Genomic DNA, 57,671 nt, shown 5'->3' on the forward strand with positions numbered 1-57,671 from the left:
CAAAATGCGCGTTCAACGTGGGCAGGTCATTCAGCGTCAGGTCGTCGAGATGAAGCTCGTAAGGAACTCCTCGAGAAGAGTCCTCTTTGCGCCAACAACGCCGGATTCGCTCTGCTGCCTCATTACGCGCAGACGCTTGCCCAGCGTCACCCTGCAGACTCCACTGTTCAAGCGTACCGTTCAGGGTATCTCGCTCTTTGAATAGAAAGTCGATGGCCGCCTCACGCTCACTGACGGAGTCGCTCAGGTTCTCCAGAAGATCAAACACCTCTTGATCGGTTTTAGCGGGAAACAATTCACGCATCCGCGCCACCTGTGCACGATCCACCGGCCCCAGTTCATCACCACCGCTCAACGGATAACCAATCCTCCCGTCAGCCAAGCGTCGTGGCGGGTTGTACCAGGGGCGCCGACCGATTTCGAGCATCGTTTCAGCGAACTCCCAATGACGCGTCAAACGACTGCCGATCTCGGCCGTCAGCTCAGCGGGCCCTCCGGCATGGGTGTAGCCAAATGTCTGGCGTTCCGGGGGTGGTAACGCAGCCAACAGTACAGAGAGGAAAGTCCCCGGGCTGCCCGCAGGTTTGCGGTCACCGTTCGTTTGAGGGATGTAGGCCTGGTAACTCCCACCGACAGGCTCCAGAACACGGATGAGAGGTCCGTCGACGGGGCCGATGCTGTCTATCAGGTGCCCTCTTTCTCGCACCTCAACCCGCAGGTGCTTGGGCCATCCGTCTATGTCCGGCAATATGTGCAGGATCAATTTTGCGCTGTCTTCACTGAACGCAGCAGACAGGTGCACCCCCTCCATCGCGCGGGTTTTGCGTAAATACTCCAGCCACCAACGTATGTCCCGCGTCAGGCTCAAAGGAACGCGCCCCTCCAGCAAGCTCTGGCGCTCACTCGCCGTGACATTGCGCACCAGGTCCTCGGAAATCGCTGCGGTCAAAGACGGGAAGTGGCGTTGCAACACCTGCGCCAAGGGATCAGAAGACACTTCACTCTTATGGCTCAATTCCTTGAAAAAAAACCGCTCCATTTGTGGCCGGTCGAGTGCTACTTTCGCTTCAAGTACGGTGACCTGATCGGCGCGGCCAACACCTGCATGTCCGACCAGCCCATCGGCCTTATCGGGGCCGACCTCACCGAGCAGCTGATCGAAAAAGTCCCGCCCCACTTCAACGCCTGCCTTAACCCGCTGATGAACATTGAACCGTTCGATGGTCTCAACCAGCATCACCGGTGGGCGCTCGTTGCGTACATGCATCCGACGCAGGATGTCCGGTGTCACGCCGCTGATTTGTTGAATCTGCTCGATGGCATCCGGCGACAGCGCACGCGTCAAAGGTCCCAGGCGATAAAACGGTTTCTGCCCATCCCAGGTCAGTGGGGTTTCCCATTCATGGCGCCAGGCGCCGGCGCCGTTGTGGATCAGCACAGGCGCGTATGCATCGTTCAAGGAAGGGTGTTGAATACGCCAAGGTCCAAGCGGCACGGCCTGGTCGACCTTGAAATACGCACCTTCAACATACAGGTAGCAACCCTCCCCCAGACGGTACAGCCCAAGGGCATCGGCCTGTGGCGCAATAAGTGACGCATCGACGGTACAGGCGTACTGCTCGATCTCTCGCCGATAAGGATAGAACGAGCCATCGAGCGCACGATTGCGCAGCATGGCCTGGGCGACCTGATAACGGAATTCGGTGATTGCCTGCTGTGCATCCCCCCCAAGTTTGAGCTGATCAGCCTCAGGTAGCTGAATCAGGATCGCGTCATAGAAGCTGTCAGCGCCGGAGAACCCCGCGCCGGTTCGAGACTCACCAGAGCAATACGGCGCAAATCGCCCCTGGCCTTGATCAATGACGATAACCGTCCGGTTCTCACCTCGAGAAATGTAGGGTACCGCCTGTGCTGCAGGACTGACGACCAATGCCTGGCCGGTGATGTCACGCAATACGCCGTAGGCAAACGTTGCTGCCCAATTCTGGGTTTGCCGGTTAAACCGGCGTGGGTGAAAGATCCCGTCGACGATAGCTTCCCGACGTGCCACTTGGCGGGCGACACGCAGCGCCTGGTAAAGCGCCTCGGGCTGCAATTGTGATTGCAGCAGTTGCGTCTGCTGATGCTCCGATAAGGGATGTTCGCGCAGCACCTCCAACAGCCGCGCCGGGCTCAGCTCAGGGTGCAGAGTCTGCAACTGGGTAATCACGGCTGGCACGGGATAATCGCGGCCTACACTGTCCGGCAACAATCTGCGCACTGATGCACTGGCCCCGCCTGCGATGGAACGGCTGGCATCGGAAAACCGAGTGAGTACGTCAAACAGGTCGACTTTCAAAACCCTGGCCTGAATTGCCAATAGCTGACGAAGCATCTGCTCCCCGCCCGAAAAAATCGCCGGTAACAACGCCGCAATGGCCTGTGGCAAATGGGCGGTGAAACGCCGTGGTGTGGCATAAGCAAATTGATGGTTTTCCAGTGCAGTCACCGTGACCCGTTCCGTCGTTGGGCGAGTCGCATCCTTGCTGTAGCGCCGCACTTCCAGGCCTTGATGGTTTTCAATGCTCAACGAGGTACTCACCGGCCAGCCTTCCAGTTGGGTGAGCAACGGCGCAATGACTTCAACGGCACCCACCGGCGCTGGACGGCCGGGATCGGCACCTTCTGCAACCCAGTCGATCAGCTTGTCGGCCCTGAACCGGTGCGCCGCCTCGACCAGTGAGGCCGATGGCTGAGCGCCCTCCCAGACCTGATCCAAGGTGTGCCGTGATGTGGCACTTGAGTCGAGTACCGCCTCCAAATCCCGGGCCGGAACATCCTGGACACCGAGCATTCTTTCGAGAGCCTGAGGGTTTGTCAGGCGTTGATGGTCAGGGCCGACACTGCGCGATTGGGACAGTTGCTGATACAAGCGCTGATGGCGACGCTGCACGCCGATGGCCAGTCGGGTCTGCAAGCGACCGCTGACGAGCAAGTCGACCAGGTCAGCAAAACCCTGAAGTAATTCGCCAGGCTCACCTTTAATCGCCTGGGAACCGCCTTCAATCAACGCTTGTTCGAGTGCAGCGAACATCGCGAAGGCGCGAACCCGCCCCAACCCTTTGAGCGCACCTGGCACCGGGATCAGCAGCACATTGAGGATTTCACTGAACACAGCCTGGAACAGCTCGATCAGGGTCGACATGAAGCCTGGTGTTTCATTCGCCAGTTCCTGCAAGTTGGCTCGACAGCGCGCGATATAGAAATCGTTCAAGCTGACGACAGGCACCTTTTGCACCGAGTTGCGCACGTAGCCGATCGCTCGCGGGCGGTCAGTCGTAGGAATTGACTGTGCCAACGAATGGATCAGTTTGGCGAACCCTTCCAGATCATGAGGTGGCGGTGTTTTTTTGGCGATTTGCTTCAGTCGTGCGCAGTCACGCAGCAACATGATCTGATACAGCCAATCGACCTTGCCTCGGGAATAGAAAGCGTGGAACGCGACATGAAATTCCTCGCAAGCCTCACGATGGCTGGCATTGTGGCGCAGAGAGCCGCCGGGACGGTTCGGGAAAAAGCTGAAGGCACCTTTGCAACCGCTGACCGAAAAAACAATGTGGGGAATACTCAGGCTATCACCCGGTGGCGGGGCTACGTATTGCCCAACCAGGCCCATGGTTTGAGGTATCCAACTGATGTTGTCTAAGCCATGGGGAACGAACAGCAGCATTTCCTCCACACGTTCCCACTGAGCCTCCCCCGCCAGCGCACGCTTCACGTACTGGTATTTGTCCCTGTCGATTCGGCTGTCCGTTGTATTTTTCAAAGCCTCTATCAGGGCAAATTCAAATTCGGCACTCGCCAGCCTCATCACCTCGGCCCCCAGCGAAGCGCCGGCCTGAAGCGCCTGATCGAGTCGTTCTTTGAGCTGCCCACCGATATCGAGCCGACGCACCAACGCGATGAAATCGCCGGCCGTGGCGTTGATCTCCTTATCGAGGTAACTGGCATCGGCCAAACCAGTACGACCGGGGTAGCTCCAGCCGGTCAAGCCGTCGTAGTTCAGGCAGGCAGCATCCCACAGGGTGACGCTGGCGACCTTCACCACCCTTTCGCTCTCATCTTCATGAGCGGCGCGCCGGACGCGACTGGACGATTGGAGGTAACGGGTATGAATCTGTGCAACGGTGGGGTCGACATCCTGGCCTGTCAGCGTTTTCAACTCGGCGCGCAATGAAGCCAACGCCTGTTGCTCAAACGCTTTGGTCAGTTGGCTGATGCCCTGCTCCAGGGATTTTTGAGCATCGATCCAGGCCTTTTGCGCACGCACGTACTCGCGTTTTTCTTCATCGTTGAGCGTGCCGAGAAAACCGCCGAACTTAGTTCGCAGGAAATCCAAAGCCTGTAAGGCTGACCATTCCGGGCTCGCCATCAACGGCCCTTGTTGCTGAGCCGTGAATTCGATCAACGGGCCCTGCGAGGCGGTATTGGTATTCGGCTCGACCATTTCATATGCTCCTGAAAAGGTCAGCCTATCCCGTCATCACACGCTTTTTCGGTAGCTATGTAGAGCCGTGGTTTTTCTCGAAAACCTCCATGCCCATTGCCGCAATCTGACCTTCGATCAGCGCTTCGAAGGGCTTGAGCAAGGGTTCAAATGAGACAGGCGCCTCCAGCACTTGCAACGCCTGCACAATCGCCTCCACCGTTGACAACGCACCTGGGCCCGGCGCTTTGCGCAATCGGTAGCGGGAGACGGCGCCCATGGCCAGGGTCACGCGGGGCAACGCCGCCAGCAGCGGATTAAGGTGCAGCATCTTGCGCGCCTTACGCCAGGTGCCATCGGGAACCACCAGCAACAAAGGCTCGTCGGACGGTACATAAGCCTGCAACGGTTGTGCGTCATCGGCAGGAAACAACAGCCGCGCCTGATAACCAGGCGGGCTCAATAATGCCTGCAAATCCTCAAACACTTCACCCACCACCAACTGCGCATTGTTCAACCCCAACGCCGCCAACCGCGCGGTGTTGAGCGCATGGTTAACCTCGCTCGGATGCTGCAACAGCAACACGCGGGTACGGCTGTCGAGGCTGGGAATCAACGGGCACAGGCAGTGAGTGGCAGGCCTGAGACAGCGGGAACATTGGGGTCTGGACATGGTTTTTCAGGCCTGGTTGAGCTGGGCTTTGAGCAAGTCTCGAAAGGTTTGGATCAGCGGCTCACGGCTGCGGCCCCGGCGCATAATCATTGAGAACGGCGCCTGGTAGCCGAAGGTCGCCGGCAGCAGCACGCGCAAGTCGCCCTTGTCGGCCCAAGCCTGGGCGTAGTGCTCGGGCAGGTAGCCGATGTAGGCGCCGGACAGCACCAGGATCAACTGCGCCTCCATACTCTCCACAGTGGCGGCGCTGTGCTTGAAGCCATGGCGCGCCAGTTCGGCCTGGCTCCAGTAACCACGACCGACCATGCGCTGCTGGGTGATCACTTGTTCGGGGATGCGTCGTTCGTTGAATAAAGGATGCCGGGTGCTGCAATACAGCCAGTGCTGTTCGCGGTACAGCGGCATATAGATCAGCCCGCTCATACGGTTGGAAAAGGCACCGATGGCCAGGTCGAGGCGGTTGTCCTGCACGCCGAGTTGGAGCTCGTAAGGGCTCATCACCGACAAGTGTAAATGCACCGCCGGGTGCTCCAGGCTGTAGGCGCCGATCACTTCAGCGAACGGCAAAGCCTTGTCGCTGACGGTGGAGTCGAGCACGCCGAGCTTGAGAGTGCCGCGCAATTCGCCCTTGAGCGCCGCAGCGTATTGCTCGAAGCCTTCCAGTTCGCCCAGCAGGCGCAGGGTTTCCTGATGGAACAGCTCGCCTTTGCTGGTCAAGCTGAAACCGCCCCGCCCGCGATGGCACAGCACCAACCCCAACGCAGACTCCAGCTGGCTCATGTAAGTGCTGATAGCCGACGTCGACAAATTGAGTTCGTGCTGCGCATTGGCGAACCCCTGATGCCGCACGACGCTGACGAAAATGCGCAGGAGTTTCAGGTCGGGCAAGGCGTTGGCCATGGTCGGCTCCGGGTGTGGATGATGGCAGTCTACCTCCAAGCATTAGTTTAGAAAAATCTGAACTAAGTATTTGCCCCTGCCGATTCTTCCCGCCCCGGGCTTTTCGCAGAATCGGCCTCTAATAAACAAAACAACGATGAGGCACTCCCGTGGACAAGATTTTTCACCAGCCACTGGGCGGCAACGAAATGCCGCGCTTCGCCGGCATCGCCACCATGATGCGACTTCCCCACCTGCAAACGGCCAAAGGCCTGGACGCCGCCTTTGTCGGCGTGCCCCTGGACATCGGCACCTCGCTGCGAGCGGGCACCCGCTTCGGGCCACGTGAAATTCGCGCCGAATCGGTGATGATCCGCCCGTACAACATGGCCACCGGCGCCGCACCGTTCGACTCGCTGTCGGTTGCCGACATTGGCGACGTGGCGATCAACACCTTCAACCTGCTCGACGCCGTGCGCATCATTGAAGAAGCCTACGATGAGATCCTCGAGCACAACGTGATCCCGATGACCCTGGGCGGTGACCACACCATCACCCTGCCGATCCTGCGGGCGATCCACAAGAAACATGGCAAGGTCGGGCTAGTGCACATCGATGCCCACGCCGACGTCAACGACCATATGTTCGGCGAGAAAATCGCCCACGGCACCACCTTCCGCCGTGCCGTGGAAGAAGGCCTGCTCGATTGCGACCGCGTGGTGCAGATCGGCCTGCGCGCCCAGGGCTACACCGCCGAAGACTTCAACTGGAGCCGCAAGCAGGGCTTCCGTGTGGTCCAGGCCGAAGAATGCTGGCACCACTCCCTCGCGCCGTTGATGGCTGAAGTGCGCGAGAAAGTCGGTGGCGGGCCGGTGTACCTGAGCTTTGATATCGACGGCATCGACCCGGCCTGGGCACCCGGTACCGGCACCCCGGAAATCGGCGGGCTGACCACCATCCAGGCGATCGAGATCATCCGTGGCTGCCAAGGCCTCGACCTGATTGGTTGCGATCTGGTAGAAGTCTCGCCGCCGTACGACACCACCGGCAACACCTCGCTGCTCGGCGCCAACTTGCTGTACGAGATGCTCTGTGTACTGCCCGGCGTGGCGCACCGCTGATGAGCGCGCAAGACGTGCTGAAAGCTTCGGCCGACCTGGTGTCGGCCTTCGCCCGCAATGACCGCGAGGCCTACTTCGACGCGTTCACCGCCGATGCGAGTTTCGTGTTTTACACCCTCCCCCAGCCGCTGCTCAGTCGCGATGCCTACCAGGCATTGTGGGACAGCTGGCGTCGGGACGATGGGTTTGAGGTGCTGTCGTGCGCCTCAAGCAATGCCTTTGTCAGCCTGCAAGGCGATGTGGCGATTTTTATGCATGACGTGGCCACCGAGCTGCGCATGAACGGGGAGCAATTTTTTAGCCAGGAGCGCGAGACCATTGTCTTCAAACGGCAAGGGGCTGGCACACAACAAAAACAAGGCCTGTGGCTGGCCTGTCACGAACATTTGTCCGCAATGCCGGAAGGGCTGCCGCCCCCTTAGCCAATGTGATCGGAGCTGATCATGAATAATAAAAACAACGAAAACAGTATTCGCAAAATAGAAACCAACGGGGTCGAACAGATCCCGGACCACGAACGTACCGCCGGCCCCAAGGATCTGTTTCGACTGATCTTCGGCGGCGCCAATACCTTTGCCACCGCCGTGCTGGGTTCATTCCCGGTGCTGTTCGGTTTGTCGTTCCAGGCCGGTGTCTGGGCGATCGTGCTGGGGGTGCTGGTAGGCGCGCTGATCCTGGCGCCCATGGGCCTGTTCGGGCCGATCAATGGCACCAACAACGCCGTGTCTTCTGGTGCGCACTTCGGCGTGCACGGGCGGATTGTCGGCTCGTTTCTGTCGCTGCTGACGGCGATTGCCTTCTTCTCACTGTCGGTGTGGAGTTCAGGTGATGCACTGGTAGGCGGTGCGAAACGCCTGATCGGCCTGCCGGAAACCGACCTGACCCTGGGCTTGGCCTACGGCGTGTTCGCCATTCTGGTGCTGACCGTGTGCATCTACGGCTTTCGCTTCATGCTGTGGGTCAACCGTATTGCGGTATGGGCGGCGAGCCTGCTGTTCCTGCTGGGGATCTTCGCGTTCGCACCGACCTTCGACAGCCATTTCGCCGGCACCGTCGCCATGGGCCAGACCGGCTTCTGGGCCGCGTTTATCGGCGCTGCACTGGTGGCCATGAGCAACCCGATTTCCTTCGGCGCATTCCTCGGTGACTGGTCGCGCTACATCCCACGTGAAACACCGAAGGGCCGGATCATGCTGGCGGTGGTCGCGGCACAAATCGCCACGTTGATCCCGTTCCTGTTCGGCTTGGCCACCGCGACCATCGTAGCGATCAAGGCTCCGGACTACATTGCGGCCAACAACTACGTCGGCGGCCTGCTGGCAGTGGCGCCGAGCTGGTTCTTCCTGCCGGTGTGCCTGATCGCGGTGATCGGCGGCATGTCCACCGGCACCACCTCGCTGTATGGCACCGGGCTGGACATGTCCAGCGTGTTCCCGCGCCTGCTGTCGCGGGTCAAGGCCACGCTGCTGATCGGGGTGATGTCGATTGCCTTCATCTTCATCGGACGTTTCGCCGCGAACCTGGTGCAGAGCGTGTCGACCTTCGCCGTGCTGATCATCACCTGCACCACGCCGTGGATGGTGATGATGATCATCGGCCTGATCGTACGCCGAGGCTTCTACTGCCCGGATGACTTACAGGTGTTCACCCGCGGTGAAACCGGCGGCCGCTACTGGTTCACCCATGGCTGGAACTGGCGCGGGCTGGGGGCCTGGATCCCAAGCGCACTGGTGGGGCTGTGCTTCGTCAACCTGCCGGGGCAGTTTGTCGGGCCACTGGGCAACCTGGCCGATGGCATCGATATCAGCCTGCCGGTGACGCTGGGGCTGGCATCGGTGGTGTACCTGACCTTGCTTCGCCTGTTCCCTGAGCCGGCCGCCGTTTACGGACCGACGGACCCACGCAGCAAGAGCATGGATTCGCTCGCTAAACCGGCATTGCAACAAGCCGCCTGATCGCCCATAAAAAAGATAATCGGAGAACTGCCGTCATGGCTTTGGATTTATTCGTCGTACTCATCTACGCCGCCGGCATGCTCGTGCTCGGCTATTACGGCATGCGTCGCGCCAAGACCCACGAAGACTATCTGGTCGCCGGTCGCAACCTGGGCCCGTCGCTGTACATGGGCACCATGGCCGCCACGGTATTGGGCGGTGCGTCCACCGTCGGCACCGTGCGCCTGGGTTATGTGCACGGTATCTCCGGCTTCTGGCTGTGCGCCGCGCTGGGCATGGGGATCATTGCGCTGAACCTGTTCCTGGCCAAGCCGCTGCTGAAGCTGAAAATCTTCACCGTGACCCAGGTCCTGGAAAAACGCTACAACCCCATGGCCCGCCAGGCGAGTGCGGTGATCATGCTGGCCTACGCACTGATGATCGGCGTGACCTCGATCCTGGCAATCGGCACCGTGCTGCAAGTGCTGTTCGGCCTGCCGTTCTGGATTTCAGTACTGCTGGGTGGTGGTGTGGTGGTGGTGTATTCGACCATCGGCGGCATGTGGTCGCTCACCCTCACCGATATCGTGCAGTTCGTGATCAAGACCGTCGGCCTGATGTTTATCCTGCTGCCGATCTGCCTGTACCGCGTCGGCGGCTGGGATGAACTGGTGGCCAAGCTGCCGGCGTCGAGCTTCAGCTTCACCGCGATCGGCTGGGACACGATCATCACCTACTTCATGATCTACTTCTTCGGCATCCTGATCGGCCAGGACATCTGGCAACGCGTGTTCACCGCCCGTGACGAAAAGGTCGCCAAGTACGCAGGCACTTTCGCCGGCTTCTACTGCATTCTCTACGGCCTGGCTTGCGCGTTAATCGGCATGGCGGCTCATGTGCTGATTCCAAATCTGGACAACGTTAACAACGCGTTTGCCGCCATCGTCAAAATGTCACTGCCGGACGGGATTCGTGGTTTGGTGATTGCCGCTGCACTGGCTGCGATGATGTCCACCGCCAGCGCCGGTTTGCTGGCTGCGTCCACCGTGTTGACCGAGGACCTGTTGCCGCGTTTGCGCGGGGGTAAACAGTCGAGCCTGAACATCAACCGCCTGTTCACGATGTTGACCGGTATCGCTGTGCTGGGTATCGCGCTGGTGGTGAACGATGTGATCAGCGCCCTGACCCTGGCCTACAACCTGTTGGTGGGCGGCATGCTGATCCCACTGATTGGTGCGATTTTCTGGAAGCGGGCGACAACCTCAGGTGCGATCACCTCCATGACGCTGGGCTTTGTGACGGCGCTGATCTTCATGTTCAAGGATGGCTTGGATGCGAACACGCCGATCTACTACAGCCTGGCGATCGCGTTAGTCAGTTTTGTTGTGGTGAGCTTGTTGTCACGCCGTCCAGAAACGGCTGCCGCTCAGGCGATCTGAGAGAAACAATAAGATTTAGAACGTTTTCTTCAGCGGGTGCGACGTCGGATGTCGCACCCGTTTTTTTGCCTGCACTAAAAGAACTGTGGGAGCGGGCTTGCTCGCGAAGGCGGTGTGTCAGTCAACCTTTCATCGACTGATACACCGCCTTCGCGAACAAGCCCGCTCCCACATTAATTCAGCTGCGATCTATTCATCGCGCGCTTTATCTGCGACGTGGCCGACGCTGCTCGTCATCCGTGCGAATCGGCACAGGTTGCAGCGGAGGCTCGATCAAGCCCAGCGCAACGCCGAGGTCATGGAGCCAGTTTTGAATTTTCTCTTTCATGGTTGCCCCCTTTGAGGGTAGTGCTGGTCGGCGGTAGCAGTGCTGTCTACGGAATGTCGCCGCTTCCTACTGATAGTAGCCCTAAGTCCTACGTAATGCTTGAACGAAACCACAACGAACTATTACTGAATTGATCAGAATCCTGACGGATCGTTCAAGCAATCGCGCGCGTATCTTGCACAAACTCAGCCTTGCCCTCTTGCTGCAGGTCGATCCATGCATTGAGGTTAGCGCCGAGCATACCCTTTCGCCACATCAGCCAGGTGGTGGCGGTGGCAAAAGGCCCGGTCAGGGGATGAACGGACACGCTGTCCTTACCTGGAAGACTTTCGAGCATGGATTCGGACATCAATGCCACGCCGGAACCCGCAATCACGCACGCAAGCATGCCTTGGTAGGACTCGATCTCGATTGCACGCCCCATGGCCACGCGATCGTGGGAGAACCAGGTCTCCAGGCGCGCACGGTAGGCGCAACTGCGGCGAAAGGTGAACACCGAACGCCCGGCGACATCCTGAGGCCCTCGCACCGGAGGGTGATCGGCCTCGCAAATCAACACCAGGCGCTCTTCGCACATCGGAACGCCGTCCAGGGAAGCGATAGTGATGGGGCCGTCCACAAATGCAGCGTCCAGGCGACCAGTGATCAAACCTTCGAGCAATTCACCGCTGGGCGCCGATTGCACCTGAAGGTTCACCATTGGAAAAGCTTTGTGATAGCGCGCCAACAGCTTCGGCAAATGAACCGCAGCCGTGCTGTACATGCTGCCCAGCACAAAATCGCCGGCCGGTTGCCCGCCTTGCACCGCGCCGTGGGCTTCGTCATGCAGCGCAAGCAGACGGGTGCTGTAGTCCAACAACACTTTGCCTGCAGGAGAAAGCTGCAAACGCTGTCGCTCTCGGACGAATAGTTCTACGCCAAGCTGCTCTTCCATCTGCTTGAGCCGGGTCGACAGGTTCGACGGTACGCGGTGCAAGCGCTCGGCGGCACGCGTGATGGAGCCCTCTTCCGCCACGGCCTGGAAAATCCGCAATTGACTGAACTCCATACCTTTCTCCAAAACTGAACAAGTTGCTCACTATTATTCATTTTTACAGAAAGTCAATCCGCTTTAGCCTGCTGGTATTCGCTTCCTTGCAGGAAACCAGAGCATGTCTCCCCTGATTCGCTTATTCGCCAGCTTTATCGCCTTGATGATGGCCATGGGCATTGGCCGCTTCGCCCTCACCCCGCAAATGCCCCACTTACTCAGTGAGGGGCAGATCGACCTGACCGGCGCCGGCCTGATCGCTGCGGCCAATTATCTGGGCTACTTCGTTGGCGCGGTGGATTCGATCTTCGCCCGCAGTCATCACCATGTGCGCGGACGGCTCTACGGGGGCCTGTGGTTGTGTGTGCTGTTGACCCTGGCGTCATACTGGGCCCATGGTTTCTGGCCGCATGTGCTGTTGCGCTTTGGTACCGGCGTTGCCAGTGCGTGGGCATTGGTGATGATCACCAGTTTGAGCCAGCCGCTGGCGATTGCCGCCGGACGCCCACGCCTGGGAGCCTTGGTGTTTGCCGGGCCTGGATTGGGGATTGTGCTGACAGGGCTGCTGGCCTTGGGCTCCAACTTGCTGGGGCAAGATTCAGCCACGTTGTGGTTGGTGTATGGCGTAGTAGCCTTGGTGATGTTGCTGGCGATCCTGCCGTTCTTACCTCAGCCGACCGTCACCATTACGCCAACGGCCGATACGGGCCGCAATGAAAGCATCACGCACTTGGGCTGGATCTACTTTTTGTATGGCCTGGGCTACATCATTCCCGCGACCTTTCTCTCGCAGATGGCCAGCGCACAATTCAAGGGTGCCTGGCAAGCCGACCTGTTCTGGCCGTGCTTTGGCCTGGCCGCAGCGATTGGCGTGGTGGTCGCAAGCCTGCGCCGCAAAGATCCGCACACCACTCGCCGCTGGCTGATGACCACCTTGTGGCTGCAAGCGGCCGGGGTGTTCGCTTGTCTGTTGGGCAATGGCTGGGGCCTGGCATTGGGCGTGTTGCTGTGCGGTGCGCCGTTCCTGGCGTGCATGCAGTTGGTGATGGCTCGCCTGCGTGATGTGGCGCCCCACGGCTACCAGCGCGGCACCGGGATGTTGACCGCCTGCTTCGCCATCGGCCAATTGTGCGGTCCGTTGCTGGCATCGACGAGCAGCCACTTGAGCGGCGGCCTGCAACCGGCGTTAGTGGTCGCTGGTTGTGGCCTGTTGTTGGCGGGCGCGGTGTTGGTCAGCCGACAACCAACGGCGCAGGTACGCGAACCTGTTCTCGCCGAGCGAGCACCAGGAAAAACAGCCCTCCCAGGAAGCAGCCGGTAAACCAGGCAAAGTTGGCCATGCCCTGCAATGTGGGGGTGAAGGTGATCGCGACGCCCACCAGCGTCGCGGGCACCAGCGCCTTGACCGCCGTCCAGTTCACGCCGCCGTCGAAGTAATAACGCCCGTTCGGGCTGTCATCGAACAGCGCGTCGACATCGATTTTCTGCTTTTTGATCAGGTAGAAGTCCACCAACAGAATCCCAAACAGCGGCCCGATAAAAGCCGCGAGAATGTCCAAGGTGTAGTGGATCATCAGCGGGTTATTGAACAGGTTCCACGGGGTGATAAAGATCGACGCCACCGCTGCGATCATCCCACCAGCACGCCAACTGATCTTGCTCGGCGCAACGTTGGCGAAGTCAAACGCGGGTGAGACGAAGTTGGCGACAATGTTGATGCCGATGGTCGCGGTGACAAATGCAAAAGCCCCCAGCAGCACGGCCATGCTGTTGTCGATACGCGAGACGGTGGCGATCGGGTCATGAAGCATCTCACCAAACACCGGCAAGGTGCCTGAGACGATCACCACGGTAACCAAAGAGAACGCCAGAAAATTTACCGGCAACCCCCAAAAGTTGCCACGTCGTACGTCCTGCATGCTGCGGCAATAGCGACTGAAGTCGCCGAAGTTCAGCGTAGGCCCGGAGAAGTAAGACACCACCAGCGCCGTCGCCACAATGACCTGGCCGAAGGCCTGCCAGCCCGACAGGGATTTTTCCGCGAGGGTGAAGTTGATATTCGCCCAGCCAGCCTTCCACACGATCCAGCCTGCCAGGGCAAACATCACGGCGTAAACCACAGGACCTGCCCAATCAATAAAGCGGCGGATGGATTCCATGCCAGCCCAGAACACCGCTGCCTGCAACACCCATAAGCTGAGGAACCCCATCCAGCCCAGGTAGGACAGCCCCGCGAAATGCGGCTCTGCATAGACCGCCATCTGTGGGAAGAAGCGCAGCACTACGATGATCAAGGCACTCGACGCCAGGTACGTCTGAATCCCGTACCAGGCCACCGCGATCAGGCCGCGAATCACTGCCGGAATATTCGCCCCAAAGACGCCAAAGGCCAGCCGACAAATCACCGGATACGGCACCGCCGCTTGTTGGCTCGGTTTGGCGACCAGGTTGGCAATCAACTGCACGATGCAAATGCCCGCGAGCAAGGCGATCAATACCTGCCAACTCGCCAGCCCGAGGGCGAACAGGCTGGCGGCGAATACATAGCCGCCGACGCTGTGCACGTCGCTCATCCAGAAGGCGAAGATGTTGTACCAGTTCCACTTTTGCGGCAGCGGGCCCAGGTCCTGGTTGTACAGGCGCGGGCTGTAGCCTTTGGGCAATTGTTCGGTCATCGCTTGGCTCCTCGAAATACCGGCCTGCGCTACCGTAACGGGGTGCATACGGTAGGCGGCATGGTTTGTATACGAGGCATTCAGCAGAATACGTGCCAATGGCACACAATCCCCATGAAACGGTATTCCAAAGGAGATCATGACGATTTAGAAGCGGGGACTACGCTCAGCAACGGTGCACATAAATCCTGTACACAATCACTGGCGCACTCGATGTGCACACAAGTAGCCGACGGTGCAGCAAACAGCAGTCAGGAACGTGCCCCAGGCCATATCCATAATCGCCAGCCCTGCAGACCAGCCTTGCAGCGTGGCCCAATTGCTCAGGTCGTAAGTACCGTAGGCCACCAAGCCGAGCAAGGCGCCAAGGCGCGCTGCACGCTGCCAACTGCCACTGGGCAGGACCACGAACACCACACAACCGACGACATACAGGAGATAAAACAGCACGGCAGGCAACAGGCGAGGCTGATCAAGCATCAGCGAGCCCAGCAGAGATTTATAGGTCGGGCCCATAAGGACGCCGAGCCAAAGGCCGTCGAGCACCAAGAAGGCAAGCAAGGTGCCGAGGTAGGCGAACAGTATTTTCTTAGTCATTCACGCCACCTCTGCAGGAGCACATTTGCTCCTACAGAAGAGCAAATCGCACTCAGCTTAGTTCAATGCGATCCGCATGAATCACAATCTGACCCTGCTTGTAGAGCGCACCAATGGCCTTCTTGAAGTTGCCTTTGCTGACGCCGAACAAGTTGCTGATCACCGCCGGGTCGCTTTTATCGCTGACCGGCAAGCTGCCGTTGTTTTCGCGCAACTTGGCGAGAATCTTCGAGTTGAGGCTGGAGGCCGCTTCCTGACCGACCGGCTGCAGGCTCAGGCTGATGTTGCCATCGGCACGGATCTCTTTGATAAAGCCTTTCTCTTCCTTGCCCGGGCGCAGGAACTTGAAGACTTCGTTCTTGTGGATCAGGCCCCAATGCTTGTTGTTGATGATCGCCTTGAAGCCCATGTCCGTGGCTTCGGCTACCAGCAGATCGACTTCCTGGCCAACCTGGTAGTTGGCGGGCGTCTTGTCCAGGTAACGGTCCAAACGCGCGGTGGCGGTAATGCGCTTGGTGTGCTTGTCGAGGTAGACGTGCACCACGCAATATTCACCGGCGGTCATCTGACGTTTTTCTTCCGAATACGGCAGCAACAGATCTTTTGGCAAACCCCAGTCGAGGAATACACCAATGCTGTTGACTTCCACCACTTTCAAACTGGCAAATTCGCCAACTTGAACTTTCGGTTTTTCGGTCGTGGCGATAAGTTTGTCATCGCTGTCCAGGTAAATGAAAACGTTAAGCCAGTCTTCATCTTCACTGGGAATATCTTTGGGGATATACCGATTAGGCAAGAGGATTTCGCCATCTTGCGCACCGTCCAGGTACAAACCAAAGTTAGTGTGTTTAACCACTTGCAAGCTGTTGTAGCGCCCGACTAAAGCCATTTCCAATACCCTCATTGCGTGGGCGGCATTCTACCCGAGTTGCGCCCGACACGCGCGGGCGCCTGAAAAATCAAGGGTGGGCGTGGCGTTCTACTGGCACCGCCCCGCTCGTCTGATCAGACGACTGAATTTTGCCAGGGTGCAAGTCGTCGCCGCCACCGTGGATTCTAGTTAAAACAGTAAGTTAGAGGGTTATTTCAACGATAAACTTTGGCTATTTCCAACTGAACTCATTATTCCTCAGGGATATTTGCCAAGCAATTGTCAAGCATTTCCTGTACGATGCCTGGCCAAGTTAATTTTCTACAGGTTAGTGGCCGCCATGCGCGTAAAAGCATCCAACAGCAAAGCAAAGCCAGCTCCCGCCGTTGAAACCAGCGAATCGATCAACAGCCAGATCGCTGCATTCCTCAAATCCGGCGGCGAAATCCAGCAAATTGCCAAGGGCGTAAGCGGCCAGACTTTCGGCCCGTCCAAGCAAATCAGCCTGGGCAAGAAGTAATACCTGCGCAACACACCTGGTCCCTAAGCGCCTTGCCTTCAAGGCGCTAGGACTAGAGCCCGAAACACCCTCTTGCTCCATCCCTTCACACACCAATCGACGAACGGGTCTCATCACCAGGCATTCGCCGGTATGCTTGCACACGTCTAACACGGGCATCTGCCCGATTTTTCCGTTACTGCTCCTCGCTTTTCATAGAGTGAAGCATGCTCAAACCCTGCATTGTCCTGATCTGCGCTCTAATAGCGTGCCCACTGGCCGAAGCGCAGATTTTCCAGCGTGAATTAGGCGACTTCGACCTGAAGCTGGGCACTACCCCCGGCCGCAGCATGGCCCAAGGCTTGGTCAAACCCACTTCGCCGGGTAGCGACTCGTTCCATGGTGGTCTGGACCTGAGCCATGACAGCGGCCTATATATCGGCCAATTCTCACCCAGCATGGGGCTGGCCTCGACCAGCAACCTCGAAATCGATTCCTACATGGGCTTCAAGCATCCCTTCGACCAGACCCTGGGCTACGAAGTCGGATTGATCCATTACAGCTACCCCAAGCTAAGCCCGCTCGACAGTCAGGAGTTTTACGGCGGCCTGAACGTGCTGGGCAATCGCTTCGGCGCTGCCTTCAGTAACGACCCCGACCGCCAGGACAGCACCCTGTTTGCCGACCTCGGCGGCACACAGCCCTTCGGCATCGGCGTCAGCATGAAGTAAACCACCCACCAACTGGGCACTCCGGTCTCGGTGGACAGTGGCTCCATTCGCAGCTTCAGCGACTGGTCGGTTCAGTTCTCCCGCGAGTGGATGGGTGTCGACCTGGACCTGATCTACAGTGACTCCAGCCTCAGCGGCGGAGATTGCTCAGCCTACTCCGGACACAATTCGCAATGCGACGGCCTGTTGACCTTGAAGGCTGTGCGGTCGTTCTATTGATGGGCTGAACTGTCGCGCTCTGCGAGGGTTCACATGCACTATCCCATCTGCGCAAGGACCTGCCCATGCTGCGTCGGCTCAAACCTCTGGCAGTACTGATAATCCTGAGTATGGCGCTCACCGGCTGCAATCGCGTGGGCCTGGCCTACCGCAATCTCGATGTGATCATCCCCTGGACACTCAGTGACTACCTGGGCATGCACGCAGGGCAAAAAAACTGGTTCAACGACAAACTCAAGGAACACCTGGCCTGGCACTGCACCACCCAATTGCCCGGTTATCTGGGTTGGCTCGACCGCCTGCAACAGATGGTCGACAACAACCAGATCACCGACGCCGCACTACAGGCCCGCACCATCGAAGCTAAACAAGCAATCGCCGAGATCGCCCGAGCAATCACCCCGTCCGCTATCGAGTTGCTGAGAGACCTGGACGACCAGCAGGTCAAGGAAATGAACGACGCCCTGGCCAAGGACCTGCGCAAGCGCCAGGACGAATACCTCAAACCACCCTTGGAGCAGCAAATCCAGGAACGCGCCGAGCGCATGAACAAACGCCTGGATACCTGGATCGGCCCCTTGAGTGCCAGCCAACAGCGCCGCGTAACCGCCTGGTCGATGGCCCTCGGTGAGCAGAACCAAGAGTGGATCGGCAACCGCGCCCGCTGGCAGGCGCAATTCATCGACGCCGTGCAGCAACGCCATAACGCTGACTTCCCACAGAAAATCCAGCAACTGCTGGTAGATCGGGAAAGCCTGTGGACCCCGCAATACCGCGTGACCTATGCACAGGCCGAGACAGCGGCACGCAGCCTGATCGTCGATCTGATGGTAGAAAGCACCACACAGCAACGGCAGAAACTCACCCGAAAAATCGAAAAAGTGCGCAGTGATTTCCAGGCACTCAAGTGCCTGAAAGGTGCACCGCTCTAATTGGGCGCCAAGGTACCCAACCAAGCCACCAACCCCAGGATCAGCACCACCGCGCCGAACTCCAGGGCGATACTACGCCGCAGCGCTTTGCTTGCTGCGGCGTCGTCACCGGCTACGATCGATTGTTGTAAAAGCGGGGTCAGATGAAAACGATTGAGTGCCGCCAGCCCGAGCATCAGGCCGAACAGCCCCAGTTTCAAACACAGCAAAAACGCGTAGACACCGTTGGTAAGACCCTCCAGATTCGGCCCCACCACAAACAGATAATTCGCCGCACCGGTGACAATCAGCACCAAGACAAATCCCGCCCCCATGTGTTCGAAGCCGGCCAATGCGGCTGCCAACACCTGGACTCGCCGGGCATCCTGCAATGACGGACTCATCAGCAGCAACCCAAACGCCGCCAATGCACCCACCCAACCTGCGGCCGCCAGCAGGTGCGCACTGTCGCTGAGGATATGCCACACCCCCGGCAAGCCTTCATGCATCACACCGTGCCCAGTCCACGTCAGCGTCACCAGCGCAACAGCGCCGAACAACGTGGCCAATCGCACACTGCCGCAGAACCCGGCCAGGGCCAATGCTGCCATACGTATCTGCCAGGACACCCCCAGCTCGGTCTGCCAGAGCATCATCTGCAGATGCGGCCACAACGCCTGCCAATCACCCGCTCCGCTCATGGCCTGTGTCATGGTCAGTAACGAAGCCACGGAAAGCAGCGCGCCCAAGCCCGCCGTCAACCTGAACAGCACCTTGAAATTCAGCAGCGGGCGTTCAGCAGCTTTCAGCCCGTAAAGACCAAATAACCCCAAGCCAAACAACAGCATCAGGTCCAGATAGAGGGCAAAGCGCAGTACGACTTGGATCAGTTCACTCATGGCTGGACGCTGAACACCACATTACCGGTGATCGGATGCGTGTCGGACGACACCGCGCGCCAGTCGACTCGATAGGTGCCGACTGTCAGGGCAGAAGCGGGCTTGATCAGCATCACCTTGGGGTCGGTACTCGCCGCGACACTGGCCTTTATCGGCATCGGCGAGTTGGGCATGCCGGGCATATCGGTCATGGTCAGCTTGGCGCCGGAAAACTGCGTCAGCAGGTTTTCGGAAAAGCGCAGTTCAATAACGGCCGGCGGCGCTCCTGAGGCTCCCCCTGCCGGGACAGATGACAGCAGTTTCGGATGAGCCGAGACCGGCAGGCTCATGATTAGCCCAACCCACAGGGCACCGCCCAACAACGTGGTTTTCAACATAGACATGCAAGGCTCCAAGCCGCTTCGGGCGGCGAGTGATAGAAAATCGATACATCTCAGAACCACAGCCGCACGCCGACGACCCAACGCAATTGGCTGACGTCCTCATCTTCATCGCGTGCGTATTGCGCGGTCTGGCCATAGCTGCGGTTCCAGGTGACACCCACGTAAGGCGCAAACTCTCGACGCACTTCGTAACGCAACCTCAAACCCACCTCGCTTTCCGACAAGCCGGCACCGACCCGACGCTGCGGATCATTACGCCCATAAAAGTTGAGTTCGGCCGTCGGCTGCAGGATCAAGCGGTTGGTCAGCAGAATGTCGTAGTCACCTTCCAGCCGTGCGGCGGTGCGGCCCGATTCGCCGACAAACATCGTCGCTTCGGCCTCGAAGTTGTACAACGCCATGCCCTGTACACCGAACGCCGCCCAGGTTTGCCCATCACCGGGCTTGAAGTCCTGGCGCACGCCACCGACCACGTCCCACCACGGGCTGATGGCATGCCCCCACAAGGCCTGGGCTTCTGCACTCTCGGTGCGGCCGGTGCTGCGCTCGCCCTCCGTGCGTACCCACAGACGATCAATATCGCCGCCAACCCAGCCTTTAATGTCCCAGCTCAACGCGCTGCCGTCGTCCGCGCGCTGCCATTCCAATTGGTTGACCAGCAGCATCGAATTGATGGCGCTGTCGTGCACCCTGTGCCCGCCGGGCGCGTTGTACACCGCTGCGCGATCAGCGTCGGTCAGCACCGGGATCGGCGTACGACTTTCGGTGAGTGCGGGTGAAGCCGGGCTCATGCCCATCAGTTCGTCCGAAAACGCCAGCGGGCCAAATGACAGCGCGGCCAGCGCGATGGATACAGATAAAACACTACGGCTCATGCTCGCTTCCTCACTCATGCACGCGGACTTCACGGAACATGCCCATTTCCATGTGGTACAGCAGGTGGCAGTGATAGGCCCAGCGGCCCAAGGCATCGGCGGTCACGCGGTAGCTGCGCCGCGAGCCGGGCGGCATGTCGATCGTGTGTTTGCGTACCTGAAATTGGCCGTTCTCGTCTTCCAGATCACTCCACAGGCCGTGAAGGTGAATCGGGTGGCTCATCATGGTGTCGTTGACCAGCACCAGCCGGACCCGCTCGCCATAGGTGAGTTGCAAAGGCTCGGCATCGGAAAATTTCACACCATTGAAGGACCAGGCGAACTTCTCCATGTGCCCGGTGAGGTGTAATTCGAGGGTACGACCGGGGTCGCGGCCATCGGGATCCTCGAAGGTGCTGCGCAGGTCGGCATACGTCAGCACCCGACGGCCGTTGTTGCGCAGGCCAATACCGGGGTCGTCGAGCTTGGGCACCGGGCTCATGGCCTGCATGTCCACCAACGGGTTGTTCAGCTCGCTGGCCGGATGACTCTGCATCGTCATTGCGCCCATGGCACTGTGATCCATGCCTTCCATACCGGTCATATCCGACATGCCCGCCATCTGGCTGTGGTCCATGCCCGGCATATCCGCCATGGCGCCATGGTCCATACCGCCCATGCCCATGTCGCTCATCGTCACCCAAAGGCGCGGATCCAGCGCGGGAACCACCGCCGTCGCCCCTGCCTGTTGGGCCAGCGTGCCGCGGGCGAAACCACTGCGGTCCATCGACTGGGCAAATACGGTGTAGGCCGCCGACGTGGGCTCGACCAGTACATCGAAGGTTTCCGCCACGGCGATGCGGAACTCGTCGACACTCACCGGTTTCACCGGCTGACCATCGGCAGCAATGACGGTCATCTTCAACCCTGGGATGCGCACATCGAAATAACTCATCGCCGAGCCGTTGATAAAGCGCAGGCGAATCGTCTCCCCTGCCTCAAACAACCCAGTCCAGTTGCGACCGGGCGGCTGGCCATTCAGCAGATAGGTGTAGGTCTCGCCGCTGACGTCGGCCAGGTCGGTGGGGTTCATCTTCATCTGCGCCCACATCAGACGGTCGGCGACGGTAGCCGACCATCCCTGCTTGCCCACATCCCGCACGAAATCGCCCACGGTGGGTTTGTGCAGGTTGTAGTAATCGGATTGTTTCTTGAGGGTTTTCATCAGGGCGACGGGGTCTTCATCCGTCCAGTCCGAGAGCATCACCACGTAGTCACGCTGATAGCTGAACGGCTCAGGCTCCCTGGGGTCGATCACCAGCGGGCCGTACACACCCTGCTGCTCCTGGAACCCGGAGTGGCTGTGATACCAGTAAGTACCGTGCTGCTTGACCGTGAACTGATAGACATACACACCACCTGGCTCGATGCCCTTGAAGCTCAGGCCGGGCACGCCGTCCATGGTGGAGGGCAAGAGGATGCCGTGCCAGTGGATTGAAGTCGGTTCGGCCAGGCGATTCTTCACGCGAAGTGTCACGGTGTCACCTTCGCGCCAGCGCAGCAGCGGGCCGGGCAAGCTGCCATTGATGGTTAATGCGGTGCGATTACGACCGGTAAGGTTGACCGGGGTCTGGTCGATAAACAGATCAAACTCTGTACCCGCCATTACCGTAGGCTGGCCGGGACTGGTCAGCGCCCATACCGGCGTACGCCAGAGCCCGAGCCCGCCCAACAAGCCGCCGGCGGCCAGGCCTTTGACGAAGGTTCGTCTGGAGGTGGTGGAATGCATGCCGATTCAATTCCGTCAGTTGAATCGCAGCAGATTAGGCAGCGCCAGCTGTCAGCTACCTTAGCGGCAGATTACCGATCCGACAGTTTCGCGGGCAGGCGAATCCACAAACCTGCGGCCATAAAAAAACCGGACATCGTCCGGTTTTTTCATATCACCCCTGCCTTACTCGGCAGCCGGTGCTTCTGGCTTGCGGCGCTTGAGCGGCGCCATGCCATCCTTGCTGACGAGCGACAGGTTGTCGGTCTTCGGCCGGTTGGCGATCTTGCGTTTGGTCGGCGACTTGGCGCCGGTTTTCTTCTTGTCGCCCTTGGCGTCGACTTTTTTCTTCTTCACGCCAACGGCCTTGCCCGACGCCTTGACCTTCTTCGGCCCGGTGTAGGTGCCTTTGACTTCCTTGATGGTGCGGCGCTCGAACGACTGCTTGAGGTAGCGCTCGATGCTCGACATCAGGTTCCAGTCGCCGTGGCAGATCAGCGAGATCGCCAGGCCATCGTTACCGGCACGCCCGGTACGGCCAATACGGTGCACGTATTCGTCGCCGCTGCGCGGCATGTCGAAGTTGATCACCATGTCCAGGCCGTCCACGTCCAGGCCACGGGCAGCGACATCGGTGGCCACCAGGATCTTCACGCCGCCGGCTTTAAGGCGGTCGATGGCCAGCTTGCGATCCTTCTGGTCTTTTTCGCCGTGCAGCACGAACGCTTTGTATTCCTGGGCAACCAGGCGACCGTAGATGCGGTCGGCAGCAGCGCGGGTGTTGGTGAACACGATGGCCTTCTGATAGGTCTCGTTGGCCAACAGCCAGTTCAGGATCTGCTCTTTGTGCACGTTGTGGTCGGCCATCACGATCTGCTGGCGCGTGGTCGCGTTCAGGTCGCTGACGTTGTTGACCTGCAAGTGCTCTGGGTTATTCAGAACCTTGGCGACCATGTCGCGCAGGGTCGAGCCGCCGGTGGTGGCGGAGAACAGCATGGTTTGCTGACGGTTGACGCATTCAGCCACCAGGCGTTGTACGTCGTCGGCAAAACCCATGTCGAGCATGCGGTCGGCTTCGTCCAGCACCAGCACTTCGACTTCCTTGAGGTCGAGATTACCGGCGTTGAGTTGCTCGATCATGCGGCCCGGGGTGCCGATGAGGATATCCGGCACCTTGCGCAGCATGGCGGCCTGGACCTTGAAGTCTTCGCCGCCGGTAATGATGCCGGACTTGATGAAGGTGAACTGCGAAAAGCGCTCCACTTCCTTCAAGGTCTGCTGGGCCAGCTCGCGGGTTGGCAGCAGGATCAGGGTCTTGATGCTGACGCGAACCTTGGCCGGGCCGATCAGGCGGTTCAAAACAGGCAGGACGAAAGCCGCGGTCTTGCCGCTGCCGGTTTGAGCCGTCACCCGCAGGTCACGCCCTTCGAGCGCGAGCGGGATGGCCGCTGCTTGCACAGGCGTAGGCTCGACAAATTTAAGCTCGGCCACGGCTTTGAGCAGGCGTTCGTGCAGGGCGAATTGGGAAAACACGGGTGCTACCTCGAAGAAATGCAAAATATCAGCGGCATAGGTTACCGGTTTCGGGCGTCCAAACCGAGTTTCTTTACGCGAACGGTGCCAATCAGCTGCTTTTTTGTCATTGAATTTGTCCGTAAAGCCAACTTTGTTGCACTTAAATGCTCTAATCGGCCCGTCTAGTCCTACAGAAGAATCGGTTTCACCCATGGATATCAAACAGCTCTGGCTCAACGTCCAAGACCTTTGGGGCGCCCTCGATGAACACCCGATCTTGCATTCCGGCCTGGGATTGCTGGTGTTGCTGGTGGTGGCCCTGCTGCTCGGACGGGTAGCCCGTTACCTCATCCTTCACGCCGTCAAATTACTCGGCCGGCAACCGGCGCTGCATTGGCTCAATGACCTGCGGCACAACAAAGTCTTCCACCGCCTGGCACAAATGACGCCCTCGCTGGTCGTTCAGTTCGGCCTGTACCTGGTTCCGGACCTGAGCAAGACCGCCACCCTGTTTATCGGCAATGTGGCCCTGGCCTTCACCATTCTGTTCATGACGCTGGCCGTGAGCGCCTTGCTCAACGCCCTGCTGGACATCTACGCGCGCACCGAACACGCACGCACGCGCTCGATCAAAGGCTATGTGCAATTGGCCAAAATGGTGTTGTTCGTGTTTGCCGCGATCATCATCGTCGCCACCTTGATCGATCGCTCGCCGCTGTTACTGCTGTCGGGGCTGGGCGCCATGTCGGCAGTGATCTTGTTGGTCTACAAGGACACCCTGCTGTCGTTCGTTGCCAGCGTGCAACTGACCAGCAACGACATGCTGCGGGTCGGCGACTGGATCGAAATGCCCCAGGTCGGTGCCGACGGCGATGTGGTCGATATCACCCTGCACACGGTCAAGGTGCAGAATTTCGACAAAACCATCGTTTCCATCCCCACCTGGCGCCTGATGTCCGAGTCGTTCAAGAACTGGCGCGGCATGCAGGCCTCCGGCGGGCGACGCATCAAGCGCAGCCTGTTTATCGACGCCAGTGGTGTGCGCTTCCTGCGTGACGATGAAGAGGTGCGCATGACCCAGGTACACCTGCTCACCGACTACATCAGCCGCAAGCAGGCAGAACTCAAGGCCTGGAACGAAGCCCAGGGCCACAGCGCGCAACTGTCGGCCAACCGCCGCCGCATGACCAACCTCGGCACTTTCCGCGCATATGCCCTGGCGTATCTGAAAAGCCACCCGGACATCCAGCCGAACATGACCTGTATGGTGCGTCAGATGCAAACCACCTCGCAGGGCGTGCCGCTGGAAATCTACTGCTTCACCCGCACCACGGCGTGGGCGGATTACGAGCGCATCCAGGGGGATATCTTCGATTACCTGCTGGCGGTGTTGCCGGAGTTCGGCTTGAGCTTGTATCAGCAGCCGAGCGGCAATGATTTGCGCGCGGGGATATTGCCGGCGGTGTTGGGGGCCAGTCATTTGCCAGCCCCCGAAAGTCGCGCGATTTAAGCCATGGTACGGTTGGGCGACTTCACGCCCAACCGGCTGATCCAGACCGCTCCCAGAATCACCAACCCACCCAGGGCCAGGCGCCCTAGCGGCTCGTGCTGGTTCCAGATCAGCAAATTCAACAACAACCCCACCGGTACATGCAGGTTGTTCATCACCGCCAATGTCCCGCCGTTGACCAGGCAAGCGCCCTTGTTCCACCAGTACATGCCCAGCGCGGTGCTGACCAACCCGAGAAACACCAGCACAGCCCATTGCAACGGTGCCTCCGGCAAGAAGTTGGCTTTGCCGAACATCAGGAACGCCGGCAACACCACCAGCAACGCACCCAGGTAGAAGTAACCGAAACGGCGGTAATGCGGCAGGTCACTCGGATAGCGCGCCACGAGGTGTTTGTACATCACCTGCCCGGCGGCGTAGGTGAAGTTGGCCAGTTGCAGCAGCAAAAAGCCCATCAGGAAGTTTGGCGTGATCTGGTCAAAGCGGATCACCGCCGCACCGCACACCGCCACCAAGGCGGCGACCAGCGCCCAGGGATTGAAGCGTCGGTTCAGAGCATCTTCGATCAGGGTTACGTGCAGCGGCGTTAGGATGGTGAACAGCAACACTTCCGGCACCGTGAGTACACGAAAGCTCAGGTACAGGCACACGTAGGTCACGCCGAACTGCAGCGCGCCGATCACCAGCATACCGCGCATGAATGCGGGCTCTACCGAGCGCCAACGGGTCAGCGGGATAAATACCAGCCCGGCCAGCAACACGCGCACCAGTACCGCGAAGTAGCTGTCGACGTGACCGGCGAGGTACTCGCCGATCAAGCTGAAGGAAAATGCCTGAATCAGGGTGACAACCAGTAGATAGCCCATGCGCGCCTCGTTTCGAATGGGCGCGACATTAAAGGTTTTCGGCGTTTCACGAAACTTAAGGCAAAAAAAACCCGACCTCGCTAAAGCGGCAGTCGGGCAGGAGCACTCAGGAGCAACAAGTGCAAAGGGAGGTTCGATACGCGTACTTGAAGGGTTTGCGTGGGGCTAGATAAACATTGCGCGATTATCTGGCGATTAAAGAATCAAGCGACCTGTGCCAGCAGCGCCTTAGCGTGATTGATGCCCTTCTCCTGGAAGTCACCGCTCAGGTTCACCCCTTCGGCGTGAATGAAGGTGACGTCGTGAATTCCGATAAACGCCATGACCTGACGCAGGTACGGTTCCTGGTGATCGGAGCTGGCACCGGTGTGGATGCCGCCGCGAGCGGTCAACACAATCGCACGCTTGCCGGTCAACAAGCCCTGAGGGCCGGTGGCGGTGTACTTGAACGTCACACCAGCGCGCAACACATGGTCCAGCCAGGCTTTGAGGGTGCTGGGGATGGCGAAGTTGTACATCGGTGCGGCCATGACCAACACGTCGGCGGCCAGCAGTTCGTCGGTCAGTTCGTTGGAGCGATCCAGGGAAGCCTGTTCGATATTGCTGCGTTGTTCGGCAGGTTTCATCCAGCCGCCAAGCAGGTTGGCGTCCAGATGAGGGACCGGGTTAAGGGCCACGTCACGCACAGTCATCTGATCCGCCGGATGAGCAACCTGCCATTGGCTGATGAACTGTTGAGTCAGCTGGCGGGAGATCGAATCCTGCTGGCGGGCGCTGCTTTCGATGATCAGAACGTTGGACATGGCGAGGTAGGCTCCATCTGTAATTGCTGTAAGGCGATGGAGAAAAGATTAACCAGGGCTCATTCGATAAAAAAGCGCAAAAAACTGCTACAACCCATCTAGAAATTTGTTTATAAGCGGAGTATTGCTGTGGGCATGCTCCGCGATTGCTTTATTTTGGGGCGCAAGCCAGGGCGATGCGCATCTTGATAATCGCGCGACTGAACTTGACGGTGGTGTTGGTGCTTTTGCCCGCCAGGACCGTGACCTTACGGTTACGCGGCGATTCCGGGCCATTGGTAAAGGTTACCGAACAGACGGCGTCATTCGTGCCGTAGTTGTTTAGTTGGATCGAACTGATGTCGCCGTCCACGTCGGAAGCGGTGTAATCGACTTGCACGCCGTCGATCTTTTTAGTCACGTCGATGGGGTAGGCAAACGCGCTCATCGGCAGCAGCGCCAGCAACACACAACAGAATTTTCTCATTCGGCAGTCTCCAATTAGGACCGCCAGCTTAGGACAAGAGGAGCTCATCTTGAAAGCGCCCCGCGTTACCCTCGATCAATGGCGCACGCTGCAAGCTGTGGTCGACCATGGCGGCTTCGCCCAGGCGGCTGAAGCGCTGCACCGTTCGCAATCCTCGGTGAGCTACACCGTGGCACGCATGCAAGACCAACTCGGCGTACCGCTGCTGCGCATCGACGGACGCAAGGCGGTACTCACCGACGCCGGTGAAGTACTGCTGCGCCGCTCCCGGCAACTGGTAAAAAACGCCAGCCAACTGGAAGACCTCGCCCACCATATGGAACAGGGCTGGGAAGCTGAAGTGCGGCTGGTGGTGGATGCGGCCTACCCCAATGCACGCCTGGTGCGCGCACTCACCGCCTTTATGCCGCAGAGCCGTGGTTGCCGCGTGCGCTTGCGCGAAGAAGTGTTATCAGGTGTTGAAGAGCTGTTGATGGACGGCATGGCTGACCTGGCCATCAGCGGGTTCATCATCCCGGGCTACCTGGGCACGGAAATGAGCGATGTGGAATTTATCGCCGTCGCCCATCCCGACCACTCGCTGCATCGCCTGAACCGCGAGCTGAGTTTCCAGGACCTGGAAAGCCAGATGCAGGTGGTGATCCGCGACTCCGGGCGCCAGCAGCCACGGGATGTCGGCTGGCTCGGTGCCGAACAGCGCTGGACGGTCGGCAGCCTGCCCACCGCCGCCACCTTCGTCAGCAGCGGCTTGGGCTTTGCCTGGTTGCCCCGGCACATGATCGAACGCGAACTCAACGAAGGCTTGCTCAAGCAGCTACCCTTGGAAAAGGGTGGCAGCCGCAACCCTACGTTCTACCTGTATTCAAACAAGGACAAACCCCTGGGGCCGGCCACGCAGATCCTTATCGATTTGCTGCGCACCTTTGACACAGCCCCACTGGACGCGCCTTTCGCCGCCCCTCAGCAAGCCTGAAACGGAGTTCATGCATGGCCTGGTTCGACCACGAAGGATGCAGCCTGCATTACGAGGAATACGGCCACGGCACCCCGCTGATCCTGATCCACGGCCTGGGCTCCAGCAGCCAGGATTGGGAGCTGCAAGTGCCGGTGCTCGCCCAGCACTATCGCTTGATAGTGGTGGATGTGCGCGGCCACGGCCGCTCCGACAAACCCCGCGAGCGCTACAGCATCAAAGGCTTCACCTTCGACCTGATCGCACTGATCGAACACCTGAACCTGCCGCCCGCTCATGTGGTGGGCTTGTCCATGGGTGGCATGATCGCCTTTCAATTGGCGGTGGACGAACCCGGCTTGGTCAAGAGCCTGTGCATCGTCAACAGCGCGCCCGAGGTCAAGGTGCGCAGTGCCGATGATTATTGGCAATGGGCAAAACGCTGGAGCCTGGCGCGGTTACTCAGCCTGGCCACCATCGGCAAGGCCCTGGGCGACCGGCTGTTCCCCAAACCGCACCAGGCAGACCTGCGCCGCAAGATGGCCGAACGCTGGGCAAAAAACGACAAACGTGCTTATCTCGCCAGCTTCGATGCGATTGTGGGCTGGGGTGTACAGGAACAACTTTCCAGAATTACCTGTCCAACCCTGGTCATCAGCGCCGACCACGACTACACCCCCGTGGCGCAGAAACAAAACTATGTAAAACTGCTGCCCGATGCGCGGCTGGTGGTGATCGAAGATTCACGCCATGCCACGCCCTTGGATCAACCCGAAGTCTTTAACGCTACCTTGCTCGATTTTCTAAAGACAGTCGAAACCACTACCCAGGATCACTGACCCATGCTGAAAAAAATCGCCTTCTTTGCCGGTTCCGTATTGTTCGCTGCCAACTTGATGGCCGCCGAACCCGCCAAGGCCCAGCACGTACTGATCAGCACCACCAACGGCGACATTGAAATCGAACTGGACCCGGTCAAGGCACCGATCAGTACCAAGAACTTCCTGGCCTATGTCGACAAAGGCTTCTACACCAACACAATTTTTCACCGCGTGATCCCGGGCTTCATGGTTCAGGGCGGCGGGTTTACCACGCAGATGTCGCAGAAGCCAACCGAAGCACCTATCAAGAACGAAGCCAGCAATGGCCTGCATAACGTACGTGGCACCTTGTCCATGGCGCGCACCAATGACCCGAACTCGGCCACCAGTCAGTTCTTCATCAACGTGGCCGACAATGCGTTCCTCGACCCAGGTCGCGATGCCGGTTATGCCGTGTTCGCCAAGGTCGTCAAAGGCATGGACGTGGTCGATATCATCGTCAACTCGCAGACCACCACCAAACAGGGCATGCAGAACGTGCCTATCGATCCTGTCCTGATCAAGTCGGCCAAGCGCATCGACTGAGGCCAGCAGGAAGCTTAGCGCGTGGCCCATAAAGCCACGCGCATTTGAAAGGAGAGCCCGCACGGCGGGCGTCAACCCTAATGCTCTATCGTCGCTTTGAACAACTGATCGATATCTTCCGCGACGCACCCAGCGCCGCACCGCCCGATAAAGTCCTGCCGTTTTACCTCTACTACCTGCGTCAGGTGTGGCCGTGCTTTGCCGCACTGTTGGTGGTGGGCTTGATAGGCGCACTGATCGAAGTGGCGCTGTTCAGCTACCTGAGCCGGATCATCGACTTGGCCCAGGGCACGCCGCCCGCCAACTTTTTCCAGATCCACAGCACCGAGTTGATCTGGATGGCCGTGGTCGCCCTGCTGCTGCGCCCCATTTTCGGCGCCTTGCATGACTTGCTGGTGCACCAGACCATCAGCCCCGGCATGACCAGCTTGATTCGCTGGCAGAACCACAGCTACGTGCTCAAGCAGAGCCTGAATTTCTTCCAGAACGACTTCGCCGGGCGTATCGCCCAGCGCATCATGCAAACCGGCAACTCCCTGCGTGACTCCGCCGTGGCGGCGGTGGATGCGATCTGGCACGTGACGATCTACGCCATCAGTTCCCTCGTGCTGTTTGCCGAGGCCGACTGGCGCCTGATGATCCCGTTGGTAACCTGGATCATCTGCTACAGCTTGGCGCTGCGCTACTTCGTGCCACGAGTGAAGGAGCGCTCGGTGATTTCCTCCGAGGCACGTTCCAAGTTGATGGGCCGCATCGTCGACGGCTACACCAACATCACCACCTTGAAGCTGTTCGCGCATACCCATTTCGAGCAGCAGTACGCCAAGGAAGCGATCATCGAGCAGACCGAAAAAACCCAGCTGGCCAGCCGCGTGGTCACCAGCATGGACATCGTGATCACCACGATGAACGGCCTGTTGATCGTCACCACCACCGGCCTGGCCTTGTGGCTGTGGACACAATCGCTGATTTCCGTCGGTGCAATTGCCCTGGCAACCGGTCTGGTGATTCGTATCGTCAACATGTCCGGCTGGATCATGTGGGTGGTCAACGGCATTTTCGAAAACATCGGCATGGTGCAGGACGGCCTGAAAACAATTGCCCAGCCACTGGCCGTGACCGACCGCGAAAACGCCCCGCGCCTGACAGTGCCTCAGGGTGAAGTGCGCTTCGAGCAGATGGATTTTCACTACGGCAAGAAGAGCGGAATCATTGGCGGCTTGAACCTGGAGATCAAAGCCGGGGAAAAAATCGGCCTGATCGGCCCATCCGGCGCGGGTAAATCGACCTTGGTCAACCTACTGCTGCGCCTGTATGACCTGCAAGGCGGGCGCATCCTGATCGACGGCCAGAACATCGCCGACGTTGCCCAGGAAAGCTTGCGCGAACAGATCGGCATGATCACCCAGGACACTTCATTACTGCACCGCTCGATCCGCGACAACCTGTTGTACGGCAAGCCCGACGCCACCGACGAAGAGCTCTGGGCCGCCGTACACAAGGCGCGCGCAGACGAGTTCATCCCGCTGTTGTCGGACTCCGAGGGCCGCACCGGCCTGGATGCCCATGTCGGCGAACGTGGCGTGAAACTCTCCGGCGGCCAGCGCCAGCGGATTGCGATTGCGCGAGTGCTACTCAAGGACGCCCCCATCCTGATCATGGACGAAGCCACCTCGGCCCTCGATTCGGAGGTGGAAGCGGCGATCCAGGAAAGCCTCGAGACCCTGATGCAAGGCAAGACCGTAATCGCCATCGCCCACCGACTCTCGACCATTGCCCGGATGGACCGGTTGGTGGTGCTGGAAAAGGGACAGATTGCCGAAAGCGGCAGCCATGCCGAGTTACTCGCTCATCGCGGATTGTATGCGCGGCTGTGGCAGCACCAGACGGGAGGTTTTGTAGGCATCGACTGACCTCAACCGGTCATTACTGCCCCCCAAATCCGAACAATTCTGACAGTTTTCTCTATCGCACTGGTCATGCGCCACAATCCTGCTGTACTGCAATCAGGAACCAGGAAGGTCCTGACGTAAGGCTGCAAGGACGCATCACCGACCAGTAAATTAGATAGAGCGATCTATAAGGACGTGTTCATGTCTTCTCTGTTCAAACGTTCCGTTACGGAAGGGTTAGGTACGTTTTGGCTGGTGCTGGGTGGCTGCGGGAGTGCGGTGTTGGCCGCAGCGTTCCCCAACGTCGGGATCGGCCTGCTCGGTGTGGCCCTGGCCTTCGGGCTAACCGTGCTGACCATGGCCTTTGCTATCGGTCATATCAGCGGTTGTCACCTCAACCCGGCGGTATCGGTGGGGCTGGTCGTGGGCGGAAGGTTTCCGGCCAAGGAGTTACCGGCATACATCGTGGCGCAGGTCATCGGTGGCATCGTCGCCGCTGCACTGTTGTACTTCATTGCCAGCGGCAAACCGGGCTTTGAACTGGCCGGCGGCCTGGCTTCCAATGGCTATGGCGAGCATTCACCTGGCGGTTACTCGATGGCGGCGGGCTTTGTCACTGAGTTGGTGATGACGGGGATGTTTGTATTGATCATCCTCGGCGCCACCGACCGGCGCGCCCCTGCGGGTTTAGCGCCAATTGCCATTGGCCTGGGGTTGACACTGATCCACCTGATCTCGATCCCCGTCACCAACACCTCGGTCAACCCGGCCCGCAGCACCGGGCCGGCGCTGATCGTCGGCGGTTGGGCAATCCAGCAGCTGTGGATGTTCTGGCTCGCGCCGATCCTCGGTGCAGTCGTCGGCGGTGTGATTTATCGCTGGCTGGGCAAAGAAGAGACGGCCTAAGCCAAACGAGTTCAGCCCTGCCGATAAGGCAGGGCTGCCCTCGCCTCTTCGGCATACGCCAGAATCCCTACCCGCTCACGCTCCAGAAAATCCTCGACGGCCTTCTTCAAGCCCGGATGGCGCAGGTAGTGCCATGAACGGGTAATCACCGGTTCAAAACCACGAATCAACTTGTGCTCGCCCTGGGCACCGGCATCGAAGCGTTGCAGCCCATGGCTGATGGCGTAGTCCATACCCTGGTAGAAGCAGGTTTCGAAATGCAGGCGGTCAAATTCCGCCAGGCAGCCCCAGTAACGCCCATAAAAACTGTCGCCACCGATCAGGCTGAAAGCCATGGCCACCGGGCGTGAGCCCTGCTTGGCCAGCACGACGCGAATTGCCTCGGGCATACGCTCGGCCAGCAGGCTGAAAAATTCGCGGGTCAGGTAGGGCGATTGGCGGCGCACGGCGTAGGTGTTGGCATAGCAGGCGTAGACAAAATCCCACTGAGCTTCACTCAGTTCATGGCCTTGCAGCCACTCGAACTCGATGCCCTGCCCCGCCACTTGTTCGCGCTCTTTGCGTATTTGTTTGCGCTTACGCGAACTCAAGGCGTCAAGAAAGTCCTGGAAGTCGCGATAGCCGCGATTTTGCCAATGATACTGACAGCCCAGGCGCTGCAACCAACCCGGCTGTTGAGCCAGTGCATCGTCGGCCAAAGGGTCGGTGAAATTGATGTGAGCACTGGAAAGCCCTTCGATTTCCAGGTAGCCGGGCAGGCTATTGAGCAGCTCAAAACCGTCCTGCGCATTCGCGGCCAGCAATCGCGGCCCACTGACCGGACTGAACGGCACCGCGGTCAGTAACTTGGGGTAGTAATCGATACCCGCGCGCTCACAGGCATCCGCCCAACCGTGGTCAAACACGTACTCGCCGTAGGAATGCCATTTGCGATAGCTGGGCAATGCCGCCACCAAACGATCGCCCTCCCAGTGCAGCAAATGTTCCGGCTGCCAGCCTGATTGCGGGCCCAGGCTGGCACTGTCCTCCAGCGCACTCAAGAACGCATGCCGCACAAAAGGCTGGGCCTGCGGCACCAGGGCATCCCAAGCCTGCGGGGAGATTTTGGACAGGCTGTCCAGGCGTTGCAGCGGCATCGGCATCCTCACTGTTTCTTGGCGTGAAAGCCTCGCGAGTATCGCCTATCACAGCGCCGGGCACACCTCGAAACAAGCCCGACAAAGCTCGAAACATTTAGTTCCATTATTAAATAATTTGTCATCTTCATGACATCACTTAGCCACTCCTCCGTCATAAGTGGCCGCGATACTGACGCCTGTTTTTAGAGCGCCCGGTTCTATCAGGCGGCTATTTTCCGTCCGTCATCGGTCGGTTGTGTCCTGGATGGTTTGCCATCCCTCCTCACTTTCGGAGATTGATATGCGTCTTGCTTCCACTAAAACTGCGGCGGTCCTGTGCGGCGGCCTGTTGCTTGCCCTAAGCCTTCCGGCCAGCGCTGCAGTCGACGCTAAATTGCTCGACATGCTCAAGGCCAACGGCCAGATCACCGCTGCGCAGTACACCGAACTGCAAGCGGAATTGGTCAAGGACCAGAAAGAAAAGCAGATCGCACAGCAAGCTCAACAAGAGACCAACGAACAGATCGCGGCCACCGCGAAAAAAACCAACGACCTGAGCGTGTTCGACCAAAAGCTGGCCTGGGCCGCCCGCACTCAGCTCAAGGGTGACGTGCGTTTCCGTCAGGAAACCGTGAAAATCCAGGGCGAATCCAACAACGGTGGCCGCGATAAGGACCGTCAGCGCATTCGTGCCCGCCTGGGCGCGTACACCGAGGTCAACTCGCAAGTGGACACCGGCATTCGTATTGCCACCGGCAGCAGCGACGATGCCCGCTCCACCAACCAGGACCAGGACAACTACTTCGACAAGAAGCAAATCTGGCTCGACCTCGGCTACATCGACTACCACCCGGACCAGATCAAAAACCTGCACGTGATCGGCGGCAAGATGCTGCAGCCGTGGGTAAGCATGGGCGACGTGATCTGGGATAGCGACATCAACCCGGAAGGCCTGGCACTGACCTACAAATACCCATTGGGCGGCAGCGCCGAGCTGTTCGGCAGCATTGGTAACTACAACCTCAAGGACAACGTCGACGGCGACGGCGTGCAATTCCGTCACGACCTGCGCCTGACCTCCGGCCAGTTGGGCACGCGCTTCTCGGTCACCGACAACCTGAAAATGACCCTGGGCGGCAGCGTCTACGCCTACCAGAACGACAAGGACAGCCGCTGCACGACCACCACCACGCCTTGCGCGCTGGCGGTCAACGGCAACTCGGCCGACAACCAGTTCCGCCTGTATGAAGGTTTTGCCCAAGCCGACATCGGTGGCTTGGCAGTGCCTCTGGCGTTCTACGGCCAGTACGTGAAAAACAACGACGCCGTGACCGATCAGGACACCGCCTGGTTGCTGGGTGCCAAGTCCAAAGTGTTCGGTTTCAACCTGGACTACAACTACCGCGATATTCAACGTAACGCAGTGGTTGGCGCCTTTACCGACTCGGACTTCGCCAACGGCACCACCGGTTCGCGCGGTCACAAGTTCAAAGTCGGCTATGACATCGACAAGAACTTCGCTGTCGGCGCCACGTACTTCCTGACCAAGGCTGACTTCGCCAGCCGCACTCAGCGTGATGCCAACACCAACACCCTGCAGTTGGATGCTGAAGCCAAGTTCTAACTGTGCGTGTAACAAGCCTTGGGCCAGGACGGCCCGAGGTAGTTTTAACAGCCTTGTGTGGGCGGGTCGATCCCCATCATCCGTTCGACTCACCCACGCGAGTCTGTCTTTATCCCGCCTTTACAGATCCTTCAGCCGTTCGGCAGCCAGCCGCTCAGCCAAGGCATCAGCCTCCTTTACCGGCTCTTGCGGCATGATCTTCAGCGTCGCCTGCATCAGGCGCATCTGACGGATAAAACGCCGGCAGTTAGGGCAGAACATCAAGTGATGGCGCACCAGCAGACGCTCACGAAAGGTCAATTGCCCATCGAGGTAGTCACTGGACCGCGCCACTTGTTCTTTACAGGTCAACATTCGCCCGTTTCCTCAAAATGCTCCACCGTGGCGAAGACTTTAAGCCGTGCTCGATGCAACAGCACACGGACATTGGAGAGCGAGAGCGTCAGAAGATTACAAATCTCCTCCAACTCCAGGCCCTGGCGTTCACGCAGCACCAACACGCTGCTTTGCAGATCCGACAAACTCAGCAACGTATGCTCCAGGCATTCGCGCAGTTCATCTTCGGTCAGCAAGGCTTCCGGAGTGTCCTGGTGCCAAGCGTAAGGGGCGACAGCCCAGTGACCATCGTCGGGTACGAAACGATCATCACCAATGGTGCCGTGGGGTGAGGGCAAATCGTCGAGCAATACCTCCCGGCGATTCTGCTTGTAGCGCCCCTTGGCGGAGTTGGCGGTGATGGTCAGCAGCCAAGTCTTGAGGCTGGAACGCCCTTCGAACTTGGCCAGGTTGCGCACTACCGACAGCCAGGCGTCCTGAACCACCTCATCGGCGTGACGCTGGCCGACGATGGCATAGGCCACTGCGCGCATCGCGCTCTGGTAAGTCGTGACCAATTCCTTGTAGGCCCGCTGCTCCCCCTTGAGCAGGCGTTCAAGCAGGTGCGCGTCGTCCGCTGCAGCCATTCAAGACCTCGATTTCAAGTGCAAAATCAGCGTTTGCGCAGGATCACGCTGCCGATCGAATAGCCAGCGCCAAAGGAACTGAGCACTGCCACAGCGCCCTTGGGCAGGTCGTCCTGGTAGGTGTGGAACGCAATCACCGAGCCCGCCGAGCTGGTGTTGGCATAGGTGTCGAGAATTACCGGCGCTTCTTCTTCCAACGCTTCGCGGCCCAGCAGTTTCTTCACGATCAGGTGATTCATGCTCAGGTTGGCCTGGTGCAGCCAGAAGCGCTTCACATCAGCCACACCCAGTTGGTTTTCCGCCAAGTGCGCACCGATCAATTCAGCGACCATCGGGCAGACATCACGGAAGACTTTGCGGCCTTCCTGCACAAACAACTTGTCGGGCGCGCCGATACCTTCTTCCGCCGCGCGGTTGAGGAAGCCGAAGTTGTTACGGATGTTGTTGGAGAACTTGGTCAGCAGCTTGGTGCTCACCACGTCGAACTGGTGCTCGGAGGTGGCCAAATCGGCACGTTCGAGAATCACCGCAGTGGCCGCATCACCGAAGATGAAATGACTGTCACGGTCGCGGAAATTCAGGTGGCCGGTGCAGACTTCCGGGTTGACCATCAGGATCGCTCGGGCCTGGCCCAACTGGATGCTGTTGGCGGCGTTCTGGATACCGAAGGTCGCCGAGGAGCAGGCCACGTTCATGTCAAAGCCAAAACCCTGGATACCCAGCGCTTCCTGGACTTCGATGGCGATAGCCGGATAGGCACGCTGCAGGTTGGAACAGGCGACGATCACGCCGTCGATGTCAGCGGCAGTCTTGCCGGCGCGCTGCAGGGCTTGTTCGGCAGCGCCGACAGCCATTTGGCAGAGCACCGACCATTCGTCGTTGCTGCGCTCAGGCAGGTGCGGGGCCATGCGTTGCGGGTCGAGAATACCGTCCTTGTCCATCACAAAACGGCTCTTGATGCCCGACGCCTTCTCGATAAAGGCAGCGCTGGACTCGGTCAGCGCCTGCACTTCACCACGCTCGATGGCGGCGGCGTTGTCGGCGTTGAACTGTTGCACGTAAGCATTGAAAGACTGCACCAGCTCTTCGTTGGAGATGCTGTTGGCCGGGGTGTACAGGCCAGTGCCGCTGATGACGACGTTATGCACGGTCGTTCCTCTAAATCTGTCAGGCAGAAAATATTGGTACCGTCGTACCAACCTTTAAGTCGTTCGATGCCGTCCAGCGGGCATCAAACTGGCAACGCTTTGTTCCGTCGCGCCGCGGCTGCACCAGCCCAAAACGACGATCCCGGCATTTATAACGACGAAGTTTGCCACAACCCCGGGGATTTGGCGCCCTATCCAAGATAGGTGCCAACGCCCGAAGGTGCAATCAAACCTCCACCAGGCTCCATTGTTTGCTTAAACGCTTGTCGGAGATCGGCACTTTGGTACCCAGTTGCTGGGCAAACAACGACACCCGATACTCCTCCAGCCACCAGCGATAGAGCTCTAGCTGGGGATCGCGCTTGCCTTCCTGAGTGTGTTTATTGAGACGATTCTGGTACTGCGCCCACAAACCGCCCAGCTCGGTGCTCCACACGCGATCTTTTTGCACTTGGCTTGGCAGTTTTTCCAGACGCAACTCAATGGCCTTGAGGAAGCGCGGCAGTTCCTTAAGCCACTGCGCCGGGGTTTCCCGCACAAAACCGGGGTACACAAGATTGCTCAGCTGCTGCTTGATGTCGTTCAAGGCCACGGCCTGGGCCAGGTCGATTTTGCCTTTGAAGCGTTTCTGCAAAGCGTGCCAGAGTTTCAGCACGTCCAGGGTCAAGCGCGCCAGACGCTCGGCGTGCTCGGTCCAACTGCCGCGCTTACGTTCAGCCAAAGCGGCCAGACCCGCGCCGTCACGCGGCAGGCTGGCTTCGCCTTCCAGTACGCAGGTGTCGAGGCTGGCCAACAGGATGTCTTCCACCAGCGCGTCGATACGCCCCAGCTCTCGGTACATCAAACCCAACTCGGTCAGGCCCGGCAGTTTGCCGCGCAGGAATTTCGCCGGTTCCGCCAACTGCTGCATCAACAAGCGTTGCAAGGCTCGGCGATGTTGGAACTCAGCCTCGGCGGCAGTAGAGAAACGCCCCTCCTTGACCGTACCGTTTTCTTCCACCAGCGCCGGGTAGACCGTCATCGACAGGCCAGCGATCTTTTGTTGGGTCTTTTCGGCCACTGCCGCAAAGACCTTGGCTTCCACCGGCTGCTGACTTTTCGCGGTCTGCGGCACCGCCAACGCGGCCTGACTGGCTTCGGCAAAGCGCGCAGTCAGCTCAGCCAAGTCGCGGCCCTCACCGAGGAACTTGCCTTGGCCGTCGACCACTTCCAGGTTCATCTTCAGGTGATTTTCCACCTGCTGTGCCGCCTCGCGCCACGCTTCATCGCTGACGCGCGCGCCAGTCATGCGTAGCAATTCGCGCCCCAACGCCTGAGGCAACGAACCCTGGCCAAACTCGATACGCTGCAGCGCGGCCTTGACGAAGTCCGGCACCGGCACAAAGTTCTTGCGCAAGGCCTTGGGCAAGTTACGCACCAAGGCGATGCATTTAGCCTCAATCACCCCCGGCACCAGCCACTCCAGGCGTTCCGGCGGCAAGGCCGGCAACAGTGGCGCAGGCACGCGCAGGGTCACGCCGTCGCGCGGGTGGTTAGGTTCAAAGTGGTAACTCAATGCCAGTTCCAAGTCGCCCAGTTGCAGGGTGTCGGGGTAATGCATGGCAGTGACTTCGCTGGCCTCGCGGGCCAGTACGTCTTCTTCACGCATGATCAGCAGTTGCGGGTCTTTCTGGCTGTTGACCTTGTACCAACTGTCGAACGTGGCAGTCTGGTGGATCTCGGCCGGCAGCCGCGCATCGTAGAAAGCGTAGAGCGTTTCTTCGTCCGCCAGGATGTCACGCCGACGCGCCTTGGCTTCCAACTCATCCAACTGCTCAAGCAATTGCTGGTTGGCCGTCAGGCACTTGGCCCGGGACTGGATCTCGCCACGCACCAAGCCTTCACGGATAAACAGCTCGCGGGACACCACCGGGTCAATCGGCCCGTAATGCACCGGCCGCCGCCCGACCACAATCAGCCCGAACAGGGTGATCTGCTCAAACGCCACGACTTGGCCGCGTTTCTTCTCCCAATGCGGTTCGAAGTGATTTTTCTTGATCAGGTGCCCGGCCAGCGGCTCGATCCAGTCGGCATCGATCTTGGCGACCATGCGCGCATACAGCTTGGTGGTTTCCACCAGTTCGGCGGTCATCAGCCATTGCGGGCGCTTTTTACCGATGCCCGATGACGGGTGAATCCAGAAACGCCGCTGACGCGCGCCCAAGTAATCGCCGTCTTCGGTCTTCTGGCCAATCTGGCTGAGCAGGCCGGACAGCACCGCCTTGTGCAGCTTGGGAAAGTCCGCCGGTTCTTTGTTGATCGTGAGCTGCATGTCGCGGCAGATCAGGCTGAGCTGGCGGTGGGAATCACGCCACTCACGCAGCCGCAGGTAATTCAGGAAGTTTTTGCGACACCAGTTGCGCAACGGGCTGGCCGTCAGCTCCTGGCGCTGCTCTTCAAAACCACGCCATAGATTCACCAGCCCGGCGAAGTCCGAATCAGGGTCTTTCCATTGCGCATGGGCCTGGTCAGCCGCCTGTTGACGCTCCGGTGGCCGCTCGCGCGGGTCCTGGATCGACATGGCGCTCGCCACGATCAGCACTTCCTGCAAGCTGCCCAGCTTGGCGGCTTCCAACAGCATGCGGCCCATGCGCGGGTCCACCGGCAGGCGCGCCAGTTGACGACCCAACGGCGTCAGCTGACTGTTGCGGTCGACCGCCGAGAGTTCTTGCAGCAGGTTGAAACCGTCACTGATGGCCTTGCCATCCGGCGGCTCGATAAACGGGAAGTCGGTGATTTCTCCGAGGCGCAGGTGCAGCATCTGCAGGATCACGGCGGCAAGGTTGGTGCGCAGAATTTCTGGGTCGGTAAACTCCGGACGCCCGATAAAATCCTCTTCGCTGAACAGCCGAATACAAATCCCCGGCTCGACCCGGCCACAACGACCTTTACGCTGGTTGGCGCTCGCCTGGGAAATCGCCTCGATCGGCAGGCGTTGCACCTTGGCCCGGTAGCTGTAGCGGCTGATGCGCGCGGTGCCGCTGTCGATCACATAACGAATGCCCGGTACGGTCAGCGAGGTTTCTGCAACGTTGGTTGCCAGCACCACACGACGGCCCGGGTGGGACTGGAAAATGCGCTGCTGTTCAGCCGGTGACAGGCGCGCATACAGCGGCAAAATTTCGGTGTGCTTGAGCTGGGCCTTGCGCAGTATCTCTGCGGCGTCGCGAATCTCGCGCTCGCCCGGCAGGAACACCAACACATCGCCAGGGCTACGCTTCTCGCTGCGCTCGTAGGCGGCAATTTCATCGAGGGTGGCGAGGATCGCCTGATCGACGGTCAAGTCGTCCTCGACGCGGTTACCCTCCTCGTCCTGCTCCAGGGTCAGCGGGCGATACCAGGTGTCCACCGGGAAGGTACGGCCCGAGACCTCGACAATCGGTGCATCGTCGAAGTGCTTGGAAAAGCGCTCCAGGTCGATGGTCGCCGAGGTGATGATGACTTTCAGGTCCGGACGACGCGGCAGCAGGGTTTTCAAGTAACCCAGCAGGAAGTCGATGTTCAGGCTGCGCTCGTGGGCTTCGTCGACGATGATCGTGTCGTAGCGCTCGAGGTAGCGATCGTTCTGGGTTTCCGCCAGCAGGATGCCGTCGGTCATCAGCTTGATCAGGGTGTTGGAATCACTCTGGTCTTCGAACCGTACTTGATAGCCGACCAGCGCGCCCAACGGGGTGGCCAACTCTTCGGCGACCCGGCTGGCTACGCTGCGCGCGGCAATCCGACGTGGCTGGGTGTGGCCGATCAGGCCGTATTGGCCGCGGCCAATTTCCAGGCAGATCTTCGGCAACTGGGTGGTTTTACCCGAACCGGTTTCACCGGCAATGATCAGCACCTGATGCTTGTTCAGCGCGTCTTTGATTTCATCGCGCTTGGCGGCAATCGGCAGGCTGTCGTCGTAGCGAATCACCGGCAGGCTGGCACGCCGCGCCGTGACTTGGGCGCAGGACGCCTGCATCCGCGTGACCCACTGCGCCAGCTTCTCCTCGTCGGGCTTCTTGCGCAGCTCGAGCAACTGCCGTCGCAAGCGGTGGCGGTCGGCGAGCATGGCGTGGTCGAGGTTTTTCAGCAGTTGGTCGATAGCGGGCGCTTGGTCAGTCATCAGGTGCGTTTTGGTCGTCTATTTATGCAGGGGGCGGATTGTCGCAGAAAACCTCTGATGCGCGCGCCCCTCATTCGTTATCGCGGTCTTTGCGCCGGTACGGGAACACATCAATCACCTTGCCGGCGCGAATCGCCGCTTGCAGGCCTTTCCAGTAGTCGGCGTTGTACAACTCGCCATGCAATTCATCGAACAACTTTCGCTGGCCGGCGTCGGCAAACAGAAAGGGCGGGAACTCTTCGGGGAACACATCCAGCGGGCCAATGGAGTACCAGGGCTCAGAGGCCATTTCATCCTCGGGGGTGCGTGGCGCCGGGATGTGGCGGAAGTTGGCTTCAGTCAGAAAGCAGATTTCGTCATAGTCGTAGAACACCACGCGACCGTGACGGGTGACACCGAAATTTTTCAGCAACATGTCGCCGGGGAAGATATTCGCCGCCGCCAGTTGCTTGATCGCCAGGCCGTAGTCCTCCAGGGCCTCACGTACTTGCGCGTCGTTGGCATTATCGAGGTAGAGGTTGAGCGGCGTCATGCGCCGCTCGGTCCAACAGTGACGGATCAGTACCGTGTCGCCTTCCAGCTCGACGGTGCCGGCGGCCACTTCCAACAGCTCGGCCAAGCACTCGGGTTCGAACTTGCTCAAGGGAAAGCGGAAGTCGGCGAACTCCTGGGTGTCGGCCATACGCCCTACTCGGTCGACGCTTTTTACCAGGCGGTACTTCTCGATCACCGTCGCGCGGTTGACGTTTTTCGACGGTGAAAAGCGGTCCTTGATGATCTTGAACACGGTATTGAAGCCCGGCAGGGTAAACACGCTCATGACCATGCCACGCACGCCGGGCGCCATGATGAAACGATCATCAGTGGTGGCGAGGTGGTTGATCAGCGCGCGGTAGAACTCCGACTTGCCGTGCTTGTAGAAACCGATGGAAGTGTACAGCTCGGCGATGTGCTTGCCGGGCAGGATGCGCTTGAGAAAGCCGATGAATTCCGCCGGCACAGGCACGTCGACCATGAAGTAGGAACGAGTGAAAGAGAAGATGATCGATACATCGGCTTCGTCGGTGATCAAGGCATCGATCTGGATCCCGCGCCCCTCTCGGTGCAGCAGCGGAATCACCAGCGGCCATTGTTCGTCGCGGGTGTAGATGCGCCCCACGAGATAAGCACCTTTGTTGCGATAGAGCACCGAGGAAAACAGCTCGACGCTGAGGTCCGGGTCCTTGCATACCCAGTCCGGCAGGTTCTCCCGCAGTTGGGCTTCGAGGCGACGCAGGTCGGCCGCAAGGTCGGCATAGGGTTCGCTGAAACCGTAATCGGCAAAAACATGCGCCAGCATCATCGCCAGGTCGCCCACAGGCTTATACGTTCTGGTTTGCGCCGCTCGCGCCCTGCGCAGACTCGGCCGGGTGGTATGGATGAACATGCAGCCGTCGCTGATCAGGTCGTGGCTGAACAGCCCGCAAAAGATCGAGTTGTACCAGGTCTCGGACAGTTCATCGTCAAAGCGCAGGTCGATCAGACCGATATAGGCGCTTTTGACCAAGGGCCACACGTCAACCTCCAGCAGCACCGCTTCATCGAAGTTGGCCCGCAGGCGCGCCGTCACTTCACTGACCTTTTCTTCATACAGGTTGATACGCGCTGCCGAAGCCGCCTGCCCTTGCTGCCACTGGGCCTTCTCGAAACGCTCGCGAGCACCGTCGGTAATCTGGCGGAAGTGTTCGCGGTAATCGTCGAAGCCATCGAGGATCATGCGGGCGATAGCGAGGGCGGACTGCGACATGCGGGAAACCTCGAGCGGGTATCTGGAAGGCCTGAGCTTAGCCAGTGAATAGACGCAGGAGAAGGACGATTTTCCGGGTCGAACTGTACAACTTAGTGCGCCTTGTACATTTACTTTCAATTTTCATAATTCGACCATACGGTCAATAAACGCACCGAAAAGTCGCGCTACTCGCTCTCAGCACTCATCTGGACACCTACAACGGCGGGGCTTGGCCCTCCTACAGGACAAAACTGCGCGTCGCGGTAGAAATACGCAGTTTGTAACAGTCTTGATACGCATAAGGGAAACCCTGACTATCACGATAGTGGCACTTTGATATATACCGCGCCCTCTCCCACTCTAACAAGGTCTGAAGACCGATCCGGGAACAGGTTCTAATCGTCCAAGGAGCATTGAGATGTCATTGAGGAATATGAGGATCGGCTTGCGTGCCAGTCTGAGTTTTGGGGTTTTGGCCAGCATGCTGGTGATTGTCGGCCTGTTTGGCCTGGGGCAGATGGCCAAGCTACGGGAAAGCGCGCTGATCATCGAAAAGTCGTGGATGCCGAGCATCGAGAATATCCACGACGCTGCAGCCGGTATCGCCAGCATTCGCCTGGAAGCCCTGCGCATGGCCACCACCGACGAGTCGCGGATACGTGACAACAGCAAAAGCCTGATCGCCCAAAAACGCAGCGAACTGCAAACCCTGCTCGATCACCACGAAGGCCTGCTCAGCGGCGACGAAGAGCGCGACATGCTCAAGCAGCTCAAGGGCAACGTAAATACCTACGTCAGCATAGTCAGCCAGATGGTCGACTTGGTAGATCACGATAAACAGCAAGACGCCATCGACTTGCTCACCAGCCACCTCGCGCCACAAGGCACGGTTCTCAACAAAAGCCTGGAGGCCATGATCACCTTCAACCAGAAAGGCGTGGAAGACGCGGCAGACTCCGCCGCGCGGATGTATTCCAGCGCGCAGTGGGTGGTCGGCCTGATCATCATTTGCGCGTTGATCGCCACTCTACTGCTGGCCTGGTTGCTGACCCGCAGCATCACAGCGCCCATTGCCCAAGCGTTGACCGTGGCGCGCAGCATTGCCGCTGGCGATTTGAGCCAATCCATCGTGGTGAACGGCGAAGACGAGCCCGCTCAGTTGCTGACGGCCCTGGCCACCATGCAAGCGCAGTTGCAAACCACCATCCGTGGCATCAGCGAATCGGCGCAACAACTGGCTTCCGCCGCCGAAGAAATGAGCTCAGTGATGGAACAGAGCACCCGTGGCCTGCAGGCGCAAAACGATGAAATCGAACAGGCCGCAACCGCCGTGAACGAGATGAGCGCGGCCGTGGATGAAGTGGCGGGCAATGCGGTGTCCAGCGCCGAAGCGTCCAAGGCGTCCGACGAAGACAGCAAGCACGGTCATTACCAGATCAGCGAAACCATCAGCTCGATCCAGAGCCTGGTGGACGAAGTACTCGGCGCATCGAACAAGGCCGAAGGCCTGGCGATACAAGCCCAGGACATCAGCAAGGTGCTGGAAGTAATCCGTGGCATTGCTGGGCAAACCAACCTGCTGGCGCTCAATGCTGCCATCGAAGCGGCGCGCGCGGGCGAGGCAGGGCGTGGTTTCGCGGTAGTCGCCGATGAGGTGCGCTCCCTGGCGCAACGTACCCAGGACTCCACCGAAGAAATCGAACAGATGATCATCGGCATCCAGCAAGGCACTCAGGGCACCGTCGACGCCCTGAATAGCAGCGCCGAACACGCGGGCCAGACACTGCAACGGGCCAACAGCGCCGGCAGCGCCCTGGAAAAAATCACCGCCGCCATTTCGCAAATCAGCCAGCGCAACCTGGTGATCGCCAGCGCCGCCGAACAACAGGCCCTCGTCGCACGCGACGTCGACCGCAGCCTGGTGAACATCCGTGACCTGTCGACGCAAACCGCCGCCGGTGCCACTCAGACCTCGGCGGCCAGCCAGGAACTCTCACGCTTGGCGGTGGACCTCAATGGCCTGGTGACGCGGTTTGTTCTGTAATTAGCGATTGTGTCGGGCAGGCCTCTAGGCAACACTCGCCGCCTTATAAACGTAGGAGTGTTCCGTGAGACCTGTCGACACCCTGTACCTGCTGGGGCTGGCCGCCATCTGGGGCGCGAGCTTTCTGTTCATGCGCATCATCGCGCCGGAGATCGGCACAGTGCCGACCGCGTTTTTCCGCGTGTCGATAGCCGCCGCCGGGTTGCTGGTGATCCTCACGTTAATGCGCGTGAACTGGGACTTTCAGGGCAAGTTCAAGACCGTCCTGCTGCTGGGCGTGATCAACTCCGGGATTCCCGCGACCATGTACTCCGTGGCGGCCCAAGTGCTGCCGGCGGGCTACTCTGCGATCTTCAATGCCACCACGCCACTGATGGGCGTGTTGATTGGTGGCTTGTTCTTCAGCGAACGCCTGACCCCGTCGAAAATCGCCGGGGTGTGTTTGGGCCTGTTCGGCGTGGGCGTGCTGACTCGTGCAGGGCCGGTGGCGTTTGATCTGGAATTGTTGATGGGCGCGTTGGCTTGTTTGCTGGCCACTACTTGCTATGGCTTTGCCGGTTTTCTGGCACGGCGTTGGTTGGATCAGCGGGGTGGGCTGGACAGTCGGCTTGCGGCGCTGGGTAGCATGCTCGGCGCTACGCTGTTTTTGTTGCCGTTTTTTGCCTACAGCGCCATCAGCCATCCGCCTGCAAGTTGGGGTGGGTGGCAAGTGTGGTTGTCATTACTCGGGTTGGGGCTGGTGTGTACGGCATTTGCCTACATTCTTTACTTCCGGTTGCTGTCGTCTATTGGGCCGGTTAAGTCGATGACAGTGACGTTTATGATTCCGCCATTTGGGGTGTTGTGGGGGGCGTTACTGTTGGATGAACCATTGTCGATGGCACATCTATATGGCGGGATATTGATTGCGGGGGCGTTGTGGCTGGTGTTGCGGCCTGGGAAGTTGGCCAAGGCGCTGTAGGAGATCGTGCCCACACCTGGACGGGGGTGGGCACGCTGAAGTGCCGATTAGAAAGGTCAACTAGGCGAAGGTTTCAGCATCAGTAAAACGGGTGGCATTTGTATCTTTGGCCGAGAGCGTAGGCGGCTCGGAAAACGGCCATTCAATAGCCACGTCAGCGTCATTCCACGCAAGACTGCGCTCATGCTCGGGCGCCCAGTAATCAGTAGTTTTGTACAGAAACTCAGCGTGCTCAGACAGCACTACGAAACCATGAGCGAATCCCTCCGGAATCCAAAGCTGAGCCCGGTTGTCCGCGCTCAGGTGCGCCCCCACCCATTTACCGAATGTGGGCGAGCTTTTACGCAGATCCACTGCTACGTCAAAGACTTCTCCGTGTATAACGCGCACCAACTTTCCTTGGGCTTGCTTGATCTGATAGTGCAGTCCACGCAGCACCCCCTTCACTGATCTGGAGTGGTTGTCTTGCACAAAATGAACAGGTCTTCCGACGGTATCCTCGAACACTTTCTGATTGAAACTTTCGTAGAAAAATCCGCGCTCGTCCCCGAATACTTTCGGTTCAAACAGAATAACGTCCGGGATGACGAGGGGAGTGGCTCTCATCTTTAAAATATCTCCAAAGTGTTGTCAGGGTTGGCTTTGCGGCGCTACCGGGTAATAGAGGATTTTGAAGCAATAACGCTGAAAGCCTGATGACAGTCGCCCGTTCAAAAAATCTTTTCATGCAGCAAGCGCTTGAGATACTGACCGTAACCATTCTTGGAAAGTGGCACCGCAAGTTTTTCCAACTGTTCTGCATCAATCCACTTCTGGCGGAACGAGATTTCCTCAGGGCAGGCAACTTTAAGCCCTTGGCGACGCTCAAGCGTGGCAATGAAATGGCTGGCCTCAAGCAGCGAGTCATGGGTACCTGTATCCAGCCATGCGTAACCACGCCCCATGATCTCTACCGACAAATTACCCTGCTCCATATAGATACGGTTGAGGTCGGTAATCTCGAGTTCACCACGCGGTGATGGCTTGATGCTTTTGGCTATTTCAACCACGTCCTGATCGTAAAAATAAAGCCCTGTTACTGCGTAACTTGACTTGGGATTAAGCGGTTTCTCTTCCAAGCTGATCGCCTTGCCCTGAGCATCAAACTCTACGACGCCATAACGCTCCGGATCGTTCACGTGGTACGCGAAGACACTGGCGCCGTCCTGGCGAAGCATCGCGCTCTTAAGCAGCTCATTAAAATCATGCCCGTGATAAATATTGTCACCCAGCACCAATGCAGACAAATCATTACCGATAAAGTCTTCACCAATGAGAAATGCCTGCGCCAGGCCATCCGGGGACGGCTGCACGGCGTAGGAAATATTCAAACCCCAGTGGCCGCCATCCCCTAAAAGCTGCTCGAAGCGCGGGGTATCCTGCGGCGTGGAGATGATCAGAATGTCGCGAATCCCCGCCAGCATGAGTGTGGTCAGCGGATAATAGATCATCGGTTTGTCGTAAACCGGTAGCAATTGCTTGGAGATAGCCAGTGTTGCAGGGTGCAGGCGTGTGCCTGAACCACCGGCCAAAATAATTCCTTTGCGTTTTAGCATAGTCATTTCTCTAGAATTTCTATAAGCATCCGTGCCACACCGGCTTGCCATTCAGGCAAGCATAGTGAGAAGGCATTCTGCAGTTTTTGAGTATTGAGTCGTGAGTTACCGGGACGCTTGGCGGGTGTGGGATAAGCCGCTGTTGTTATCGCGCCTATGGATGCCGGGGCGACTTTTAGCTCCACACCTGCTGCCTGCGCCTGTTCGAGCACGAAACAGGCATAGCGGTGCCATGTGGTCTCACCTGCAGCCGCAAGATGGTAGATACCTTCCAATCGAGGGTTCGAGTGCATCGCACGGATGGCATGTGCGGTGACATCAGCCAGCAGATCCGCCCCGGTTGGGGTGCCGAACTGATCGTCGATCACGTTCAGGCTGTCACGCTCCGTAGCCAGGCGCAGCATGGTCTTGGCGAAGTTATTACCTCGCGCCGCATACACCCAACTTGTGCGAAAGATCAGATGCGCGCAACCGGAGTCTTGGATGGCCAACTCGCCTTGAAGCTTGGTCGTACCATAGACGCTCAGCGGGCCCACCGGGTCGCTTTCCTGCCAAGGTGTATCACCATTGCCGGCGAACACATAATCAGTGGAATAGTGCACCAGCAAGGCATTCAGCTTTCGGGCTTCTGCTGCAAGTACCGCCGGGGCCTCTGCATTGACACGTAATGCTTGAGCCGGCTCACTTTCGGCCTTGTCGACGGCCGTGTAAGCCGCTGCGTTGACGATTACGTCAGGCGCAAAACGCTGCACGGTAGCAGCCAACCCTTGCAGATCGTTCAAATCGCCACAGTAATTCCGGTTTTTGGAGTCCAACGCCAGGACTTGGCCCAGAGGGGCCAAGCTGCGTTGAAGCTCCCAGCCCACCTGACCATTTTTGCCAAGCAATAAGATTTTCATACCGACCGCTCGGAGTAGTTTTTTTCAACCCCGCCCACTAGAAAGTTTGCATCGCTAAAACTTGCACCGCCGTTTACGAAGATAGTCATTAAGTCAAATCTTTTCAGTAGTGTCGCAAGGACTGGCCCGAGGTTCCTCATCAATGTCTGCCGATGCAAACCGGCCGACCGAAACCCTAATATTCGTCTAATACAATCGCCTCGACGATTAACTCGCAAGCAACCTAGCCTTATGCCAGAACAACCGCCCCATTTCAGTACGACGACAGTATAGAGCCGGATTTTAGACCAGTAGGATCTGCAAACGTCGTTTGGTCGCCCCAGACAAAATAATTCGCACTCAAATCGGTACGGTATAACGCCTTGATCACCGGACGACTTTACCCGATACAGCTCTAGCGCACCGAGGGGAATGTCAACGTGTCATCTCCCCCTCGGTATTCACAGAGGTGAGTGAGCTTTTAACGTTTGCGGAACACAAACGCCAACCCGATGATGATCAAAACCATCCCCAGCACACTCAATACTGCGAGTCGGTTGCCAAAGATCAGATAGTCCATCACCGCCGTCACCGCCGGAACCAGGTAAAACAAGCTGGTGACATTCACCAGATTACCTCGGGCGATCAGGCGGTATAGCAACAACGTCGCCAGCAATGACACCACCAGCCCCATCCACAACACCGGCAGGTAGAAGCCAGCACTGTGTTCAAAGTGAAAGGGTTGGAACGGTACAAACACCGAACACAGCAGCAACCCAGCCAGGTATTGCACCGGCAACGTGCCCAAAGGGTTGTCGGTGATGCGTTTCTGCATGATGGAGCCGAAGGTCATGCTCACAAGCGCCAGCAACCCAAACAGCATTCCCGCAAGGGACATACCCGACAGGCCGATGCCTTGGTAGACCACCATGATCAATCCCGACAACCCCAACCCCAGGCCGAACATCCGGCTCCAGGAACGCTGGCGCTCCATCAGCACCACCGTCAGGATCGGCTGTACGCCCATGATGGTCGCCATAACACCGGGCGTTACTTTCAGGTCCAGTGCCAGTAGATAGAAAATCTGGTACGCCCCCAACAACATCAAACCGGTGGCCGCCGCATACAACATGGGCTTGCCTGGGCGTGGCAATTTCAATTTGAGGATCGGCACCAGAATCACCAATCCCACCAGTGCGATGACAAAACGGATCAACAAAAAGGCAAAAGGCGATGCATGGGCCAGGCCCAATTTGGAGAAAATCGCCCCGCTGCTCCATAGCAGTACAAACAGGCTCGTCGAGGCCGCCGCAGCCACGGATTGTTTCGAAAGAACAGACATGGATACCACCTGTAATCAGGCAAAAAAGCCGATTCAGCGAAAGCTGAAATTCAGTAGTTTTTTTCAGGCAGGCAGAGGGCAACAGCGATTCGCTGATCAGCCCAAAATGCCAACACCCGGCGGTGATACGATTGCGTACACCGACGTGCTACTGACAGGTGGGGGGTAGTGACTGATCTGCGCAGGCTGCTGATTCCCGCACGGCACGACCACAGCGTTGGACGCTGAATCGACTACCGCTATGCGCAGGGAAGCAGGCATGGGCTGATCTTTTTGAAGGGATAAAGACGCGACGACTATAACCAGCCACAAACCTGTTTTGCAATCACCTCACCCAAGCCTTTTGCGTGGATGAGTTTTCATGCCGACGAAGAACACCGGTCGTTATAATGCCGCCCAGTTTTTTCCAAGGATTTCATATGATCGCTTTACCCTGGCTGTACCTGGCGCTTCTTTCCATCGGCTACGTACTGGCCTTGATATACGGACAATTGGGCGTACTGGCGGCGGTCTCAGTCGCCCTGTTACTAATCGCTGGCTATGCCGTACGCCAGCAACGCACCCCTTGGGCACGCTACCTCGGCCATGGGTTGTTCATCGTATTGGCCCTGGGCCTGGCAATGCACTGGCTGCCAGGCTTCTACAACGGCCGAGGCATCGCACCTCAGCGCTTTACACCTGACGCGGTACCGTTCTCGATGTACCTGAACCAAGACAAACCATTGATTGGCTTCTGGCTGCTGCTGGCGTGCCCGTGGATTGTGGCGCGGCGTTCATTGCGCCTGTCAATCTGCGTCACCGCCCTGGCCCTGACCCTGACGGCGGTTACCGCGCTGGGCGGCGCAGCGCTGATGGGAGTCATCAGTTGGGCACCAAAATGGCCGGAACAAGCCTGGCTGTGGGTACTGAACAACCTGCTGTTGGTGACGCTGGTGGAAGAGGCGCTTTTTCGTGGCTACATCCAAGGCGGCTTGAGTCAGCGCTTGAAACACCTACCCTACGGCGAGAACCTCGCGCTGTTGCTGGCCTCGCTGTTATTCGGCCTGGTGCACTTGGGTGCGGGCTGGCAGTGGGTGTTACTGGCGAGCATCGCAGGCATCGGTTATGGCCTGGCTTACCGCTTTGGTGGCCTGGGCGCTGCAATTGCCACGCACTTTGGTTTAAATCTACTTCACTTTGCTTTATTTACTTATCCGATGCTTGGATGAAGGCCAACGTGTGCCCAGAACCGCAGTCAATAGGCCCCGGCTAAGGCCTATTGATCGCGCGACCGATCCCAGACACCACGCGTTATCGCTTTTTCAGCAAGTCTTTAAAGTGCGCTACCAGCTCTGCGGTCCTCGCAGGCAGGTGATAATGCTTGAGGAAGAAATCTCGACCATGCCTCCCCATCGCTTCGAGTCGCGCGGGATTGCTGTTGTATAGCTCCAAAACAGCGTTCGCAAGAGCGCTCGAGTCTTCCGCTGGGCAGATTAAACCTGCCTGCGCATCCGCAATCACCTGTGCAGTTTCCCCGTTACAACTAGCAATCACAGGCTTACCCGCGGCCAAATAGCCCTGGACTTTACTGGGGATCGTCGCTGAAAGTGCCGAGTCACCTTTCAACGTCACTAATAACACTGACGACACGGCATAAATATCAGATACCTCCTCCGGAGATATCCGTCCTAACAATTCAATATTTGTTACGCCCAGATCATGAATCTGCTGAGCAACGGCCTCCTCCGCGCTACCACTGCCAACAATGAAAAACCTAATACTCCGATACTCTTGCAAAAGACTAGCGGCTTCTACAATAGTGTTACAAGACTGAGCAACACCGACATTACCGGCAAATACAACGGAGAAGTGACGAGAAACGTCATATAATTTAGACGACGTTGGAGGCGTTGTACTCTCTAAATCTTTAGCTGAATTAGGAAATAGTTTTATCTTGCTCCACTTTTTCGTCAACCGCTGTACCGATGAGCGAAAACCCTCCGACTGAATCAGAATGGACTCTGAAGATCTATAGATATAACGGACAGCATATTCGACCAGTTTGAGGATAACCTTATTCTTAACAAACCCCGTCGCCAGCAAAGTCTCAGGCCAAATATCTTGCACCCAAACTACCAGTGGAGCCCGCTTCACAAATGAAATAAGAACCGCGGGAAGTGCTTGGAGTAAAGGCGACGGTGCGTATACAAAAACCACATCAAACTTTCTCCCGCGTAGCGCCCAAGGAGCAAACAAGTAACCCGACACGATAAATGACAGATAGTTTAGCACCATGCCCTTTCCCGAATTTTTACCCCGCGCACGTAAAGGCAGCCTTATAACTTCAACACCATCGTAATATTCTGTTTGAATACCGGTCGAGCGATACCCGTCAAAAATTTTTCCTTCGGGATAATTGGGTTTACCTGTCAGAACAGTAACGTCCACACCTTGAGCCCGCAGCTCATCCACCACATGGTTTATATGAAAGTTTTCCGGCCAAAAATATTGCGTCCACACTAGAACTTTCATTGCAATACTTCTCTTAAAAACACTTCCGGGCCGTGTATGGGCTGAGTTGAGCTAACCATTCCGAGGTGGCGTTTGACCGCACGCGCAATAGAGGTAGGAGAGTGAGGATCGAAAGTCTCAACCGGTTCAACAATGTCCCTGACATAGTCAAGCTCAGCAGCGACGATCGGCAGGCACGCTCGAGAAGCTTCAATCAGAGGCAAACCTAGCGACTCAGTAAAAGAGGGGTAGATTAATGCACCTGCTTGACTATAAAGATTGCTAATTTCTTCAGGCGTCAGCGGGCCAAGGTTGGTGACATTTAAGGCCCAACGTGCCCTAGAACGTGCAACTAGCTCAACTAAAGGTGAACTCAAGGAAAGCGTCAATGCCAGGCTGGGGCGTACTCCCTGCTCTGCCAATTGGCACCAGGCCGCTAAGAGCGCGGCGTGGTTTTTGTGAGGTTCTGCGCTCGCGACATAAACAAAATCAAAGACTCGCTCTCCACGAGCGGCAACAGTAAAAGGGGGCGAGTCAAGCATGAAAGGACAAATAACAACATTGGCTTTGGAACCCAAAAAAGCACTCGCTTGTTCCGCCATGGAAGGGCTTTGTACAATAAATTTTTTAACTCGGTATGCCAGATTTTTTATCAAGAAGCGCTCCACCATCAAACGCGCCCTTGTTTTAAACGAATAATGCCGCAAGCTGCTAGTGGAGACTAGAAGTCTATTCTGCAGGAGAACCGTTATTTCGCCTTGAGAGCGGAACAATGGAATCAACCCATGAAAGCAAAGTACCACATCGTCTTTGGTAACACGTCGTCGAAGCCTGAACTCAGCAGCAATTCTGGAAAAAATGGAGGGCCGTATCAAGTGCCTTTCAGCAGATGACGGAGGTAATAATTTTCCAGCGCGTATATCCAACTGCTCGAAATGCACCTGCATTTCCGGTACGGAATAAAGCGCTTGGAGCAGCGCGACGCCACCGCCAACATGAACGCCAGGCGCGTGTACAAATAGCTTCCTTGAAGTTTTCAAAAACGCTTTAAACCTCTTGGGATTCTCCGCAGGCGGGCATACACCTGGCGCATTTGCTGCTTGGTTTGGGAGGAAAACAATCGCAGCGCGGTCCGCCTTAGCAAATAAACGCAGCGCGCCGTCCAGGTGGCGGCGAGTACACGAAAATTAGATATACCATAACTTTTTGCCACCCCAGCACAATGATCCCCCGCCTCTACAAACCCCTGCGCCCATAACCGTGAGGCCAATATCAGATAGCTGGCACCGACTGCACCGGAGGTCTCGCCTGGCAGGTCTGAGCGAGAAAGTTTCTTTGCGAATGCCAGGTGCAGGTCACTTGACTCTTTGAACGCCAACTGTGCTTTGTTGCGAGTGTCCTGTCCAACATGGCTGCGCGTATGGACGAGAACTACTGGCAGATGAACAAATGAATAGTATTCAGCCGCACGAAACCACAAATCATAATCCTGTGTCGTCCGAAAACGTTCATTGAAATCACCAACTTCCTCAAAAACAGTACGAGGAATCAGCAAACTGCAACCATGCAAGGAACTTCGAGCCGTAAGCCAATAGCGAAAATACTTGGACGACACCCCCGGCAAAGACACGCAAACAGCGTTTGCTATTTTTTCATCTGTGAAAATTGAATAATCAGAATATACAACGGTTCGAGCAGCATCGTGCGTTCTCAAAAAAGCGATCTGCTGGGAGATCTTTTCAGAAAAATAGAGATCATCATGGCTGAGCCAAGAAAAGTAATCCCCTGTCATTTTTCGTATGGCAAAATTCAATGCCGACGCAACCCCACCATTTCCTTTTGAAAAGTAACGAATGCGGCCTCCAAATGATAGGGCGATATTTTCAGTCGCACCATCATCATCACTACCGTCATTTACAACTATCACCTCAAGATTTGAATACGTTTGCTCTAACGCACTGTCTATCGCCCCTTTTAAAAAGGACGAACCGTTGTAAACCGGAATGACTATTGTCACTAATGGTAGAACACCATCAACCGGCAACGTCCTCTCAAGGATTGAAACCATTATAAATTCCTAGGCGAGTTTTTCAGCACTCAAGCTCTTTGCCTTCTCACGATGTTTGTTTGTGCTGTAGAGCAGCGTAGCAATCATGCCTGGGATATTAACCAGCAACATCCCCACTCGAAAGCAGAAATAAATTGTAGCGAATGGCGCGACTCTATTGGACAACTCCACACACACTTTTGAAAACACAGACTCCCCGACGCCAAGCCCACCTGGCGTGATAGGAATCACAGAAAACAAGTTACCAAAAACTCCTGCGATCGCAGTAACTTCCGCATTTGCCGAGAACGTAAACATTGAAGAAATTACCACCATACCCGTAATCACAATACCGGTTGCGACCAGCGATGCAAACCAACAAACAAGCATGATCGGCCATGCACGGAAATACATGAGAAGTGTCAAACCAAATGGCTGAAGGTGATGTCGCATCTTTACCGGTAACCGGTCAATAATAGAAAACTTCAGTGCGATAAAAACACCCAGCATGAGCAATATAACGCCCACAAAAGACAGCACTACCAGTACTCGGAGTAAACCGATGTATTGATGATACTCTGAGTCTGGTGATACCGCCGCCGGCAAAAAAACTGAAACCAGCGTTGCAACAGACACCAAGCCCAGCATTGCAAAGACACGGTCTGTGACGATTGAAATAAGTGCAGTCGACCTTCCGCTTTCCAGAAGCCGAAAAATCTGTACGCCCTTTACTGCGTCACCACCTGCCGCACCAGGCAACCAAGTAGAAAAGAAGCTACCCATCAACTGAAGATTGAGAACTGTACTCAATGGAATAATATTATTAGTAGCCCTGAGCAATAACCACCAACGTACACCGCTTATTAATATCCCTAAAAACAGGCAGAGCAAAGCCGGCACAAATAGATCGAGGTGATCAAAAACCACCGCGATTGAGCCGAAATCCAGCTGACCGCTGTTCAGAAGCGCCACAACCAAAGCGCCTGCTAACAACAGCTTTATAATCAAAAAGATGTGGCTCTTTTTCAAATAACGCATAAGTCCCTACTATTAGCTTGTTTTTTGCTGACGCATGTTTTGGCATTTTATGCTAAGTACATATCATGCGCTGACAACCCTTGTTACGTCCATCAATAATCCCTTATTTCCCGTGCTTAACAAGGGCTTTTTAGCCATGGCCACCGATGCCCCGTCAGCAAACGCCCCATACCTGTAAGGAGGGCTTTCGCCTTCCTTTACAGGCCAAGGACAATTTCACGTCATCGAAACACTTCCAAGCCTCGTCTGAGCATTCTGTTTACGCTTCCTCGGCGAGCACCCAGCAGAATGAGCAGCAGTATGGTCAGTAGCGAAGCACCTATTGCCAAAGGCAAGGTCTTGGGTTGGTAGGTCATTTTAATCGTGTAATGCCCAGGAGGAACAACAACACCTCGAAATGTATTTTCGACTTTTATAATAGGCACACTGCCACCATTCAGAAGTGCGCTCCAGTTTGAGTGCCAGTTGTCAGAAAGCACTACCAAAGACTCTTCAGTGGCATTACCACTCAGTACAACTTCACCATTTCGGTATGAGTCTATGGACGCTGGAACAAGCGCGCTCTGAAAGTCGTCAGGAAGTCTCACATCTTCTTGACCCGCCAAGTCACCGAGCCGAATTGAAAAAGCTCTCGGCAGTACACGTTTGTTCTCAAGTACGGTTGTCGACGGCCCTTGATAAGCATTGACAAAGCCTTTGGAGAGCAACTCAGTAATGTAAACCGTGTAGGAGGTAGGTAGCAGTAGATACTTCACCCCGAGCAGATTGACCGAGTTCCAATTAATCGTATTTGTGGTCGGCTTATCTTGAATCAAAATAAATGACGGGAACGTCCCCCGCGGCGCAAGAACATCATTAAAACCAGGACGTTGATTATTGGCAAGGTTGAATGCCGAATAGAAGAAGTTGTTGTAGGCCGGCAAACTGCCTTGATTCATGGTGGTCACTTCTTGGATCTGATAAGCAGAACCCAGCTCTGGCACCAACCCCCCTTGCGCAAAATTCAGGGTTCTATAATTACCAATATTATCTTTGACAAACTGTACAGCCGCGGGCACTTTTTGAAAAATGTCACTTCGTTCAAAACGAATCATTTTCCCCCACACCATCAGCTCACATAGCATGGCAAGCATGACAACAGCAACCAGTGTATTGGCTAACTTGTTTGCATTTGGAAAGCGCTTGAAAACCAGCATCACCACGCCGATCAGCAATACAAGTGCGGCCATAAAATATAGCGAGTTTGTTTTATATTTAATGAACGGCTCACGCAACCCATAGACATCATAAAGATAGAATAGCGCGGAAAACAATATCGTAATGGTCAGCGCAAATGGCACCGTGCGGAAGTTTCGCGCCTGCAAATTGCTCATCCCAAAGCCAACCAGTATGACCATAGGAATCATTATGACCGGCCACCAGTACTGGCTACCAATATTCCCAACAATTGGAAGGTATGAGAAGAGCCAGTGGACCCAGAAAGGATCAAAGAGGCGCACAACCACAAAAATACAGCTGATGGCGCACAAATAGACTAGCCATTTAAACGGCCGCTCTATTTTTGCAACTGCACAGCTGGCTAATGCGATTGCAACTATTCCGCTATGAAAGACACTATTGCCCGTGAAGGAGCCTAAATTATCCCAAGAGGCCGCAGCAGCCTCTGTAGCGTTGTACGATTCGAAAAAATGCGAGGGCGAGAAAAATGAGGCCATGGCGTTTGGAAAACGTAGAGCCCAAAATACTCGTTTCGAATAATCTTCCAGTGTACCCAAGCTCTTTAAATTCTCTAAAAAGGGAAAATAAAGCGGCGCCAACAGTAGTATCGAAGCAACCAACCCCGCCCCCAGCATGGCAAGAACAAAAGCACCTTGCTTGATGGAGTACCGGCCATTCTGAATATGATTAAGCAGGTAGCCGACAATG

48 protein-coding genes and 1 pseudogene (2 of these 49 running past the window's edge) are annotated in these 57,671 nt (G+C 57.6%); 18 read left to right on the forward strand and 31 right to left on the reverse strand.

What is annotated here, in order from left to right; all coding sequences use genetic code 11:
* The 3 genes in view from BFL40_RS05275 to BFL40_RS05285 are tightly spaced (at most 55 nt apart) and all read right to left on the reverse strand, a layout consistent with a single transcriptional unit that may run on beyond the window.
* Window positions 1–4,486, reverse strand: the 5' portion of a protein-coding gene (locus BFL40_RS05275) for a dermonecrotic toxin domain-containing protein (RefSeq protein ID WP_071482955.1). It extends 1,436 nt beyond the left edge of the window; only the first 4,486 of its 5,922 coding nucleotides appear in the window; the start codon lies at window positions 4,484–4,486; its stop codon lies beyond the left edge, outside the window.
* A gap of 55 nt (window positions 4,487–4,541) precedes the next feature.
* Window positions 4,542–5,138 carry a tRNA-uridine aminocarboxypropyltransferase gene (locus BFL40_RS05280; RefSeq protein ID WP_071482956.1) on the reverse strand — a complete coding sequence of 199 codons (597 nt, stop codon included), beginning with the start codon at window positions 5,136–5,138 and terminating at the stop codon, window positions 4,542–4,544.
* A 6-nt stretch (window positions 5,139–5,144) separates the two neighbouring features.
* Complete coding sequence (locus BFL40_RS05285) at window positions 5,145–6,038, reverse strand: LysR family transcriptional regulator (RefSeq protein WP_017134867.1); 894 nt, start codon at window positions 6,036–6,038, stop codon at window positions 5,145–5,147.
* Between the two features lie 149 nt (window positions 6,039–6,187).
* Between BFL40_RS05285 and speB the strand changes: the two genes are divergently transcribed.
* The 4 genes from speB to BFL40_RS05305 are packed head-to-tail and all read left to right on the forward strand — an operon-like array spanning window position 6,188 to window position 10,511.
* Entirely contained in the window at window positions 6,188–7,138 is a 951-nt protein-coding gene (speB, locus tag BFL40_RS05290) for an agmatinase (RefSeq protein ID WP_064453522.1), read from the forward strand.
* Window positions 7,138–7,560: a YybH family protein gene (locus tag BFL40_RS05295; protein WP_071482957.1), complete on the forward strand. Its 423-nt coding sequence runs from the start codon at window positions 7,138–7,140 to the stop codon at window positions 7,558–7,560. The genes speB and BFL40_RS05295 overlap by 1 nt, the downstream gene beginning before the upstream one ends.
* Window positions 7,561–7,581: 21 nt before the next feature.
* Window positions 7,582–9,093 carry a purine-cytosine permease family protein gene (locus tag BFL40_RS05300; protein WP_071482958.1) on the forward strand — a complete coding sequence of 504 codons (1,512 nt, stop codon included), beginning with the start codon at window positions 7,582–7,584 and terminating at the stop codon, window positions 9,091–9,093.
* 35 nt (window positions 9,094–9,128) lie between these two features.
* Window positions 9,129–10,511, forward strand: coding sequence for a sodium:solute symporter family protein (locus BFL40_RS05305; protein WP_071482959.1), 1,383 nt, complete (start codon window positions 9,129–9,131; stop codon window positions 10,509–10,511).
* A 205-nt stretch (window positions 10,512–10,716) separates the two neighbouring features.
* On the opposite strand, the gene BFL40_RS34265 is transcribed toward BFL40_RS05305, so the two are convergent.
* Window positions 10,717–10,839 (reverse strand): PA1414 family protein, encoded by a 123-nt coding sequence (locus BFL40_RS34265; protein ID WP_003193089.1) that lies wholly within the window; start codon window positions 10,837–10,839, stop codon window positions 10,717–10,719.
* Between the two features lie 154 nt (window positions 10,840–10,993).
* Entirely contained in the window at window positions 10,994–11,887 is an 894-nt protein-coding gene (gene ptrR / locus BFL40_RS05310; protein ID WP_071482960.1) for a putrescine utilization regulator PtrR, read from the reverse strand.
* A 103-nt stretch (window positions 11,888–11,990) separates the two neighbouring features.
* On the opposite strand from ptrR, the gene BFL40_RS05315 reads away from it, so the two are divergent.
* The gene (locus BFL40_RS05315; RefSeq protein WP_071482961.1) at window positions 11,991–13,190 is read left to right on the forward strand and encodes an MFS transporter; all 1,200 of its coding nucleotides are present in this window, start codon (window positions 11,991–11,993) and stop codon (window positions 13,188–13,190) included.
* Here BFL40_RS05315 and BFL40_RS05320 read toward each other — a convergent pair.
* The 3 genes from BFL40_RS05320 to BFL40_RS05330 all read right to left on the reverse strand — a co-directional run bounded on the left by BFL40_RS05320 (window position 13,102) and on the right by BFL40_RS05330 (window position 16,030).
* Window positions 13,102–14,544: an NCS1 family nucleobase:cation symporter-1 gene (locus BFL40_RS05320; RefSeq protein WP_071482962.1), complete on the reverse strand. Its 1,443-nt coding sequence runs from the start codon at window positions 14,542–14,544 to the stop codon at window positions 13,102–13,104. The two genes, BFL40_RS05315 and BFL40_RS05320, sit on opposite strands and share 89 nt — an antisense overlap.
* 198 nt (window positions 14,545–14,742) lie before the next feature.
* The gene (locus BFL40_RS05325) at window positions 14,743–15,141 is read right to left on the reverse strand and encodes a DUF2177 family protein (RefSeq protein WP_071482963.1); all 399 of its coding nucleotides are present in this window, start codon (window positions 15,139–15,141) and stop codon (window positions 14,743–14,745) included.
* Between the two features lie 52 nt (window positions 15,142–15,193).
* Window positions 15,194–16,030, reverse strand: coding sequence for a CvfB family protein (locus BFL40_RS05330; RefSeq protein WP_017845295.1), 837 nt, complete (start codon window positions 16,028–16,030; stop codon window positions 15,194–15,196).
* A 322-nt stretch (window positions 16,031–16,352) separates the two neighbouring features.
* Between BFL40_RS05330 and BFL40_RS05335 the strand changes: the two genes are divergently transcribed.
* From BFL40_RS05335 to BFL40_RS05345, 3 genes and pseudogenes are all read left to right on the forward strand, one after another.
* Complete coding sequence (locus tag BFL40_RS05335) at window positions 16,353–16,532, forward strand: PFL_1563 family small protein (RefSeq protein WP_003193095.1); 180 nt, start codon at window positions 16,353–16,355, stop codon at window positions 16,530–16,532.
* Window positions 16,533–16,738: 206 nt separating this feature from the next.
* A pseudogene (locus BFL40_RS05340) lies at window positions 16,739–17,461 on the forward strand (TorF family putative porin).
* A gap of 65 nt (window positions 17,462–17,526) precedes the next feature.
* Window positions 17,527–18,393: a DUF6279 family lipoprotein gene (locus BFL40_RS05345; RefSeq protein ID WP_071482964.1), complete on the forward strand. Its 867-nt coding sequence runs from the start codon at window positions 17,527–17,529 to the stop codon at window positions 18,391–18,393.
* On the opposite strand, the gene copD is transcribed toward BFL40_RS05345, so the two are convergent.
* The 5 genes from copD to BFL40_RS05370 all read right to left on the reverse strand — a co-directional run bounded on the left by copD (window position 18,390) and on the right by BFL40_RS05370 (window position 23,809).
* Entirely contained in the window at window positions 18,390–19,271 is an 882-nt protein-coding gene (gene copD, locus BFL40_RS05350; protein ID WP_071482965.1) for a copper homeostasis membrane protein CopD, read from the reverse strand. The genes BFL40_RS05345 and copD overlap by 4 nt on opposite strands.
* The gene (gene copC / locus BFL40_RS05355; protein WP_071482966.1) at window positions 19,268–19,654 is read right to left on the reverse strand and encodes a copper homeostasis periplasmic binding protein CopC; all 387 of its coding nucleotides are present in this window, start codon (window positions 19,652–19,654) and stop codon (window positions 19,268–19,270) included. The genes copD and copC overlap by 4 nt, the downstream gene beginning before the upstream one ends.
* A 50-nt stretch (window positions 19,655–19,704) precedes the next feature.
* Entirely contained in the window at window positions 19,705–20,529 is an 825-nt protein-coding gene (locus BFL40_RS05360; RefSeq protein WP_071482967.1) for a copper resistance protein B, read from the reverse strand.
* 10 nt (window positions 20,530–20,539) lie between these two features.
* Window positions 20,540–22,297 carry a copper resistance system multicopper oxidase gene (locus BFL40_RS05365; RefSeq protein WP_071482968.1) on the reverse strand — a complete coding sequence of 586 codons (1,758 nt, stop codon included), beginning with the start codon at window positions 22,295–22,297 and terminating at the stop codon, window positions 20,540–20,542.
* 165 nt (window positions 22,298–22,462) lie between these two features.
* A complete protein-coding gene (locus BFL40_RS05370) occupies window positions 22,463–23,809 on the reverse strand; it encodes a DEAD/DEAH box helicase (protein WP_071483238.1) in 1,347 nt (448 codons plus the stop codon).
* A 193-nt stretch (window positions 23,810–24,002) separates the two neighbouring features.
* On the opposite strand from BFL40_RS05370, the gene BFL40_RS05375 reads away from it, so the two are divergent.
* On the forward strand, window positions 24,003–25,301 hold the full coding sequence (locus tag BFL40_RS05375) for a mechanosensitive ion channel family protein (RefSeq protein WP_071482969.1): 1,299 nt from the start codon (window positions 24,003–24,005) through the stop codon (window positions 25,299–25,301).
* On the opposite strand, the gene BFL40_RS05380 is transcribed toward BFL40_RS05375, so the two are convergent.
* From BFL40_RS05380 to BFL40_RS05390, 3 genes are all read right to left on the reverse strand, one after another.
* On the reverse strand, window positions 25,298–26,167 hold the full coding sequence (locus BFL40_RS05380; RefSeq protein ID WP_071482970.1) for a carboxylate/amino acid/amine transporter: 870 nt from the start codon (window positions 26,165–26,167) through the stop codon (window positions 25,298–25,300). The genes BFL40_RS05375 and BFL40_RS05380 overlap by 4 nt on opposite strands.
* Window positions 26,168–26,370: 203 nt before the next feature.
* Window positions 26,371–26,970 (reverse strand): FMN-dependent NADH-azoreductase, encoded by a 600-nt coding sequence (locus BFL40_RS05385; protein WP_071482971.1) that lies wholly within the window; start codon window positions 26,968–26,970, stop codon window positions 26,371–26,373.
* A gap of 151 nt (window positions 26,971–27,121) precedes the next feature.
* On the reverse strand, window positions 27,122–27,436 hold the full coding sequence (locus BFL40_RS05390; RefSeq protein WP_071482972.1) for a 3-phosphoglycerate kinase: 315 nt from the start codon (window positions 27,434–27,436) through the stop codon (window positions 27,122–27,124).
* 49 nt (window positions 27,437–27,485) lie between these two features.
* Between BFL40_RS05390 and BFL40_RS05395 the strand changes: the two genes are divergently transcribed.
* The 5 genes from BFL40_RS05395 to aqpZ all read left to right on the forward strand — a co-directional run bounded on the left by BFL40_RS05395 (window position 27,486) and on the right by aqpZ (window position 32,592).
* On the forward strand, window positions 27,486–28,409 hold the full coding sequence (locus BFL40_RS05395) for a PA3225 family LysR-type transcriptional regulator (RefSeq protein WP_071482973.1): 924 nt from the start codon (window positions 27,486–27,488) through the stop codon (window positions 28,407–28,409).
* Between the two features lie 14 nt (window positions 28,410–28,423).
* A complete protein-coding gene (locus BFL40_RS05400; RefSeq protein WP_071482974.1) occupies window positions 28,424–29,227 on the forward strand; it encodes an alpha/beta fold hydrolase in 804 nt (267 codons plus the stop codon).
* Window positions 29,228–29,230: 3 nt separating this feature from the next.
* A complete protein-coding gene (locus BFL40_RS05405) occupies window positions 29,231–29,794 on the forward strand; it encodes a peptidylprolyl isomerase (protein WP_071482975.1) in 564 nt (187 codons plus the stop codon).
* Between the two features lie 80 nt (window positions 29,795–29,874).
* Entirely contained in the window at window positions 29,875–31,707 is a 1,833-nt protein-coding gene (locus BFL40_RS05410; RefSeq protein WP_071482976.1) for an ABC transporter ATP-binding protein, read from the forward strand.
* Between the two features lie 180 nt (window positions 31,708–31,887).
* Window positions 31,888–32,592 carry an aquaporin Z gene (gene aqpZ / locus BFL40_RS05415; RefSeq protein WP_071482977.1) on the forward strand — a complete coding sequence of 235 codons (705 nt, stop codon included), beginning with the start codon at window positions 31,888–31,890 and terminating at the stop codon, window positions 32,590–32,592.
* An 11-nt stretch (window positions 32,593–32,603) separates the two neighbouring features.
* On the opposite strand, the gene BFL40_RS05420 is transcribed toward aqpZ, so the two are convergent.
* Window positions 32,604–33,728: a GNAT family N-acetyltransferase gene (locus BFL40_RS05420; protein ID WP_071483239.1), complete on the reverse strand. Its 1,125-nt coding sequence runs from the start codon at window positions 33,726–33,728 to the stop codon at window positions 32,604–32,606.
* Window positions 33,729–34,011: 283 nt separating this feature from the next.
* Here BFL40_RS05420 and BFL40_RS05425 point away from each other — a divergent pair, with 283 nt between their 5' ends.
* Entirely contained in the window at window positions 34,012–35,334 is a 1,323-nt protein-coding gene (locus BFL40_RS05425; RefSeq protein ID WP_071482978.1) for a putative porin, read from the forward strand.
* 120 nt (window positions 35,335–35,454) lie between these two features.
* Here BFL40_RS05425 and BFL40_RS05430 read toward each other — a convergent pair whose 3' ends face one another.
* The 5 genes from BFL40_RS05430 to aceK all read right to left on the reverse strand — a co-directional run bounded on the left by BFL40_RS05430 (window position 35,455) and on the right by aceK (window position 43,368).
* Complete coding sequence (locus BFL40_RS05430) at window positions 35,455–35,688, reverse strand: anti-sigma factor family protein (protein ID WP_071482979.1); 234 nt, start codon at window positions 35,686–35,688, stop codon at window positions 35,455–35,457.
* Window positions 35,682–36,296, reverse strand: a complete 615-nt coding sequence (locus BFL40_RS05435; RefSeq protein WP_071482980.1) for an RNA polymerase sigma factor — start codon at window positions 36,294–36,296, stop codon at window positions 35,682–35,684. The genes BFL40_RS05430 and BFL40_RS05435 overlap by 7 nt, the downstream gene beginning before the upstream one ends.
* A 26-nt stretch (window positions 36,297–36,322) precedes the next feature.
* Window positions 36,323–37,444 carry a beta-ketoacyl-ACP synthase III gene (locus BFL40_RS05440; RefSeq protein ID WP_071482981.1) on the reverse strand — a complete coding sequence of 374 codons (1,122 nt, stop codon included), beginning with the start codon at window positions 37,442–37,444 and terminating at the stop codon, window positions 36,323–36,325.
* Window positions 37,445–37,670: 226 nt separating this feature from the next.
* Window positions 37,671–41,582, reverse strand: a complete 3,912-nt coding sequence (hrpA, locus tag BFL40_RS05445; protein WP_071482982.1) for an ATP-dependent RNA helicase HrpA — start codon at window positions 41,580–41,582, stop codon at window positions 37,671–37,673.
* A 70-nt stretch (window positions 41,583–41,652) separates the two neighbouring features.
* Entirely contained in the window at window positions 41,653–43,368 is a 1,716-nt protein-coding gene (gene aceK, locus BFL40_RS05450; protein WP_071482983.1) for a bifunctional isocitrate dehydrogenase kinase/phosphatase, read from the reverse strand.
* 463 nt (window positions 43,369–43,831) lie between these two features.
* Here aceK and BFL40_RS05455 point away from each other — a divergent pair, with 463 nt between their 5' ends.
* Both BFL40_RS05455 and BFL40_RS05460 read left to right on the forward strand, forming a co-directional pair.
* Window positions 43,832–45,394, forward strand: a complete 1,563-nt coding sequence (locus BFL40_RS05455) for a methyl-accepting chemotaxis protein (RefSeq protein ID WP_408003973.1) — start codon at window positions 43,832–43,834, stop codon at window positions 45,392–45,394.
* Window positions 45,395–45,458: 64 nt separating this feature from the next.
* Entirely contained in the window at window positions 45,459–46,355 is an 897-nt protein-coding gene (locus BFL40_RS05460) for a DMT family transporter (protein WP_071482985.1), read from the forward strand.
* 60 nt (window positions 46,356–46,415) lie between these two features.
* Here the strand turns inward: BFL40_RS05460 and rfbC are convergent, their stop codons facing one another.
* The 4 genes from rfbC to BFL40_RS05480 all read right to left on the reverse strand — a co-directional run bounded on the left by rfbC (window position 46,416) and on the right by BFL40_RS05480 (window position 50,170).
* Window positions 46,416–46,961, reverse strand: a complete 546-nt coding sequence (gene rfbC, locus BFL40_RS05465; RefSeq protein ID WP_071482986.1) for a dTDP-4-dehydrorhamnose 3,5-epimerase — start codon at window positions 46,959–46,961, stop codon at window positions 46,416–46,418.
* 104 nt (window positions 46,962–47,065) lie between these two features.
* A complete protein-coding gene (gene rfbA, locus BFL40_RS05470; protein ID WP_071482987.1) occupies window positions 47,066–47,950 on the reverse strand; it encodes a glucose-1-phosphate thymidylyltransferase RfbA in 885 nt (294 codons plus the stop codon).
* Window positions 47,951–47,952: 2 nt separating this feature from the next.
* Entirely contained in the window at window positions 47,953–48,849 is an 897-nt protein-coding gene (gene rfbD / locus BFL40_RS05475) for a dTDP-4-dehydrorhamnose reductase (protein WP_071482988.1), read from the reverse strand.
* A 460-nt stretch (window positions 48,850–49,309) separates the two neighbouring features.
* The gene (locus BFL40_RS05480) at window positions 49,310–50,170 is read right to left on the reverse strand and encodes a DMT family transporter (RefSeq protein WP_071482989.1); all 861 of its coding nucleotides are present in this window, start codon (window positions 50,168–50,170) and stop codon (window positions 49,310–49,312) included.
* A 419-nt stretch (window positions 50,171–50,589) separates the two neighbouring features.
* Between BFL40_RS05480 and BFL40_RS05485 the strand changes: the two genes are divergently transcribed.
* Window positions 50,590–51,378: a CPBP family intramembrane glutamic endopeptidase gene (locus tag BFL40_RS05485; protein ID WP_071482990.1), complete on the forward strand. Its 789-nt coding sequence runs from the start codon at window positions 50,590–50,592 to the stop codon at window positions 51,376–51,378.
* A gap of 82 nt (window positions 51,379–51,460) precedes the next feature.
* Here BFL40_RS05485 and BFL40_RS05490 read toward each other — a convergent pair whose 3' ends face one another.
* From BFL40_RS05490 to BFL40_RS05505, 5 genes are all read right to left on the reverse strand, one after another.
* Window positions 51,461–52,681 (reverse strand): glycosyltransferase family 4 protein, encoded by a 1,221-nt coding sequence (locus BFL40_RS05490; RefSeq protein WP_071482991.1) that lies wholly within the window; start codon window positions 52,679–52,681, stop codon window positions 51,461–51,463.
* Window positions 52,678–53,700, reverse strand: a complete 1,023-nt coding sequence (locus BFL40_RS32760) for a glycosyltransferase (RefSeq protein ID WP_074851581.1) — start codon at window positions 53,698–53,700, stop codon at window positions 52,678–52,680. Before BFL40_RS32760 ends, BFL40_RS05490 begins: the two co-directional genes overlap by 4 nt.
* On the reverse strand, window positions 53,697–54,728 hold the full coding sequence (locus BFL40_RS05495; protein ID WP_071482992.1) for a glycosyltransferase: 1,032 nt from the start codon (window positions 54,726–54,728) through the stop codon (window positions 53,697–53,699). Before BFL40_RS05495 ends, BFL40_RS32760 begins: the two co-directional genes overlap by 4 nt.
* 9 nt (window positions 54,729–54,737) lie before the next feature.
* Entirely contained in the window at window positions 54,738–55,745 is a 1,008-nt protein-coding gene (locus tag BFL40_RS05500; RefSeq protein WP_071482993.1) for a lysylphosphatidylglycerol synthase transmembrane domain-containing protein, read from the reverse strand.
* A gap of 221 nt (window positions 55,746–55,966) precedes the next feature.
* Window positions 55,967–57,671, reverse strand: partial view of a glycosyltransferase family protein gene (locus BFL40_RS05505; protein ID WP_139213493.1) — the 3' portion only. Its footprint extends 734 nt past the window's final position; 1,705 of the gene's 2,439 nt are visible here — the last part of the coding sequence; its start codon lies beyond the right edge, outside the window; the stop codon is at window positions 55,967–55,969.

Origin of the sequence: Pseudomonas costantinii, assembly GCF_001870435.1 — a bacterium.
In the GTDB taxonomy this organism is placed as follows: Bacteria; Pseudomonadota; Gammaproteobacteria; order Pseudomonadales; family Pseudomonadaceae; genus Aquipseudomonas; species Aquipseudomonas costantinii.

Bases quoted from the DNA above. Each gene is read 5' to 3' on its own strand.
- BFL40_RS05280 (WP_071482956.1), bottom strand. From the start codon at position 5,138: ATGTCCAGACCCCAATGTTCCCGCTGTCTCAGGCCTGCCACTCACTGC.
- BFL40_RS05285 (WP_017134867.1), bottom strand. From the start codon at position 6,038: ATGGCCAACGCCTTGCCCGACCTGAAACTCCTGCGCATTTTCGTCAGC.
- BFL40_RS05295 (WP_071482957.1), top strand. From the start codon at position 7,138: ATGAGCGCGCAAGACGTGCTGAAAGCTTCGGCCGACCTGGTGTCGGCC.
- BFL40_RS05300 (WP_071482958.1), top strand. From the start codon at position 7,582: ATGAATAATAAAAACAACGAAAACAGTATTCGCAAAATAGAAACCAAC.
- BFL40_RS05305 (WP_071482959.1), top strand. From the start codon at position 9,129: ATGGCTTTGGATTTATTCGTCGTACTCATCTACGCCGCCGGCATGCTC.
- BFL40_RS34265 (WP_003193089.1), bottom strand. From the start codon at position 10,839: ATGAAAGAGAAAATTCAAAACTGGCTCCATGACCTCGGCGTTGCGCTG.
- ptrR (WP_071482960.1), bottom strand. From the start codon at position 11,887: ATGGAGTTCAGTCAATTGCGGATTTTCCAGGCCGTGGCGGAAGAGGGC.
- BFL40_RS05315 (WP_071482961.1), top strand. From the start codon at position 11,991: ATGTCTCCCCTGATTCGCTTATTCGCCAGCTTTATCGCCTTGATGATG.
- BFL40_RS05320 (WP_071482962.1), bottom strand. From the start codon at position 14,544: ATGACCGAACAATTGCCCAAAGGCTACAGCCCGCGCCTGTACAACCAG.
- BFL40_RS05325 (WP_071482963.1), bottom strand. From the start codon at position 15,141: ATGACTAAGAAAATACTGTTCGCCTACCTCGGCACCTTGCTTGCCTTC.
- BFL40_RS05330 (WP_017845295.1), bottom strand. From the start codon at position 16,030: ATGGCTTTAGTCGGGCGCTACAACAGCTTGCAAGTGGTTAAACACACT.
- BFL40_RS05335 (WP_003193095.1), top strand. From the start codon at position 16,353: ATGCGCGTAAAAGCATCCAACAGCAAAGCAAAGCCAGCTCCCGCCGTT.
- BFL40_RS05345 (WP_071482964.1), top strand. From the start codon at position 17,527: ATGCTGCGTCGGCTCAAACCTCTGGCAGTACTGATAATCCTGAGTATG.
- copD (WP_071482965.1), bottom strand. From the start codon at position 19,271: ATGAGTGAACTGATCCAAGTCGTACTGCGCTTTGCCCTCTATCTGGAC.
- copC (WP_071482966.1), bottom strand. From the start codon at position 19,654: ATGTCTATGTTGAAAACCACGTTGTTGGGCGGTGCCCTGTGGGTTGGG.
- BFL40_RS05360 (WP_071482967.1), bottom strand. From the start codon at position 20,529: ATGAGCCGTAGTGTTTTATCTGTATCCATCGCGCTGGCCGCGCTGTCA.
- BFL40_RS05365 (WP_071482968.1), bottom strand. From the start codon at position 22,297: ATGCATTCCACCACCTCCAGACGAACCTTCGTCAAAGGCCTGGCCGCC.
- BFL40_RS05375 (WP_071482969.1), top strand. From the start codon at position 24,003: ATGGATATCAAACAGCTCTGGCTCAACGTCCAAGACCTTTGGGGCGCC.
- BFL40_RS05380 (WP_071482970.1), bottom strand. From the start codon at position 26,167: ATGGGCTATCTACTGGTTGTCACCCTGATTCAGGCATTTTCCTTCAGC.
- BFL40_RS05385 (WP_071482971.1), bottom strand. From the start codon at position 26,970: ATGTCCAACGTTCTGATCATCGAAAGCAGCGCCCGCCAGCAGGATTCG.
- BFL40_RS05390 (WP_071482972.1), bottom strand. From the start codon at position 27,436: ATGAGAAAATTCTGTTGTGTGTTGCTGGCGCTGCTGCCGATGAGCGCG.
- BFL40_RS05400 (WP_071482974.1), top strand. From the start codon at position 28,424: ATGGCCTGGTTCGACCACGAAGGATGCAGCCTGCATTACGAGGAATAC.
- BFL40_RS05405 (WP_071482975.1), top strand. From the start codon at position 29,231: ATGCTGAAAAAAATCGCCTTCTTTGCCGGTTCCGTATTGTTCGCTGCC.
- BFL40_RS05410 (WP_071482976.1), top strand. From the start codon at position 29,875: ATGCTCTATCGTCGCTTTGAACAACTGATCGATATCTTCCGCGACGCA.
- aqpZ (WP_071482977.1), top strand. From the start codon at position 31,888: ATGTCTTCTCTGTTCAAACGTTCCGTTACGGAAGGGTTAGGTACGTTT.
- BFL40_RS05420 (WP_071483239.1), bottom strand. From the start codon at position 33,728: ATGCCGCTGCAACGCCTGGACAGCCTGTCCAAAATCTCCCCGCAGGCT.
- BFL40_RS05425 (WP_071482978.1), top strand. From the start codon at position 34,012: ATGCGTCTTGCTTCCACTAAAACTGCGGCGGTCCTGTGCGGCGGCCTG.
- BFL40_RS05430 (WP_071482979.1), bottom strand. From the start codon at position 35,688: ATGTTGACCTGTAAAGAACAAGTGGCGCGGTCCAGTGACTACCTCGAT.
- BFL40_RS05435 (WP_071482980.1), bottom strand. From the start codon at position 36,296: ATGGCTGCAGCGGACGACGCGCACCTGCTTGAACGCCTGCTCAAGGGG.
- hrpA (WP_071482982.1), bottom strand. From the start codon at position 41,582: ATGACTGACCAAGCGCCCGCTATCGACCAACTGCTGAAAAACCTCGAC.
- aceK (WP_071482983.1), bottom strand. From the start codon at position 43,368: ATGTCGCAGTCCGCCCTCGCTATCGCCCGCATGATCCTCGATGGCTTC.
- BFL40_RS05455 (WP_408003973.1), top strand. From the start codon at position 43,832: ATGCTGGTGATTGTCGGCCTGTTTGGCCTGGGGCAGATGGCCAAGCTA.
- rfbC (WP_071482986.1), bottom strand. From the start codon at position 46,961: ATGAGAGCCACTCCCCTCGTCATCCCGGACGTTATTCTGTTTGAACCG.
- rfbA (WP_071482987.1), bottom strand. From the start codon at position 47,950: ATGCTAAAACGCAAAGGAATTATTTTGGCCGGTGGTTCAGGCACACGC.
- rfbD (WP_071482988.1), bottom strand. From the start codon at position 48,849: ATGAAAATCTTATTGCTTGGCAAAAATGGTCAGGTGGGCTGGGAGCTT.
- BFL40_RS05480 (WP_071482989.1), bottom strand. From the start codon at position 50,170: ATGTCTGTTCTTTCGAAACAATCCGTGGCTGCGGCGGCCTCGACGAGC.
- BFL40_RS05485 (WP_071482990.1), top strand. From the start codon at position 50,590: ATGATCGCTTTACCCTGGCTGTACCTGGCGCTTCTTTCCATCGGCTAC.
- BFL40_RS05490 (WP_071482991.1), bottom strand. From the start codon at position 52,681: ATGAAAGTTCTAGTGTGGACGCAATATTTTTGGCCGGAAAACTTTCAT.
- BFL40_RS05495 (WP_071482992.1), bottom strand. From the start codon at position 54,728: ATGGTTTCAATCCTTGAGAGGACGTTGCCGGTTGATGGTGTTCTACCA.
- BFL40_RS05500 (WP_071482993.1), bottom strand. From the start codon at position 55,745: ATGCGTTATTTGAAAAAGAGCCACATCTTTTTGATTATAAAGCTGTTG.